Source organism: Corynebacterium sp. HMSC065H09, assembly GCF_001812845.1.
GTDB classification, from domain to species: domain Bacteria; phylum Actinomycetota; class Actinomycetes; order Mycobacteriales; family Mycobacteriaceae; genus Corynebacterium; species Corynebacterium jeikeium_D.
The window spans coordinates 115,343-173,013 of record NZ_KV810592.1 but is presented as its reverse complement, the minus strand read 5'-3'; the positions used below and the strand labels follow the sequence as shown (position 1 = coordinate 173,013).

At 58.7% G+C, this 57,671-nt stretch carries 46 protein-coding genes, 2 tRNA genes, 1 other RNA gene and 2 pseudogenes (2 of these 51 running past the window's edge); 22 read left to right on the top strand and 29 right to left on the bottom strand.

All coding sequences use genetic code 11. From position 1 onward, the window contains the following. The 9 genes and pseudogenes from HMPREF2878_RS08240 to HMPREF2878_RS08205 all read left to right on the top strand — a co-directional run. Positions 1-717 carry the final stretch of a glucose PTS transporter subunit IIA gene (locus tag HMPREF2878_RS08240; RefSeq protein WP_016423055.1) on the top strand. The gene continues 1,404 nt to the left of window position 1, outside the view, so only the last 717 of its 2,121 coding nucleotides appear in the window; its start codon lies beyond the left edge, outside the window; it ends in the stop codon at positions 715-717. A 41-nt stretch (positions 718-758) separates the two neighbouring features. Beyond that, positions 759-1,598 (top strand): annotated as a pseudogene (locus HMPREF2878_RS11535) (PRD domain-containing protein); the annotation flags it as partial. 162 nt (positions 1,599-1,760) lie between these two features. Further along, positions 1,761-2,027 (top strand): HPr family phosphocarrier protein, encoded by a 267-nt coding sequence (locus HMPREF2878_RS11530; RefSeq protein WP_224433282.1) that lies wholly within the window; start codon positions 1,761-1,763, stop codon positions 2,025-2,027. Between the two features lie 88 nt (positions 2,028-2,115). Next, on the top strand, positions 2,116-3,807 hold the full coding sequence (gene ptsP, locus HMPREF2878_RS08230; protein ID WP_070653252.1) for a phosphoenolpyruvate--protein phosphotransferase: 1,692 nt from the start codon (positions 2,116-2,118) through the stop codon (positions 3,805-3,807). Between the two features lie 467 nt (positions 3,808-4,274). Then, positions 4,275-5,678: a branched-chain amino acid transport system II carrier protein gene (brnQ, locus tag HMPREF2878_RS08225; protein WP_070429143.1), complete on the top strand. Its 1,404-nt coding sequence runs from the start codon at positions 4,275-4,277 to the stop codon at positions 5,676-5,678. Positions 5,679-5,758: 80 nt separating this feature from the next. Continuing rightward, on the top strand, positions 5,759-7,003 hold the full coding sequence (locus HMPREF2878_RS08220; protein WP_070653250.1) for a dicarboxylate/amino acid:cation symporter: 1,245 nt from the start codon (positions 5,759-5,761) through the stop codon (positions 7,001-7,003). 123 nt (positions 7,004-7,126) lie between these two features. Then, positions 7,127-8,575, top strand: a complete 1,449-nt coding sequence (gene thrC, locus HMPREF2878_RS08215) for a threonine synthase (protein WP_049189589.1) — start codon at positions 7,127-7,129, stop codon at positions 8,573-8,575. A gap of 135 nt (positions 8,576-8,710) precedes the next feature. After that, positions 8,711-10,447 (top strand): thiamine pyrophosphate-binding protein, encoded by a 1,737-nt coding sequence (locus HMPREF2878_RS08210; protein ID WP_224783788.1) that lies wholly within the window; start codon positions 8,711-8,713, stop codon positions 10,445-10,447. 77 nt (positions 10,448-10,524) lie between these two features. After that, a complete protein-coding gene (locus HMPREF2878_RS08205) occupies positions 10,525-11,952 on the top strand; it encodes an MFS transporter (protein WP_070653248.1) in 1,428 nt (475 codons plus the stop codon). A 29-nt stretch (positions 11,953-11,981) separates the two neighbouring features. On the opposite strand, the gene HMPREF2878_RS08200 is transcribed toward HMPREF2878_RS08205, so the two are convergent. The 3 genes from HMPREF2878_RS08200 to HMPREF2878_RS08190 form a co-directional block, all read right to left on the bottom strand. Continuing rightward, positions 11,982-14,195 (bottom strand): hypothetical protein, encoded by a 2,214-nt coding sequence (locus HMPREF2878_RS08200; protein ID WP_070549799.1) that lies wholly within the window; start codon positions 14,193-14,195, stop codon positions 11,982-11,984. Between the two features lie 98 nt (positions 14,196-14,293). Then, positions 14,294-17,476, bottom strand: coding sequence for a bifunctional [glutamine synthetase] adenylyltransferase/[glutamine synthetase]-adenylyl-L-tyrosine phosphorylase (locus HMPREF2878_RS08195; RefSeq protein WP_070438619.1), 3,183 nt, complete (start codon positions 17,474-17,476; stop codon positions 14,294-14,296). Positions 17,477-17,538: 62 nt separating this feature from the next. After that, positions 17,539-18,879 carry a glutamine synthetase family protein gene (locus HMPREF2878_RS08190; protein WP_005511085.1) on the bottom strand — a complete coding sequence of 447 codons (1,341 nt, stop codon included), beginning with the start codon at positions 18,877-18,879 and terminating at the stop codon, positions 17,539-17,541. Between the two features lie 140 nt (positions 18,880-19,019). Between HMPREF2878_RS08190 and panB the strand changes: the two genes are divergently transcribed. Both panB and HMPREF2878_RS08180 read left to right on the top strand, forming a co-directional pair. Beyond that, positions 19,020-19,829, top strand: a complete 810-nt coding sequence (panB, locus tag HMPREF2878_RS08185; protein ID WP_224784052.1) for a 3-methyl-2-oxobutanoate hydroxymethyltransferase — start codon at positions 19,020-19,022, stop codon at positions 19,827-19,829. A 30-nt stretch (positions 19,830-19,859) separates the two neighbouring features. After that, entirely contained in the window at positions 19,860-21,683 is a 1,824-nt protein-coding gene (locus HMPREF2878_RS08180; protein ID WP_070653245.1) for a CYTH and CHAD domain-containing protein, read from the top strand. Positions 21,684-21,693: 10 nt separating this feature from the next. On the opposite strand, the gene HMPREF2878_RS08175 is transcribed toward HMPREF2878_RS08180, so the two are convergent. Further along, the gene (locus HMPREF2878_RS08175) at positions 21,694-21,897 is read right to left on the bottom strand and encodes an SPOR domain-containing protein (protein ID WP_016423068.1); all 204 of its coding nucleotides are present in this window, start codon (positions 21,895-21,897) and stop codon (positions 21,694-21,696) included. Positions 21,898-22,160: 263 nt separating this feature from the next. Here HMPREF2878_RS08175 and HMPREF2878_RS08170 point away from each other — a divergent pair, with 263 nt between their 5' ends. Next, on the top strand, positions 22,161-23,324 hold the full coding sequence (locus HMPREF2878_RS08170; protein ID WP_048732617.1) for a galactokinase family protein: 1,164 nt from the start codon (positions 22,161-22,163) through the stop codon (positions 23,322-23,324). Positions 23,325-23,335: 11 nt separating this feature from the next. Here HMPREF2878_RS08170 and rnpB read toward each other — a convergent pair. The 5 genes and pseudogenes from rnpB to cobC form a co-directional block, all read right to left on the bottom strand. Continuing rightward, an RNA gene (gene rnpB, locus HMPREF2878_RS08165) (RNase P RNA component class A) lies at positions 23,336-23,832 on the bottom strand. Positions 23,833-23,891: 59 nt separating this feature from the next. Then, a pseudogene (locus HMPREF2878_RS08160) lies at positions 23,892-24,557 on the bottom strand (histidine phosphatase family protein); the annotation flags it as partial. A gap of 24 nt (positions 24,558-24,581) precedes the next feature. Further along, the gene (locus HMPREF2878_RS08155) at positions 24,582-25,325 is read right to left on the bottom strand and encodes a zinc ribbon domain-containing protein (RefSeq protein ID WP_049189597.1); all 744 of its coding nucleotides are present in this window, start codon (positions 25,323-25,325) and stop codon (positions 24,582-24,584) included. A 5-nt stretch (positions 25,326-25,330) separates the two neighbouring features. Then, positions 25,331-26,518: a Nif3-like dinuclear metal center hexameric protein gene (locus HMPREF2878_RS08150; protein ID WP_070653244.1), complete on the bottom strand. Its 1,188-nt coding sequence runs from the start codon at positions 26,516-26,518 to the stop codon at positions 25,331-25,333. Positions 26,519-26,587: 69 nt separating this feature from the next. Beyond that, on the bottom strand, positions 26,588-27,721 hold the full coding sequence (gene cobC, locus HMPREF2878_RS08145) for an aminotransferase class I/II-fold pyridoxal phosphate-dependent enzyme (RefSeq protein ID WP_049170167.1): 1,134 nt from the start codon (positions 27,719-27,721) through the stop codon (positions 26,588-26,590). A gap of 35 nt (positions 27,722-27,756) precedes the next feature. Between cobC and HMPREF2878_RS08140 the strand changes: the two genes are divergently transcribed. Together HMPREF2878_RS08140 and HMPREF2878_RS08135 are read left to right on the top strand one after the other, a co-directional pair. After that, entirely contained in the window at positions 27,757-28,437 is a 681-nt protein-coding gene (locus HMPREF2878_RS08140; protein WP_049170165.1) for an HAD hydrolase-like protein, read from the top strand. A 68-nt stretch (positions 28,438-28,505) separates the two neighbouring features. Further along, a complete protein-coding gene (locus tag HMPREF2878_RS08135; RefSeq protein ID WP_369707166.1) occupies positions 28,506-29,009 on the top strand; it encodes a low molecular weight protein-tyrosine-phosphatase in 504 nt (167 codons plus the stop codon). Here HMPREF2878_RS08135 and HMPREF2878_RS08130 read toward each other — a convergent pair. Then, positions 29,006-29,587, bottom strand: a complete 582-nt coding sequence (locus HMPREF2878_RS08130) for a GtrA family protein (RefSeq protein WP_042388795.1) — start codon at positions 29,585-29,587, stop codon at positions 29,006-29,008. The genes HMPREF2878_RS08135 and HMPREF2878_RS08130 overlap by 4 nt on opposite strands. 136 nt (positions 29,588-29,723) lie before the next feature. Between HMPREF2878_RS08130 and HMPREF2878_RS08125 the strand changes: the two genes are divergently transcribed. Beyond that, positions 29,724-30,710 (top strand): SURF1 family cytochrome oxidase biogenesis protein, encoded by a 987-nt coding sequence (locus HMPREF2878_RS08125; RefSeq protein ID WP_070653243.1) that lies wholly within the window; start codon positions 29,724-29,726, stop codon positions 30,708-30,710. Here the strand turns inward: HMPREF2878_RS08125 and HMPREF2878_RS08120 are convergent. From HMPREF2878_RS08120 to HMPREF2878_RS08105, 4 genes are all read right to left on the bottom strand, one after another. Continuing rightward, positions 30,707-31,666, bottom strand: coding sequence for a cobalamin biosynthesis protein (locus HMPREF2878_RS08120; protein ID WP_246821945.1), 960 nt, complete (start codon positions 31,664-31,666; stop codon positions 30,707-30,709). The two genes, HMPREF2878_RS08125 and HMPREF2878_RS08120, sit on opposite strands and share 4 nt — an antisense overlap. A gap of 1 nt (position 31,667) precedes the next feature. Further along, the gene (locus HMPREF2878_RS08115; protein WP_141698021.1) at positions 31,668-32,273 is read right to left on the bottom strand and encodes a zinc metalloprotease; all 606 of its coding nucleotides are present in this window, start codon (positions 32,271-32,273) and stop codon (positions 31,668-31,670) included. 72 nt (positions 32,274-32,345) lie between these two features. Then, positions 32,346-32,417: transfer RNA gene (locus HMPREF2878_RS08110), tRNA-Val, on the bottom strand. A 123-nt stretch (positions 32,418-32,540) separates the two neighbouring features. Continuing rightward, on the bottom strand, positions 32,541-32,951 hold the full coding sequence (locus HMPREF2878_RS08105; protein WP_005511050.1) for a DUF3052 domain-containing protein: 411 nt from the start codon (positions 32,949-32,951) through the stop codon (positions 32,541-32,543). Between the two features lie 276 nt (positions 32,952-33,227). Between HMPREF2878_RS08105 and aceE the strand changes: the two genes are divergently transcribed. Both aceE and HMPREF2878_RS11030 read left to right on the top strand, forming a co-directional pair. Continuing rightward, positions 33,228-35,984 carry a pyruvate dehydrogenase (acetyl-transferring), homodimeric type gene (gene aceE / locus HMPREF2878_RS08100; RefSeq protein ID WP_070546218.1) on the top strand — a complete coding sequence of 919 codons (2,757 nt, stop codon included), beginning with the start codon at positions 33,228-33,230 and terminating at the stop codon, positions 35,982-35,984. Beyond that, positions 35,984-36,349, top strand: a complete 366-nt coding sequence (locus HMPREF2878_RS11030) for an acyl carrier protein (protein WP_083276308.1) — start codon at positions 35,984-35,986, stop codon at positions 36,347-36,349. Before aceE ends, HMPREF2878_RS11030 begins: the two co-directional genes overlap by 1 nt. On the opposite strand, the gene HMPREF2878_RS08090 is transcribed toward HMPREF2878_RS11030, so the two are convergent. From HMPREF2878_RS08090 to HMPREF2878_RS08075, 4 genes are all read right to left on the bottom strand, one after another. Continuing rightward, on the bottom strand, positions 36,325-36,948 hold the full coding sequence (locus HMPREF2878_RS08090; RefSeq protein WP_070546216.1) for a DUF3145 family protein: 624 nt from the start codon (positions 36,946-36,948) through the stop codon (positions 36,325-36,327). The genes HMPREF2878_RS11030 and HMPREF2878_RS08090 overlap by 25 nt on opposite strands. Positions 36,949-37,215: 267 nt before the next feature. Continuing rightward, positions 37,216-38,070 (bottom strand): serine hydrolase domain-containing protein, encoded by an 855-nt coding sequence (locus tag HMPREF2878_RS08085; RefSeq protein WP_070546250.1) that lies wholly within the window; start codon positions 38,068-38,070, stop codon positions 37,216-37,218. Positions 38,071-38,080: 10 nt separating this feature from the next. Beyond that, positions 38,081-39,463, bottom strand: a complete 1,383-nt coding sequence (locus HMPREF2878_RS08080) for a dicarboxylate/amino acid:cation symporter (protein WP_070653241.1) — start codon at positions 39,461-39,463, stop codon at positions 38,081-38,083. Positions 39,464-39,793: 330 nt separating this feature from the next. Next, the gene (locus HMPREF2878_RS08075) at positions 39,794-41,443 is read right to left on the bottom strand and encodes a DHA2 family efflux MFS transporter permease subunit (protein WP_080971454.1); all 1,650 of its coding nucleotides are present in this window, start codon (positions 41,441-41,443) and stop codon (positions 39,794-39,796) included. A 257-nt stretch (positions 41,444-41,700) separates the two neighbouring features. Between HMPREF2878_RS08075 and HMPREF2878_RS08070 the strand changes: the two genes are divergently transcribed. Next, positions 41,701-41,774 (top strand) — tRNA-Ile (locus HMPREF2878_RS08070). Between the two features lie 20 nt (positions 41,775-41,794). On the opposite strand, the gene HMPREF2878_RS08065 is transcribed toward HMPREF2878_RS08070, so the two are convergent. After that, positions 41,795-42,361, bottom strand: a complete 567-nt coding sequence (locus HMPREF2878_RS08065) for a thymidine kinase (protein WP_048732776.1) — start codon at positions 42,359-42,361, stop codon at positions 41,795-41,797. Between the two features lie 94 nt (positions 42,362-42,455). Between HMPREF2878_RS08065 and HMPREF2878_RS08060 the strand changes: the two genes are divergently transcribed. Further along, entirely contained in the window at positions 42,456-43,460 is a 1,005-nt protein-coding gene (locus tag HMPREF2878_RS08060; RefSeq protein WP_069359224.1) for a PfkB family carbohydrate kinase, read from the top strand. 69 nt (positions 43,461-43,529) lie between these two features. Here the strand turns inward: HMPREF2878_RS08060 and HMPREF2878_RS08055 are convergent, their stop codons facing one another. The 9 genes from HMPREF2878_RS08055 to HMPREF2878_RS08015 form a co-directional block, all read right to left on the bottom strand. Next, positions 43,530-44,162, bottom strand: a complete 633-nt coding sequence (locus HMPREF2878_RS08055) for a MusI family membrane protein (RefSeq protein ID WP_070546210.1) — start codon at positions 44,160-44,162, stop codon at positions 43,530-43,532. 115 nt (positions 44,163-44,277) lie between these two features. Beyond that, positions 44,278-45,174, bottom strand: a complete 897-nt coding sequence (locus HMPREF2878_RS08050; RefSeq protein WP_042389412.1) for a carbohydrate ABC transporter permease — start codon at positions 45,172-45,174, stop codon at positions 44,278-44,280. An 18-nt stretch (positions 45,175-45,192) separates the two neighbouring features. Continuing rightward, positions 45,193-46,038, bottom strand: a complete 846-nt coding sequence (locus tag HMPREF2878_RS08045; protein WP_016423090.1) for a carbohydrate ABC transporter permease — start codon at positions 46,036-46,038, stop codon at positions 45,193-45,195. 179 nt (positions 46,039-46,217) lie between these two features. Beyond that, positions 46,218-47,501, bottom strand: coding sequence for an ABC transporter substrate-binding protein (locus HMPREF2878_RS08040; protein WP_088611979.1), 1,284 nt, complete (start codon positions 47,499-47,501; stop codon positions 46,218-46,220). Between the two features lie 525 nt (positions 47,502-48,026). Continuing rightward, a complete protein-coding gene (locus HMPREF2878_RS08035; RefSeq protein WP_172620277.1) occupies positions 48,027-49,238 on the bottom strand; it encodes a DUF4032 domain-containing protein in 1,212 nt (403 codons plus the stop codon). Positions 49,239-49,319: 81 nt separating this feature from the next. Continuing rightward, positions 49,320-50,456, bottom strand: a complete 1,137-nt coding sequence (locus HMPREF2878_RS08030) for an ABC transporter ATP-binding protein (RefSeq protein ID WP_070653238.1) — start codon at positions 50,454-50,456, stop codon at positions 49,320-49,322. 97 nt (positions 50,457-50,553) lie between these two features. Beyond that, positions 50,554-51,828, bottom strand: coding sequence for a PhoH family protein (locus tag HMPREF2878_RS08025; RefSeq protein ID WP_042388806.1), 1,275 nt, complete (start codon positions 51,826-51,828; stop codon positions 50,554-50,556). A gap of 169 nt (positions 51,829-51,997) precedes the next feature. Beyond that, positions 51,998-53,434: an FtsX-like permease family protein gene (locus HMPREF2878_RS08020; RefSeq protein ID WP_070546208.1), complete on the bottom strand. Its 1,437-nt coding sequence runs from the start codon at positions 53,432-53,434 to the stop codon at positions 51,998-52,000. Next, positions 53,431-54,156, bottom strand: a complete 726-nt coding sequence (locus HMPREF2878_RS08015; protein ID WP_070546206.1) for an ABC transporter ATP-binding protein — start codon at positions 54,154-54,156, stop codon at positions 53,431-53,433. Before HMPREF2878_RS08015 ends, HMPREF2878_RS08020 begins: the two co-directional genes overlap by 4 nt. 117 nt (positions 54,157-54,273) lie before the next feature. Between HMPREF2878_RS08015 and HMPREF2878_RS08010 the strand changes: the two genes are divergently transcribed. The 3 genes from HMPREF2878_RS08010 to HMPREF2878_RS08000 all read left to right on the top strand — a co-directional run bounded on the left by HMPREF2878_RS08010 (position 54,274) and on the right by HMPREF2878_RS08000 (position 57,420). Beyond that, positions 54,274-55,065, top strand: coding sequence for a sensor histidine kinase (locus HMPREF2878_RS08010; RefSeq protein ID WP_083301589.1), 792 nt, complete (start codon positions 54,274-54,276; stop codon positions 55,063-55,065). Beyond that, the gene (locus HMPREF2878_RS08005) at positions 55,065-55,778 is read left to right on the top strand and encodes a LuxR C-terminal-related transcriptional regulator (RefSeq protein ID WP_049170138.1); all 714 of its coding nucleotides are present in this window, start codon (positions 55,065-55,067) and stop codon (positions 55,776-55,778) included. Before HMPREF2878_RS08010 ends, HMPREF2878_RS08005 begins: the two co-directional genes overlap by 1 nt. 121 nt (positions 55,779-55,899) lie before the next feature. Next, positions 55,900-57,420: an acetaldehyde dehydrogenase ExaC gene (locus HMPREF2878_RS08000; RefSeq protein WP_049170136.1), complete on the top strand. Its 1,521-nt coding sequence runs from the start codon at positions 55,900-55,902 to the stop codon at positions 57,418-57,420. 186 nt (positions 57,421-57,606) lie between these two features. On the opposite strand, the gene HMPREF2878_RS07995 is transcribed toward HMPREF2878_RS08000, so the two are convergent. After that, positions 57,607-57,671, bottom strand: the 3' portion of a protein-coding gene (locus HMPREF2878_RS07995; RefSeq protein WP_049189609.1) for a hypothetical protein. It continues 373 nt past the right edge of the window; the window shows 65 of its 438 coding nt (coding positions 374-438); the start codon falls outside the window, past its right edge; it ends in the stop codon at positions 57,607-57,609.

The window sequence follows — 57,671 nt, the reverse complement described above, 5'->3', positions numbered from 1 at the left end:
TCCGTCGCCGTGGCATTCTTCGTCGCCATGTTCGCCATCATTCTCACCGACTACCGCACGCCGGAAGAGAAGGCTGAGGCCGAGGCCGCACGCGCCGCAGAGCTTGACGACGAACCCAGCGACGCCACCCCACACGCTGCCACCAGTGGCTCCGATTCGGCTCCAGCTGAGGCTTCCGGTGACGCTGGTACCAACGCCGAGGCTGCCGCACCGGCTGCTGCGGCAGCTGGCGCCGGTGGTGTCGCAACTGCCGTTGATACCAAGCCTGTACAGGTGCAGGCCCCGGTTGCCGGTGAGGTTGTCAGCCTTGCCGAGGCCGGCGACGCGGTCTTTGCCTCCGGTGCTCTCGGTGACGGTGTCGGTATCAAGCCAACCAGTTCTACCGTGGTCGCACCCGTATCGGGCACGTTGATGACTGTGGCAAAGACCGGTCACGCCTTCGGTATTAAGACCGATGACGGTGTAGAGGTACTCGTCCACGTCGGTATCGACACGGTCAAGATGGCCGGTGAAGGCTTCGATGTCCAGGTTTCCAAGAAGCAGCACGTCGAGGCCGGCGATGTACTTGCCGAGGTCGATTTCGACAAGGTCAAGGAAGCTGGTTACCCAACCACGACACTGATGACCATCACCAATACCAAGAAGCTAACCAAGGTTTCCCCGGTCACCGGCATCTCTGTCCAAGCCGGCGACATGGTCATCGAAGTTCAGCCATAATTGATTTCTAGAAGGCATACCGGCCTGAAATCCCTCAACTTATGGAGGAGTTCACGGTTACCGACATGGAAATCCTGAGAGTATTCAATAACAACGTGGTCCTGGCCAAGGACGCGACCGGCGAGAAAATCATCACCGGCCGCGGCATTGGCTTCAAGGCCCGCCCGGGGAAGCCGGTTGATTCGAGCAAAGTTGTTCGCATCTTTGTCCCAGCGGAAGGCCGTGATCCGGACCATATTGCCACGATGCTCACAGAAATTCCGCTGGCTCACATGACTCTTGTGACCGATGCGGTAACCGCAGCCGGCCTGCCGGAATCGATGACGAAGAACGCTTCCCTCCTTGTGGCGTTAGCCGATCACATTGGTTTCGCCATCATGAGGGCAGCTAACGGGCAGCGAGCAGATTACCCGCTGCTCGCGGAAGTCAGCCAACTTTATAGTGAAGAATACGCGCAGGCGCAGGCGATTTTGTCGCATATCAATCGCGCTCTCAATGACCGTCGTATAGCACCATTGCCCCGTTCCGAAGCAGTGGCTATTACGTTGCACCTGGTCAACGCCGGGTTTGCCACGGGTGATTTGAGCTTCACCTACACCATGACGGGCGTCCTGCAGCAGCTGCTCACAATCATTGAAAGTGATTTTGGCATCACGCTGGAGCCAGAGACTGTCAATGTGGGGCGCTTCATCACACACCTGCGCTACCTGTTCGTCCGGATTGCCAAGCATGAGCAGTTGAAAGATCACTCCTCCGCTATTGGCCAGGCCATCCGTGACTCCGCCCCAGAGGCGTTTCGCTGCGCACAGCGTATTTCCGCAGTCATTGAACTGCGTCTGGGGTCGGGGTTGACGGAAGACGAAGTTTCCTACCTCACCCTGCACATTGCACGCATTGTGCAGGCAGCGGCTGTATCTCCCACCGCCTCCAGGGCTTCCCGGAGCGTGCGCGACGTTGATGCTAAGCAAGCACCAGCGGTGGGGTGTACAGGCACTGTGCCTGAGTCAGAAAATTTCACATATTCGACCCGAAAGGATTCAACCATGATTACTCGTACCGCTACCATCGGTTCCTCCGTAGGCCTGCACGCTCGCCCGGCTTCCCTGTTCACTCAGGCTGCTGCTGAGTACGACTACGACATTGTCATTTCCCTTGACGACGAAGAGGCCGATGCCGCCTCGATCCTGGAGGTCATGACCCTCGGCGCTAAGCACGGCGACGAAGTCACGCTGAGCTGCGAGGACGACTCCGCAGCTGCAGCTCTGGACGAGCTTGCAGCCATGCTCGAGCGCGACCTTGATGCCGAGTAAGCCCAGCTAGAACGCTCCTGGATAACACCACGGCACACCACGACCGACGAGTATCCCCGCAGAGGTCCCGAAAAGGAGATCGGAAGCAATGAACGAGCAGCACACTGTCATCTATGGCATCGGTGTCTCGACCGGTACGGCCAGCGCTGAAGTAGTAAAGGTACTCCCCGCCCCGGGAGTTGATACTCAAGAGCCGTCGTCGACCGATCCCGTCGCCGATGGTGAGCGCGTCCGCGCGGCGATGGCCAACGTCGCAGAGTCGCTGAAGAAGCAGGCTGAGCACTCCAGCCCGCAGGCACGCCCGATTCTGGAGGCCACTGCGCAACTGGCTTCCGATAGGGCGCTCGCCAAGGCCGTGGTGAAGAAACTCAAGGCAGGCTCCGGCATCACCCAGGCCGTTCACGATGCCGTTGAAGACTACGCGCAGCTCCTAACCAGTCTCGGTGGCTACATGGCTGAACGTGTCACCGACCTCTACGATGTTCGCGACCGCACAATTTGCGAGCTGCGTGGCCTGCCAAAACCGGGCGTCCCGGATGTTTCCACCCCAACTATTCTGCTTGCCGACGATCTCGCGCCCGCCGAAACCGTGGGTCTTGACCCCGAGTTTGTCGTAGGCATTGCCACCGCCGGTGGCGGGCCGACCAGTCACACGGCTATCCTCGCAGCACAGCTGGGCATTCCAGCCGTCGTTAAGGCGAAGGGCGTCATGGAACTCGAGGCCGGTACCTTCGTCGCCATTGACGGCGGCGCCGGTGAGGTAATTGCGAATCCGACCGCCGATGAGGTCGCCGCGTTAGAAGAGCGCGCTCGACGCCGGGAAGCAGCCCTGGCACAGTCTGTGGGCGCAGGCAAGACCGCTGATGGGTACCCCGTGAATCTGCTGGCCAACATTGGTACGGCGGAAGATGGTGAGTCTGCAGCAGCGCAAGATAATGAGGGCACCGGCCTGTTCCGTACTGAGTTCCTTTTCCTCGACCGCGACAAGGCTCCGAGTTTGGAGGAACAAACGGAAACCTACACTCGTGTGCTGAAGGCATTCGGTGAGCGACGCGTGGTTGTGCGCACGCTGGATGCGGGTGCGGATAAGCCGCTGAGCTTTGCCGACCTAGGCGAGGAAGAAAACCCGGCGCTGGGTCGCCGCGGACTGCGCCTGTCGCAGGCTCGGGAAGATTTGCTGGATACGCAGCTGGATGCACTCGCCGCTGCGTTTGACGCCACCGGGCGCAAGGCTGACCTACGGGTTATGGCTCCGATGATCGCAACGGTCGAAGAAACAAAGTGGTTTGCGGACAAAGCGCGTGAGCGTGGCCTGCCGAAGGTCGGCATCATGATTGAGGTCCCCGCAGCAGCGATTCGTGCGAAGCAGCTGCTGTCCATTGTGGACTTTGCCTCCATTGGTACTAACGACTTGTCGCAGTACACTATGGCGGCCGACCGTATGCAGGGGGCTCTGGCGGATCTCCTATCGCCATGGCAGCCGGCTGTGCTGCAAATGATTAAGTCCGCATGCAAGGGCGGCAATGCTACCGGCAAGCCCATTAGTGTCTGCGGTGAAGCCGGCGGTGACCCGCTGCTGGCACTGGTCCTGGTGGGCCTCGGCGTGAGCTCGCTGTCCATGGCTTCCAAGAAGGTGCCGGCCGTCCGCGCCGCTCTCCGCCTCCACGACCGCGCTACCTGCCAGCAGATGGCAGCATACGCTGTCGATGCCGAAACTGCGGCCGATGCGAAGGCCGCAGTGACCGCGCTGGTGGATCCGAAGGTGAAGGATCTGCTGTAGAGCGACGGAATTAGCACTAAGCCTGGCGTACACACGCTGTCAGCGTAAACGTGTGCGCCAGGCTCTTTCTCTTATGTTCGCTGCCCCATCACAGGCAGCAAATTTTCTGGGAAATTTCTTGATTTTCCCTCTCTCGAACGCCCCATTAGGATAAATAGAGTGCCTTCGTCGGCACCACCAACGCCGTCGAAGCCCCTTAATAATTCAAATAAAGACGGATCATACAAGCCGCAACTTAATTCACGCATCAGGCTCCACCCAGCCCGTGAAAATTCACAATTTCACATTAAGAGTGTCAGTTTTCGACATCGTGGCCTTTCATCTACATGGGCACACGAACTGCAATTGCGCTGCTGTAACGGGCGTTTGCGCCACCGCAGCACCGGCAACAATGGCATCGCCACAGCAGCTTGCAGCATCGCCCTTGACCTTACGGGCGACACTAATTTAGAAAGAACACAATTCTCATGACCAAGTCGAGCGGAGTGGAGTCCCCGAAGTCTTTCGCTTCCATTATCGTTGTTACAGCTCTCATGCTGTTTTCGATGTTCTTCGGCGCGGGCAACCTCATCTTCCCGCCGAAGCTCGGAGTGGATTCCGGTACCAATTTTGGCCCCTCAATCACCGGCTTCCTGCTCACCGGTGTGGCGTTGCCAGTTCTGGCCATCATCGCTATCGCCATTTCAGGCAACAACCTGCGTGACCTAGCGTTCCGCGCGGGCCGCATCTTTTCCTTGGGCTTCCCGGTAATCGCATACCTTTCCATCGGTGCTTTCTACGCTCTGCCGCGTACCGGTGCCGTGTCGTACGAAACCGGTGTCCAGCCGATTTTCGGCAGTGATTCACTGGCCGTCGCTGCGGCCTTCTACTTTGTTTTCTTCGGTATCGCCTTAGCACTTGCGTGGAATCCGAATGAAATTGTGTCCAAACTGGGCAAGATTCTCACCCCGGCTTTGCTGATTCTCTTGGTTGTATTGGTTGGAATGTCGGCATTCAAATTCGATGCCGCTCCGGCTGCGCCAATTGAGAAGTACTCCTCTACCCCATTTGCCTCCGGCCTGGTCGAGGGCTACCTCACCATGGACTCCATCGCCGGCCTGGCATTCGGCATTATTGTGATTTCCGCCCTGCGCGTCAGCGGTGTCCCAGAAGGCAAGCGCATGGTTCGCGGAACCATGACCGCAGGACTGTTCGCCGGCATTTTGCTCGCCATCATCTACTTGGGTCTGGGCTATGTCGGCCAGGTGCTGCCGAATGCCGCCTCCTTCGATAACGGCTCGGGCATTCTCGCAGAGGCTTCCAAGCTGGCCATGGGCCAGGTCGGACAGATTGTCTTCGGCCTCATCGTTCTGCTCGCATGTATGACCACGGCTGTCGGCCTAATTGCCGCCACCAGTGAGTTCTTCAACCTGCTGCTTCCGGGCATCAGTTACAAGGCCTGGGCCATTATCTTCACGGTCATGTCCTTCGTAATGGCAACACAGGGGCTGTCTCAGGTACTGGCGATTGCCGCGCCGATCATCACCTTTATTTACCCGCCGGCTATCACTCTGATTGCACTGACTCTTCTCGACCCGGTCATTTCCTACTCCTTCAAGCTGCATTACACCTACCGCCTGGGCGTCTGGGTTGCCACCATCTGGTCGGGTATCTCAGTACTCTCCGGTTTGGGTGTCGGTGGTTCTGCTTTGGCGGACTTCCTCAGTCTCGTACCTGGTCAGAGCATCGAGTTCGGATGGTTCCTGCCGACTCTGGCAGCGACGGTGATCGGATACGCAATTGACGTCGTCACGCGAAAGCAGCGCGCAAATCGCCCGGCGAGTGTGCTTGCCGACGAGACCGTTACAGAAGAGGTAGCCGAAAAGGCGTAAAACCACACCCGGTTATTTGCGTTGCATAACGTAAATACCGCACGCTAGAGAAGTAAATTCCATCCGAACAAGGATTGACTATGAGTACCCGAATGCGTTTTACGCAAACGCTCCTATTCCGCGTTATTGTCGCGATTATTCTGGGCATTGTCTGCAGCTTTTTCTTCCCGGAATGGCTGGCTCGAATTTTTGTCACTTTCAATGGCCTCTTTGGTAACTTCCTGGGCTTCTTTATCCCGGTGCTGATTTTTGCCCTCATCACGCCGGCGATTGCCAGCCTGGGCCGCGGCGCCGGAAAGTGGCTGGGTATTACCACTGCTATCGCCTACGGCTCGACGGTGTTTTCAGGCTTGCTGGCCTACGCCGCCACCCAGGGGCTCTACCCTTGGCTGCTCGGCGCTGATCAGGCCGGCACATCGGTGGATATTGATGAGGGCGCGCTGGAGAGCTTCTTCAATGTGGAGATGCCACCGCCGTTTGACGTCATGACCGCCCTGTTGCTGGCTTTCACGGTCGGTGTGGCGATGACCACCGTGAAGTCGGACTCGCTCTACCGCGGTGCGACGCAGCTGCGCGACGTGATTATGAAGATCATCTCGGCGTTTATCATCCCGCTGCTGCCGATTTACATCTTTGGCATGTTCCTGTCTATGGGCATGAACGGCAACCTGACCACGACGCTGTCGATGTTCTTCAAGGTGCTGCTTCTGGCAGTCATCGGCACCGTGCTCCTGTTGGCAATCCAGTTCTCCATCGCTGGCGCCATCGCTGGCCGCAGCCCGTGGACGTCCCTGAAGAACATGCTGCCGGCTTACGCCACCGCACTCGGTACCTCCTCCTCGGCCGCTACCATTCCGGTGACTTACAAGGCCGCGCTGAAGAATGGTGTCTCGGAGAAGGTCGCTGGCTTTACCGTGCCGCTGTGCGCAACCATCCACCTGGCCGGTTCGATGATGAAGATCACGCTGTTCGCGTTTGCGGTGATGTTCATGGCGGACAAGCCGCTTTCGCCGGGCATGGCCATCGGCTTCATTCTCACTTTGGGTATCACCATGATTGCGGCTCCGGGCGTTCCGGGTGGCGCAATTATGGCCGCGGTCGGTGTGCTGCAGTCCATGCTGGGCTTCGATCAGGAGCAGGTCGCTTTGATGATTGCCGCCTACATCGCCATCGACTCCTTCGGTACCGCATGTAATGTCACTGGTGACGGTGCAATTGCCATGATTGTTAACCGCTTTGCCAAGGATGATGTCATCGACCGTTCCGAAGAGCTCAGCTTCGACGCTGAAGAGGCCAATTCCGCATCTTCCACAACCGAGGCCTAACTGGCTTCGGTGCATATGTAAAAATTAAAGAAAACATCCACCGGTCAACCCCGTCGCAATCTTTCAAAAGGCCTTCTTATGGGCCGATGCGGCGGGTGTTGGCATACATGTAAGGGGCCCGCCTTGGACTTCATTTCGACTCGCGACCCAGAGCGCACGCCGCACAAGTTCTCAGACATTCTCCTGGGAGGTCTCGCTAACGACGGTGGCCTCTACCTGCCGGTCGAGTACCCACAGGTTGACGATGCCACTTTGACGCGTTGGCGCTCCGTGCTTGTCGACGACGGTTACGCAGCCTTGGCTGCAGAGGTCGTCAGCCTTTTTGTGGACGACATTCCACTGGAGGATTTGCGCGGTATCTGTGCACGGGCGTACACCTACCCGAAGTTCTCCGATCCGGATATTGTGCCGGTGACGAAGCTGGAAGATCAGCTCTACATCGGTCACTTGTCCATGGGCCCCACAGCGGCATTCAAGGATATGGCGATGCAGCTGCTCGGTGAGTTCTTCGAGTATGAGCTGGCTCGTCGTGGCGAGACCCTGAACATCCTCGGCGCCACCTCTGGTGACACGGGTTCCTCGGCCGAGTATGCAATGCGCGGCCGTGAGGGAATCAGCGTGTTCATGCTAACTCCGGCTGGTCGAATGACCGCGTTCCAGCAGGCTCAGATGTTTGGTCTGCAGGATGCCAACATTCACAACGTCGCCCTCGACGGTGTCTTCGACGATTGCCAGGACATCGTTAAGGCCGTCTCCGGTGACTTGGAGTACAAGGCCAGCCGCCACATTGGTGCAGTCAACTCGATTAACTGGGCTCGCCTGATGGCTCAGATCGTGTACTACGTCTCCTCGTGGATTCGTGTCACTGGCGGCAACGGTGCTGAGGCGAACAACGCGCAGAAGGTCAGCTTCAGTGTGCCGACCGGCAACTTCGGTGATATTTGCGCCGGCCATATTGCGCGCCAGATGGGTGTGCCAATTGACCGCCTGATTGTGGCTACCAATGAAAACGATGTCTTGGATGAGTTCTTCCGCACGGGTGCCTACCGCGTGCGCAGCGCTGCGGAGACGCAGGCTACCTCTTCCCCATCGATGGATATCTCCCGCGCGTCTAACTTTGAGCGTTTCATCTTCGATCTGCTGGGGCGCGATGCTGAGCGCACTGCAGACCTCTTTGGTGTCAAGGTCAAGGAGGGCGGCTTCTCGCTTACTGCTGATCCAATCTTCCCAGAGGCTTCTGCCCAGTACGGTTTCCTCTCCGGTCGCTCGACTCACGCTGACCGCGTCGAGACCATCAAGGACTGCTGGGAGCGCCTAGAGGTCATGGTCGATCCGCACACCGCTGACGGTATTCACGTCGCCCGCGGCCTGGTAGACCAGGTATCCACCCCAATCGTCTGCCTGGAGACCGCCCTGCCGGTAAAGTTCTCCGAGACCATCCTGGAGGCCACCGGACGCGAGCCGGATTGCCCGGAGCGTTTCGCGGACATCATGAATGCCCCGCGCCGCGTTACCGAGCTGCCGAATGATGTCGATGTGGTGAAGAAGTTCATCGACGACAACGTGGCTTAAAACCGGGCATAGCCCAACGTCACCCCCATCCGCGCAGCAGCGATGTGGAATAGTGCCCTCTTTTTTAAGGGCAAACGGCATTATCTTGGGCTATAGGGCTGTTATTACCCCCGTGATTACCTCACAATTGTTCACATGAGTTTCACTCGAGTTAATAGCCGTCCTATGCCCCACGCGCCCGCATCTTCCCCGCAGGAAGGTTCCCAAAAGACAACCACGGTCTCGCGGGCGCTGGCCGACACACTGGCTCAGCACTGCGACCACTGCTTCGGTCTCATCGGCAACGCGAACTCCCACTTCACGTCAGCCCTTACTGAATCGGGATTCGGCTACTCCTCCGTCCGACACGAATCGGCTGCTGTCGGGGCCGCCGATGCCTTCCACCGCGCAGGCGGAGGGCTAGCCATCGCGACCGCCACTTGCGGCGCAGGATTCACCAATGCGCTAACCACTCTGGCCGAGGCTCGGGTAGCCCGTATTCCGCTGATTTTTGTCGTCGGCACGCACCCGGAACGCCCACGTCCCTTTGACCTTAATCAGGCGGCGCTCCTCGACGCCCTCGACGTCTGTCATCGCACCGTTACTCCCGAGTCCGCGCTTGACGACGCAAACTTTGCGGTCCAGCACGCACTGAGTTCTCGGCAGCCTGTCGTGCTGCTGCTCCCCTATGACATCCAAGAAGCACCGATTACGGCATCTGCGTCTGAAACACAGTCGACTAATCAGGAGCATCTGCACACCGGCCGACCAGAATGGTTGGAGTCAACTGTCGCGTCGCTGGCCGAGGAACTGCAAACTGCCCGTCGCCCACTCATTATTGCTGGTAGAGGTGTGTTGCTCTCTGGTACCGCAGATCTAGTTCGCCGCATCGGGGACGGTGCGGGGGCACTGTTTATGCACTCAGCGATGGCTCGTCATGTGCTTTCCAGTCCGTGGCAGATTGGCACCGTGGGCGGTTTTGCGCACGCGTGGCAGGTGGAGCTAGCTCGACAGGCCGATGTGGTGCTGTTCCTGGGAGCAAGCTTCAACGCTTTCCAAAACCGTGGCGGCAACATGTTTGCACCGGACGCGAAGATTATCCAGGTTGTCGACGAGCCCCATCCCGCTGCTCAGCCGTCGGTGACACCGCTATTGGCTAAGTTGGAGGAACTTCTGCCCGTACTGGCAGAGCAGCTGGAGAAGTCCCGGGGGTCGTCGTCAAGCACATGGCGTGCGGAGTTGAAGACACTGCCGACGACAGCGGAGGTCGAGTCGCTGACGTGCGCGGATGGCCGGTTGGATCCGCGGGCGTGCCTGCAGTATCTGAATCGTATCCTGCCCAATCAGCGCGCTGTGTGTACTGACGGTGGCCATTTCCTGGGGTGGGTTCCGAAATATCTTGATGTGCCTGGTCCGCAGCAGCAAGTGATTGTGGGCACGGCGATTCAGTCAATTGGTTTGGGCATGGGGTCACTTGTCGGCCTCGCGGCGGCACGCCCCAAGGACTATTGCGTGCTAGTCGCCGGTGACGGTGGCGGCACGATGGGTATTGCGGATTTACCTGCGGCGATTGAGCAGCTGCGGCGTGGTCGTGGCGGTTGCGTGGTGTTCATTAACGATGCTGCCTATGGCGCGGAGCTGCACCAGTTTGGCGATGTCGGGTTGGACACCTCGTCCATGGAGATTGCCGACTACGACTTCGCCGCAGTCGGACGTGCCTATGGCGCTCACGGTTTCAGTGTCGGCGAACCTGAGGACTTTGCCCAACTCGACGCCTACTTCCATGACGTTTCCAACTCCGATGAGGCTTCCGTTGCCGTAATTGATTTCAAGGTCTCACGGCTGGTGGTCGCGGACTTCGTAAAGGAAGTTCTGGCTAAGGCACAAAGGTAGTTTGCCGCAGGCATGATCGGGGCCATCTAGGCCCCGGTGCGACCCCTCTTCAGGCCGGTTGGTTGATGGGGTCTACAATGTGGCGAGTGGTAAAGCAGCGTAACGGTAAAGATCAGATTTCATCAACAGATCAGCCCGCCACCGCAGTGGCAAAGGACCCGCGCGAGCATGTCACTGGTCGCGCGATTGCCGTCTGGCTGGCGGCGCTGATTACCTACATCGTTGCCATCGTCGGCCGCACCTCCATGGGTGTCGCTGGCGTCGAGGCGCTCGATCGCTTCCATATCAACGCCTCCCAACTCGCGCTGTTCACCGCCGTGCAGGTTGGCGTCTACGCCCTGGCGCAGATTCCGACGGGCATCATCATTGACCGCGTCGGCGCCAAGAAAACGATGGTCGTGGGCGCACTGATCATGGCACTGGGCCAGGTCATCATTGCGTTCACGACATCGTATCCGCTGGCTGTCATTGCTCGTGTGTTCATCGGCGCCGGCGATGCCACCGCATTCCTCGGTGCTATGCGGCTGCTTCCCGCGTGGTTCCCACTGCGCGTCACTCCGCTGTTCACGCAGCTCACGGCTGGTCTTGGCCAGCTCGGCCAGTTCATCTCTGCGGTCCCGTTCCTCGCGATTCTGCACGCCGCGGGGTGGGTGCCCGCGTTCTTGTCGCTGAGCACCGCGGGTCTTCTCATCGCTATCGTAGGCATGATCGCGCTTGCCGACGTCCCGGAGAACTCCTCCACAGCCAAGATGTCACTTCGTAAACGCCGCGCCGCCGAGAAGGCCGCGAAAACGGCTGCCGATGGCGGAGCCTCTGCCGCAGCCGATGAGAAACTAACTATCGGCCAGACTCTGAAGATTGTGACCACTCACCCGGTGTGCTGGCAGGGTTTCTTCACTCACTGGACTGGTTTGATGCATCAGTGCATCTTCACATTGCTGTGGGGCATGCCTCTGATGATGCTAGGTATGGGTCTTAAGCCCTCCGAGGCCAGTGTGGTGCTGGTCGTTAACACGCTGTCAGTAATTATCGCCGGGCCGTTGATGGGCATGGTCTCGGCACGCACCGGCCGCGACCGTATCAAGGTTGTTGTCGCAATCGCGTTTATCAACATGGCCGTCTGGATTGTGTTCCTGGCACCGAGCAACCCACCAGCGTACTGGGCAATTATTGTAGTCAACATCCTAATGGCCGGTCTTGGTGCAATGTCCAACTTCGGCTTTGACTCAGTGCGCGAAGAGGTCGATCGCAAGGTACTCGCCACCGGCACTGGGTTGGCGAATATGGGCGGTTTTGTGGCCACCATGCTCGCTGCACAAGGTGTCGGCTTCCTGCTGGATATTGCAGCTCCCGATGGAAATTACACCTGGGAGACCTTCCGCATTGGCTGGTTGGCTGTCGTCGGTGTGTGGGTGATCGGTTTCGTTGGCCTGCTGGTGGCAAAGCGTGCGGCGGCACGCTTTGTCGCCCAGCAGAGCCGTTTTGAGCTGGAACCTACGGAGTAGGAACTACAGGAAGTCGAGAGACGGAGCGGCTAGAACAGCGAAAGCTGCTCTGGTCCTTCCAGTCCCTCCGAGTCATCCGAGTCCTCCGCTTGCTCGGAGGAGTCTGCGTGGCCGCTATCCTCCATGCGTTCGCTGCCATCAGTCTGAGCACCATGGGAAACGCGCTCACCGGTGTCAGTTTCGGGGGCTGAGTTCTCCGGGACGTCGTCAAGCGAAGGCGTTGCTGCTACGGCCTCACGCTCATACATTTCCTGCAGCTTCTCGGTCTTGGTAATACGGACTAGCTCGGCGTAGATGACCAGCTTCATAGAACTATTGACCAGTGGCCCCAGCTGGGAAAACAGGACATCGACGTCGCCGTCAACCGCGAGGCAAGCGCGACGCAGGCTCTCCTCGGAAATAATCCAGCGAGAAGTTTCAGCGCAGGTTTCGCGGTCGCCGATGAAGTCCAACGCGAGGGCAACCTGGTTGCTGGCGACGCCATCCAATGTGGCAGCCAGGCGCTCGTTAGGTGCGGCATCCTTGAACAGGCGGGCAATCTGGACTGCCTCCGCCGTCGGCACCTGACCAGCGGCATACTCAGCGATGAGTTCGGCCATGCGCTGAGCACCGACGTGCTGATCAGTCAGCCAGATGTCGTGCAAGGCATACATGATGGCCATGGCCTGCCAGGAGGCGTGCCCATGGTAGAGAATGCCCAAGATGCCGGCCTGCTCCAGTAGCCAACCGACCATCGCTTCCCCATCGGCGCCATTGCGAGCGCAGAGGTTGTCGACATTCCAAGCCATATGCCCTTCGACGCAGCAGCCATAGAACTTCTGATCTTCCTCCAGCTGCGCGGCCAGTGACACTACTTCACGCGCGGCATACGGGTAGCCGTAGGCAAGGGTGGCATGCGACAAATCATCGACACCCATGGTCACCCACGGAAACTCGCCGTGCCACGGACCGCGACCAACGAGGAAGCCCGCCGCGAGATACGCCCATCGAGTCGAGGCATCAGCGTTGTACCAGTACTGCAGTGCGCGCGGCGTCGGATGCCCGCTGTCAGCGTGAATCAATCCCGCGTTGACCAGCATCTCCACAATCCAGGGCGCCGCGAAAGCACTCGCCCCTATTGAGGCTGCGAAGTCCTGAATCCACAGCAGGCTCGATTCCTCATACATGTGCAACGGGTCCTTCAGGCGCCCGTCGCCGCTGCCCGCAGCATCCATAAACGCCGAAGCAAACGCCACCGCAGCCACCGAAGCTTCGGTCAATTCCTTTGACTCCAGCGTTGCCGGGAAAGACTCCGTCGGATGCGGCTTACGAATCGACCACATGTCGCCCTTGAGCGCCAACGCGACTGCGCCCACCAGGCGGGCAACCACTGTCGATTCGTTGCGTGCTTCCGATTCTTGCTCAAATGTCGGTATCGCCGGTTCTTCTAGCACAGTCAGCAGCAGACGCTCTTCGGCCCAGCGCACCGCGTCGGCACGTAGTTCAGACCACATATAGGAGGGCAAGTACTTCTCGTCGGTTGCCATCCAGCGCAGCTCATTGCGAATATCCACCGGAGCTGTCATCACCAGAGCCCGCACCTTCACCGGATCGCAGAGGAAGCCTGCAATGTGCTCCACCTGGCGAGCCTGCACATTCCGCACCGTTAAATCGCTGGCGTTCAGAGCTCGCGATGTGCCCTCTCCCGGCGCGTTATCCGGCTCCAGCCCCATGCGCTCCATACGGCGACTCAGCACATCCGCTGGCATATTCGCCACCAAGTCGGCGACGCGGAAACTGAGGCTCGGTTCCGCCGGGAACACCTCCGAAATATGTGGTGGCACATGCCACACGCCCGCCGGTTCCTCCCACACGAGCCCCTGGCGCTGGCCACGGCGTAGCACATGCTCAAGCTGCTGCTTGCCGACGCGACGACGCTTGCGGTCAACGCCCTTCGGCGTATCGTGCGCCATCACGTCCGCATCCGATGCCCAATAAGCCACTTCTGTGAGGGTATCCAGCGATGCGGAATCCTCCAGAATATGAACCAATTGGGCCACATCGAGAACATCGGGATCACAAAAAGACAGCGCCGTATGCGCTGAATCCTGTGACATCAGCAATTCCACCGCCTCTTGTCCAGCAGCTGAGGTGTCAGCTGCTGGACACGTGCGGCTCAATAAAAAACGCAGGTCAGTGCCATCTAGGTTGAGAATGAAATCCTCATACCTAGGGCGTACCGAGTAATCGACGTTGCGTTCCATAGCCCACCATTATGCCCGGTCGCCGTGCTAAGACAAAGGCTGCACCCCGCTGCCACATAATGAGCCTCGCAGCGAGGTGCGGCAGACCTCTGCCCGGCCTACTCGTGGTCGGGGTTCTCCTCACCCCAAAACACACGATTGACGACACGGCTGGAGTGACGAGTCAGACGCAAATAGTGCTCAATAAAACCGTTGGAATCCGATGCTTCCCACCCCGCCGCACCTGCGACCTGAGTCAGCTGACGCCCCGGCTGTGGCAGCTGATCCGTGCGTTTACCACGCGTGAGCACCAGCGCATTGCGAGCATTCGTCGCCATCAGCCAGGCATCCCGAAGTGCGTCGGTATCCTCCTCATCTAGAATTCTGCGGTCTTTCAGCACTTCCAGACACTCCAGTGTCGACGTGTTGTGCAACTCCGGCACTTCGTGGGCATGCAGCATGATTAGCAGCTGCACAGTCCATTCAATATCGGTCAGTGCACCGGAACCGAGTTTGGTGTGGGTACGCCGATCAGCTCCGCGAGGCAGCCGCTCGGAATCAACACGCGCCTTCATACGACGGACATCGCGGACCATCTTGGCATCAGCTCCGCCCTGTGGGTACCTCAGCGGATCGATGGCCTTAAGGAAGCGGGTGCCCAGGTCTTTGTCGCCGGCAATCCAGGTAGCCCGTAGCAGTGCCTGAATCTCCCAGGTTTCACCCCAGCGCTCGTAGTAGGTCACATAGGAATCCAGGGTCCTGACAATCGGGCCCGAGCGTCCTTCTGGGCGCAGGTCCACGTCGACCTCCAATGGCGGGTCCTGGCTTGGCTTTGCCAGCCGACGACGCAACGAGTCACAAATCCTGGTTGCCCACTTGACCGCCTCGGAATCGTCGACAAGCGGCGCTCCATCGGCGTCCTTGCGGGGTTCACAGATGAACATCACGTCGGCATCGGAGCCGTACCCCAGTTCAGCACCGCCGAGTCGCCCCATACCAATCACGGAGATAACGCCCGGGACCTCCGAGTCAGGATGCTCCAGCGACCATGCACGGATTTCGGCGGCAAGGGCAGCTTCGAGCACGTTGTCCCACACCATCGACAGAGAGTGACAGACCTCTTGCACATCCATCAGTCCGAAGAGATCTGCGGAGGCAATGCGCGCGAGCTCTGCACGGCGCAACGCACGTGCCACACCAATGGCCTTAGCTGGACTGTTGTGTCGGGCAGCCGCTGCGACCAGCGCACGCCCGACTGCATCGGAGTCGGTATTCAGAAGCTTCGGCCCAGATGCACCGTCGCCGAACCGTTTAATTACGTCCGGCGCACTCATAATCAGATCAGACGCGTACGGCGAAGAACCGAGCACACGCATCAGCCGTTGGCCGACGACGCCCTCATCGCGCAGCGTACGCAGGAACCACGTTTCGTCGTGGAGCTTCTCAGAGAGCTTGCGATAATTGAGCAGACCCGCGTCGGGGTCTGGCGTCGACGATAGCCACTCCATCAGCGTCGGTAGCAGCATCGCCTGAATACGCGACTTGCGCGAGGTGCCCGCCGCCAGCGCAGAAAGATGCTCGTAGGCGCGATCCGGGTACTGATAGCCCAGCGCGGCCAGCTGGCGCTTTGCCGCATCGGCCGATAGCTGCAGGGTTCCAATGTCCTGCTCCACCACGGAGTTCAGCAGTGGACGGTAGAAAAGCTTGTTGTGCAGGGAGCGGATCTGTGAGCTGGCCAGTCGAACCTGCTTGGCCAGCGGTTTGCTGGCATCGGTGCCGCCCTCACCGACGATGCCAGAGGCGCGACCGAGCCACTGAAGAGCTTCGGTGTCGTCGTCGGCAGGCAACAAATGCGTCCGCCGCATCTTTTGCAGCTGCAGGCGGTGCTCCAGCAGACGGACGAACTCGTAGGCGTTAATCAGCGCGGCACCGTCTTCGCGACCGATATAGCCAGCCTCGACAAGTGCGTCGAGTGCCATCACAGTTGGCAGCACGCGGAGGCTATCGTCATAGCGACCATGGACCAGCTGCAGCAGCTGCACCGCGAACTCGACATCACGCAGACCACCGCGACCGAGCTTGAGCTCTCGGTAGCGAAGCTCTTCGGGGACGTTTTGGACCACACGGGCGCGCATGCGTTGAACATCATCGACGAAGGATTCCCGCTGAGAGGCGGTCCACACCATCGGAGCTAGAGCATCGATGTATTCGCGGCCCAGCTCGATATCGCCTGTCATCGGCCGCGCCTTCAGTAACGCCTGGAACTCCCAGGTTTCGGCCCAACGCTTGTAGTAGGCGACGTGGGAATCCACGGTGCGTACGAGTGCACCCGACTTACCCTCCGGTCGGAGATTCGCGTCGACCTCAAAGAAGCAGTGGCAAGAAATCCGGATAAATTCGCTGGCCAAACGGGTGGCTCGGGCATCCGCCGGCTCTGCGACGAATATGACATCCACATCGGAGATGTAGTTCAGCTCTTCCGCACCGCACTTGCCCATGGCGATTACGGCCAGGCGTGTTGAGACCGGCGACGAAGGAAAGACCTGTTGCACCGCGACAGAGAGTGCAGCCGTCAACGCCGCATCAGCCAGATCACTGAGTGCCTCCGAGACCTGACGGAATGGGACTTGTGGCTGTCCCGGACGGCGAGGACCCCGTGGATACGTGCCAGCCAAGTCGTAGCACGCAATACGCATGATCAAGTCGCGGTAGGCGCACTGCATCGCAACTTCGGCCTCACGGCCGGTTAGCTTCGCACGGTACAAACCGGGGCCTTCAAGCGTGGCGGGCGCAACGACGGGGTTGCGATACTCGGGATCCTCCTGCTTTTCCAGACTGGCCTCATCAGTGAGTTCGATGACCTCGGGCACAGCCCCGACGCTGGAGAGCATCTCGCGGAACATGTCTGCCTCAGTTGGAAACTCAGCTTGGAGCAGAACCCACTTTTCTGGGTGTGCAACCAGGTGATCGCCCAGTGCACTCGAGCCGCCGAGCAGCGCAAACATACGCGTACGTAGCGGCACCTGCTCGCGCATGGCTTCATCGAGACCGGACCAGGTGGCCCAGTTCTCCAGCTTTCCCTGCTGCTCCAGCTCGTCGAGAGCGCCTTTCAGCCGCACTAGCGCCATAAGCGCCAGCTTGGGGTCGCTGGCTCCGGCAAGACCCCACAACAGATGTAGGGACTCCTCGTTGTACCACCCCAAATCTTCCAGGTCAGCCCGCGTCCGATCGTCGTTACGCAAGCCCAGCGCTGCGGGCCGCGGCACTGATTGGCGAGATGTGCGAGGTCGATTCATCACCATTGAAACTGGTCACCCAAAAAAACAAATTAAAGACGAAAAAGGAAGGGGGCGGTACGGGGAAACTAGTAATCCAGAGTTGTGCGCAGCTCCCACTGCGTCACCTGACGCTGGAACTCGCGCCACTCGCGCCACTTATTGAGCAGGAAGAACTCGTAGACATGGTCACCGAGAGCATCGGCCACCAGATCGGAGCGTTCCATCTCCTGCAGCGCCACCTCCAGGGATGTCGGCAAATCGCGGTAGCCCATCGCACGTCGTTCCCGCTTGGTCAACTCGGAGATGTTGTCCTCTGCCTGCTCCGGAAGCTGGTAACCCTCCTTAATTCCCTTCAAACCGGCGGCCAAAATCACCGAGTAAGCAAGATACGGGTTACAGGCCGAGTCCAAGGAACGAATTTCCACCCGGCGCGAATGTGCCTTACCCGGTGAGTACATGGGCACACGCACGAGAGCCGAGCGGTTGGCCATGCCCCATGTCGCGGACGTCGGAGCCTCATCGCCAAATGCCGTGCGCTTGTAGGAGTTGACCCACTGATTGGTCACAGCGGAAATTTCGCTGGCGTGAGTCAGAATGCCGGCAATGAAACCCTTTGCGGTGTCGGAGAGCTGGTTTTCATCATCCGGGTCGTGGAATGCATTAGTGTCCCCTTCAAAGAGGGAAATATGAGTGTGCATGCCATTGCCCGGCAAATCCTGGAAAGGTTTCGGCATGAATGTCGCCTGCACACCGTTTTTCATTGCGATCTGCTTAATGATGTAGCGGAAAGACATCACGTTATCCGCCATAGTCAGCGGATCGGCGTAGCGCAGATCGATTTCCTGCTGACCCGGCGCATTTTCGTGATGGGAGAACTCCACAGGGATTCCCATGTCTTCCAACACCGTGATCGCTTCTTGGCGAAAGCGGGGTGCGCGGTCGTAGACCGCCTGGTCAAAGTAACCGCCATTGTCCGTTGGCACCGGCGGCTTTCCATCAGTAGCCAGGCTCTCTACTAGGAAAAACTCAATCTCCGGGTGGATGAACGCGTGGAAGCCCTCGTCGGCAAGCGCCTTAATTTGGCGGCGCAGCACCTGGCGTGGATCTGCCCACGACGGCTGACCGTCGGGCATGACGATGTCGCAGAACATGCGCGCGGACGTGATTGTGTCTTCTTTATGCAGACGCGGCATGACCTGGAACGTCGAAGGATCCGGTTGCGCGATAGTGTCAGCCTCGGAGACGCGGGAAAAGCCCTCCACCGCGGAGCCATCGAAACCAATGCCCTCTTCAAAGGAGCCCTCGAGCTCAGCCGGTGCGACGGCAACGGACTTCAGATACCCCAAAATGTCGGTAAACCACAGACGGATATAACGGATATCTTGCTCTTCGATTGCGCGGAGGACGAATTCCTGCTGACTGTTCATACTTTCCAACGTTACCCAGGTGCCCGGATTCGCGGTACACATTTTGACCATCCGGCGTGGCTAGCCAACTGCCGCACCCGTGCCATAACCGCTGCCCTCGTGGCCTCGAATTGCGGGTGACTATGGCATGCTCTATTGACATGAGCGGAAAAAAGATTCGTCTGAATAATCTGGCCGAATGGAAGGCTGAGTCTCGCCCCTGGGCAATGTTGACTTGCTACGACTACTCCACCGCGCGCGCTTTTTCCGCCGCCGGTGTCGAGCTACTGTTGGTCGGCGACTCTGCAGCAAACGTTGTCTACGGCTACGACACCACCACCGAGATCTCGCTGGAAGAAATGATCCCGCTTGCGCGCGGTGTCGTCCGGGGCGCTGGCAACGCACTTGTTGTTGCCGATCTACCCTTCGGCACTTACGAGGCCTCCGATGAGCAGGCCGTGCTGTCCGCCGCGAAGATGATGCGCGAAACCGGCGCACACATGATCAAGATCGAAGGTGGCGTGCGTATCGCTCCGCGCATCCGTGCGCTGGTCAACGCCGGCATTCCGGTCATGGCGCACATCGGTTTCACCCCGCAGTCCGTCAACGCGCTGTCCGGATTCAAGGTACAGGGGCGCGGTGCGGGGGCGGAACAGCTGCGTGCCGACGCCCATGCGGTAGCCGATGCTGGTGCCGCGGCCGTGGTCCTGGAGATGGTGCCTGCGAATCTGGCCACCGAGATTACCCGCGAGCTATCCATCCCGACCTGTGGCATTGGCGCTGGTAATCAGTGCGATGGCCAGGTTCTCGTCTGGCAGGATGCCTTTGCAGTTCCGGCCGATGGCCGCAGGCCGTCGTTTAGCTCGGTGTTCGAAGAGGTCGGTGAGATGCTGACCAAGGGAGCGAAGCAGTATGTCGACCAGGTGCACTCCCGCGAGTTCCCTACTGAGGCGCAGAACTTCTCGGGTTAGCTCTTCGATTCAGGGGTAGAATTAGTGGTTATGGCATCTAAGTCTGGTTCTAAGTCCAAAACTCCAACTGCGGCGTTGGAGGTGGAATCTAAGTTCTCAGCTACCCCAGAAGTGGTAGCCCCATCGTTCGATTTCGTTCCACAGGTTGGCTCCACCACCACTGAGGTGCGAAATCTCTCCGCGATTTACCTGGACACGGCGGACCTGCGTCTGACCCGGTCCAAGCACACTCTGCGTCGCCGAACGGGCGGCCCCGATGAGGGGTGGCATCTGAAGGCGCCGGGTACCGGCGGTCGCCTCGAATATGGCGTTGACCTGGAAGAGGGCTCTGTTAACGGTGAAGGCCGCGATGCTGACTACATCGTGCCTACCGAGTTGCTTGCCCCCGTGCGCGCAATTGTGCGCAATCACCCGCTGCAACCAATCGCGCAGGTAGACAATGAGCGCCACGTCACCACGGTGTTTGCCCTCGATGGCACGCCCATGGCGGAGTTTGCGGATGATCACGTCACGGCGACTTCCTTCCTCGATGGCGGCGAAACCACTACTTGGCGTGAGTGGGAGATTGAGCTGCTCGGGGATTGGGCAAATCACCCGGACGGTAAGGCCGTAATGGCAGCGATGTCCAAGGTCGCTGAGGTGGCTGGCGCCGTGCCGTCGGAAAGCCCTTCGAAGTTGGCGACGGCGTTGGGTGACTCCATCGACTCCGCTCCCCTGCCGCCGGTTCCAGCGAAGCTGCCGAAGGGTACTCCGGGGCGCACTGTGGTCGATGCGCTGGCCGCTAACGTGGCCAAGATGGTCGAGTACGACCCGAAGGTACGCCGCGATGAGTTTGACTCGGTGCATCAGATGCGCGTCGCCACTCGTGAGCTACGCAGTCACATGCAGACCTTCCACGGCATTGTTGTGGGCGATAAGGTCGCTGAGCTGGAGAGCAACCTCAAGCAGCTGGCGGGTGTTCTCGGCGTGGCTCGTGACGCTGAGGTCGTCGCTATGCGCTGGGAGGAGTTGCTGGCCAATCGCGAAAGCGCCGCTTTGGGCGAGGAGCTGCGTGCGAATCTCGTCGAAGATGTCCAGAAGGACTACGACCGCGCTCATCAGCGCGTCATTTTCGCACTTAATTCAAGCGAGTACCTGCAACTTCTCGACGATCTCGATGAGTTCCTCGCCAATCCGCCAATTGCCGCAAATGCGGACGAGGCCGAGGCTGGGGAAAAGAAGTCTAAGAAGAAGGATGATTCGCTTGTCGACGGCGCGGAGAACGCAGCCGCAGAGGATTCTTCGGCAGCCGACTCCGAGGTCGCGGCTGAGGCTGATACTGCAGCCGCCGATGCAGCAGCTTCCACGACCTCAGACAAGGCCGCACCGGAGAAGGTAGCGGCACCGAAGGAACTCGACACCACTGCGGTGCTGCTCGATCACCTGCGCAGCGCGTTTTCGAAGTTCCGTCGTCGCCACAACCTGGTACTCGATGGCCGCGAGGATGCTGACCTGCCAGAGGCAGATCTGGACGAGCGTTACCACGATGTCCGCAAGGCTGCGAAGAAGCTCCGCTACAGCGCGGAAGCTGCTCAGAACGCGGACCTGCCGACCGAGAAGCTCTACGCTGCCTGCAAGAACCTGCAGTCAGTTCTCGGTGACTTCCAGGACACCTGTACTGCGCGCGACTTCGTGCTGGCTCGCGCTAAGCGTGCCTCCCGTGCGGGCAGGGACACCTTCGGCTACGGCGTGCTTTACCAGATGGAGTACTACGACGGTCTGAAGGCCCTGACTGAGTACGACGATGCCGTGGCAAAGGTTTTCAAGGCCTTCCGCAAGATGGAAAAGAAGATTAAGAAGGGCAAGAAGGCCTAAAGGCAAAGCCTTATTTCTCAGCTACGCCCCAGTCGTCATCTTCTTCATCCCAGTCGTCGGCCGCCTTGTTGCGCTCGGCGACTTTTTCCATGGCAGCGCGGGCTTCCTCTTCGGAATCGTAGGGGCCCATTCGGTCGTCCCAACCGGTTTTCTTCCCCTGAAACACCGTGCCCGTCGACGGCTGGTAGTACCACTTACTGCTGTTGTCGCTCACGATTTTTCTCCTCTTCCACATCGAGAACATGTCGAGTTATCAAGCGGTTCTGCCACCGCCAACTCCACACATAAGCAAACTTGCAGAGAGGCAACCATTTGCCTGCCATGTGCGCTGCGGCGACATAAAATCCCAGTATATAGGTTTGTCACTGTCCCCCGACCCGGGTATTATCGACGGAATTGTTCACCTTAGAACACAAGCGTTGAACGCGAACACTGCACACCAGCACTATGAGTCCGATCTCTGGAGAGGTTTCACCCATGCCCGCCGCACCCGCTGTCGTAAACGACGTCTTCGATGCCGTCGGTTCCAATGCTTCAGTTGCATACGCCCCGGGTTCCATCAACCTGTTGGGTGAGGACTGCGCGTCCTCCGGCGGCATGCTCCTAGCCACCGCCATTCCGGCCTATGCTGCGGTCGGTATCGAGGAAATCGACGAGCAGCAGCTCATTGTCGTGTACAAGCGCGAAACTACCAAGATGGATTTCCCGGATAGCGTCCCCGCCGCTTTTTCTCAGGTGCCGACCGCTGTCGCGGCTGCCATTGTCGCATTGCAACACTCGCTGCATCTCGTTCCGCGCAACAGCAACGGCCTGAAGGTCACCATTGCCTCCACCATCGCGCCAGGTCGCGGTTTTGGAGAGATTCCGGCAATTCAGTGTGCTCTCGCGCTGGCTCTCAATGCGCGTTTTGGCGACCGCGATGATGTGCCCACCCGCACGCGTATTGCCACCGCTATCCACGAGACCATGGTGCAGATTAAGGGACAGTCGTGGCCGCTGTACCCCTACACCACGGCGCTGCGCAGCCGCCCGGACAGCCTACTGTGCATCAACCACTCCGATGAGGCAGTCACGCAGACGGCGTTCCCGCAGTCGTTGGCGCTGACTGTCGCTTACTCCCCCGATGTCACCGGCGGTTCGCCCGACGAGGAGCGCTACGAGTTCTTCCAGCAAGCCTGCGCCGCTTTTGGCGTGCCGACTCTCGCTAGCCTCCCCGACTCACAGGAGCGGGTCGCGGACTGGGTGCGTGCTCGTCACGAGGTGCACCCGGACGACGAAGACATCCCGACCATCGGCCGTGCCATTCAGTGGCTTGACGAAGCCGACGCATCCTCCGACCGTGCCCGCGCAGTCATCGGCCACATCCGTCACAGCGATATTCAAGCAGCCATCGCAGGGGTTTCGCGCGATGTCAGTGAGCGTGGCTCCGCGCCGTCGGCAAGCTCTGTGCTGGGGCAGATTGCCGAGCTGACCGACACCATTGACTGCGAGAAGATTGCCCGTTGTGCGCCATGCCCGGGTGCGTCGCTGGTGATGTGGTCCCACGTCGACGACGCCGATCGGATTGCCTCCGCGCTTAACGACGGCGGTTCCGAGACCATCCGTGTGGAGAACACTGCAGCCGGCGCGGTGGTCGAGTAATAGAGCTTGTGTGAACGAGTCGGCCTATGAGCCGGATTCTGTCCCTCGGCGCTCCTTTCGGAAAGCGCCGGGTGGCGATCATCCATCTCGGTCTGCCATTGCTGACAGCCTGAAGCAGCACACCCGCGAGTATCGGACGGGCAGCCCTCAAACACTCGCGCACGCGCACGACGAAGCATGCGCGATTTTGCCTTGCTCCTGGTGGGGTTTACCTAGCCGGTGCAATCACTTGCCCCGCTGGTGCGCTCTTACCGCACCTTTTCACCCTCACCGGATCTCCACAGCTTTACGTCAAAGACATCGGCTGTGCGCCCGGCGGTCTATTTTCTGTGGCACTATTCCCGCAGGTCACCCTGGGTTGCTGTTAGCAATCCCGCAGGTCACCCTGGGTTGCTGTTAGCAACCACCATGCCCAGTGGAGTCCGGACTTTCCTCGACAGCGGCCTGGACACACTCTGTAAAAGAGGCGTCCGGTTCCGTTAACTGCCGCGATCACCCGGCCGGCTCGCTCGAATGGTTAGTGTACCCGCCACAACCGCAATTCAAATAACCCGCCGTGCTCGGCTGCTAACCACGCAGGTAGCTGGTGTCGTTAATCAGCCGCACCGATGTCGGCCCATCTGCGTAAAACTCCGCGATGGAGAGGCTGGCCAGGTCCAAGTGCAGGCGAGTGAAGATTTCAAAGCCGCAGCCGAGCCCCTGGCGCAGCAGCGACTTGATTGGCGTGACATGGCTGACTACCAGCACATCCGAGGCACCGAATTGTTGAGCGATGCGCTCACGCGCGGCGCTCACTCGGCTATCGACGGTAGGGAAATCCTCCCCCTCCGGTGGCGCCACGGCCGGATCCGCAAGCCAGGAACTGTGCAGCTCAGGGGTGGCGTTGTGAGCCTCGGAGAAAGTCATGCCCTCCCACTGCCCAAAGTCGGTCTCGCGCAGATCCTCTTCAACGTGGATGTCCAGCCCGAGCGCTTTGGCTGCCGCCTCTGCTGTCTGCTGTGCACGACGCTGTGGAGAGGCCACAATCGCCGAGAAACTCATGTTGCCGCTATCGACCAGCGCCGCCAGGTGACGTGCTGCCGCTTTCGCTTGCTGTCTGCCCACCTCTGTCAGGTCGGGGTTCGAACGGCTTCCCGAGTACTCCCGGCGAATCGACATTGGCGACTGCCCATGGCGCAGCAGCACCAACCGCGTGGGATCCGTAGTCGCCCCCGTCCAGCCCGGCGCGCTATCGCGCTTGTCTGCAGCCTGGCTCATCTACTTGCCTTTCACCGCTCCCAGCGTTTCCGCACGCACAATCATCGCGCCGCATTCAGGACAGAACGTCACTTCTTCCGGCGCGAGCGTGGTGAATTCATGCACGGTTCCGACATCGAGCTCCATGAAGCAGGATCCGCAGGTGCGTCCGTTCAGGCGTGCAACGGGGATGCCGTTAGCAAGCGCTAGACGACGGTAAAGCTTGGCTGCCGAACCATCAATAAGCTTGTCAGCCTCTTCGATTCGGGTCTCAGCGATGGAAATGCGCGCAATGAGGTCAACCTCGGCGTCGTTAAGCCTTTGCTTGGCAGCGACGATGTCATCGTGCGCCTCATCGGCGTCGTATTCGTGCTCAGCGTCGACCTGATAGGCCTCCTGCATGCGCTCATACTGCTGGAGTTCCTGTTCAGCGCGTTCGCGGCGCCGCTTGGTGGAGCGCAGGTCGTGTTCGAGGTCACGGCGCGTGGATGCGTCTTCTGCGGCACCGAGCGACAGACGGTCTGCCTTTTCGCGGGCCTTCAGCTTGTTGATGTCCGATTCCAGCTTGGCAATATCGCGGCCGATATCGGAGGCGCTGAGCTTGGAGCGCGCTGCCTCACTGGCCTGACGGCTGTGCTTTTTGCGCAGCTCCTGCAACTCGGCACGCTCGGGCAGAACGTTCTGGCGGGCGGTGAGCCCATCCAACAGAGTTTGGTTTTCCGCCTTTTCCAACATCGCCACTTGGATTTGTGGACTAAGCCTCATGGTCTTCACTTCCTTGCCTGTGTCGACGATTCTGCCACTGTCCAGGGATCGGTGCGCACCTCAAGGACCTCGGTCGCGACCCCGAGCCTCTCGGCCAGCATGTCTGCGGCCTGGTAGCACCAGGGGAACTCGCTGGCCCAGTGAGCCGTGTCCACCACGCAGAAGTCCGCGGTCCGCAGTGTCTCATCGACAGGATGATGCCGCAGGTCAGAGGTAACGAACGCATCGACGCCCATCTTTGCCACAGTGTCCAGGAAAGAGTCACCTGAACCAGATGCGACGGCAACCGTGCGAATCATCCGCTCCGGATCGCCTGCGCCACGCACGCCCCATGCCGTTGCGGGCAGGCGCTCAGCCACACGGGCGACGAAGTCCTTAAATGGCATCGGCGTATCCAGCGTGCCCACTCGCCCAATGCCCACAGCCTGCTGCGGATCCAAGCCGGTAGCCTGATTCTCCACGATGTCGAAGGCAGGCTCCTCATACGGATGCGCCGCAACGAGAGCCTTGACAATCGCCGCGCGCACGGACCGTGGCGCGACCATCTCCAGGCGTACTTCCTCGACATACTCAATCTGCCCCTCGGCACCGATGAAGGGATTCGCCCCGCTCAGCGGGCGGAACTGGCCGCGGCCGTTAATGCGAAACGCACAGCTGTCGTAGTCGCCGATAGTGCCCGCGCCCGCCTCAAACATGGCTTGCGCGACCTTATCGACGTAATCTGCCGGAACCTTCACTGTCCAGGTATCCAAGCCGGGAGCCGGCTGCGGAGCTAGCGGCGCACCCGGTTCAACTCCGAGCACCGTGGCCAACTGGTCGTTGACACCCGGTCGGGCGCTGTCAGCGTTGGTGTGCGCTGCAAAAAGAGCTACACCTGCCCGAATCAGCTTATGAATAATCCGACCCTTCGGTGTATCCGCCGCCACGGAATTCACACCACGCAGAAGCAGCGGATGGTGCACAACGAGCATCTGAGCACCGGAGGCAATCGCGCGATCTGCAACCTCGTCAGTGCAGTCCAGCGCCAACGCGATGCGACGCACCTCATCCTGCGGGTCACCGCAGATCAGGCCAACTTTATCCCAGTTCTCCGCCAGTGCCGGCGGGTAGGCCGCGTCCATCGCCGCACGCACGTCGGCAACGGTCACCACTGCGTTATTGCCCTCGGCACGGGTCTGCGCAGAGTCCGTCATACATCCATCCCTTCAACATGCATTTCTCTCCAGCTTCTCTTCCAGCGTAGTGAACTCTGCCCCGACCCATCAGTTCTGCGACAGCAAATCCGCTACTTCCGCAATGAGCCGCCGCACACTGGTCTCGTCTCGCACAGCCAGCCGCCACCACGAACCGTCCAAACCGGCGAAGGTGTCGCAACGCCGCACGGCTACTCCGCGCGCAGCGAGCCGCTGTCTCAGGCGCTCGTGCTTGACGACGTCAACCTCCGCAGCGTCCGGACCATCATGCGTGCTCAGGGCAACCCCCGGGCGCGCCAGCACAAAGGGAGCCTTGGAATCCAACACCTGCCAGCCGGCGGCTACTAACAGCTGTGTCATAGCCTCGCGCTGCTGACCAATCTCAGCGCGGATTTGTGGCAACAGCTCTGCCTCGCGACACGCGATTGCCGCCATAGCGGTAAGTTGCAGCGTGCCCAGTGGCCAGTGCGGACGCAGTCGCCCCAACTTCGCCAGGAGCTCAGGGGTTCCCAGTGCGTAACCACAGCGCAGGCCTGCGATTGCCCAGGTCTTAGTCATGCTGCGGAAAACGATGACATTATCGGGGATACTGTTCGCTTCCCCCGGCCTGCAATCAGCTAGTGAGCACCGCCGAATAATCTCACCATCGGCGACGTCCATAAATGCCTCATCCACGACCAAGATCCCACAACGGCTGGCGAGCCCCCGCAGGTCATCCGCTGAATGAGCAACACCGGTGGGGTTAGTCGGATTGCCGATGATGACCATCCGACCGTCAAGCTGCTGGGAATGCGGGGAGGAGGCGTTCTCGTGGACGTCGGCAAGCGTAGGCGTGAGCGTGTACGGCGACGGTAGTACCAGCGAATCCACCCCGACTCCCGCGGCGCGGAACGCGGCTTCAGGTTCGGTGAACTGCGGCTGGACGATGGTGGCGGGCAAGCCCAGGTGCGGCAAGAGCGAAAAGCCCTCGGCGACGCCGTGGAGAAGCAGTACCTCGTCGGCGCTGCGATTGTGGTTGGTGGCAATGGCAGCGCGGACGTCGGCATCGAGCTGCGCAGACGGATACGCGGCAAGTTCTCCGAGGGACGTGGCCAGCGAGTCCTGCAGCCACTGCGGTGTGGTGCCGTGAACATTGACGGCAAAGTCCAGGTCAGCGCCATGGGCGGCCTGATCGCCGTGATAGCGCAGCGGGTCGTCTAACATGCCATCCAGCCTAATGACCTTTTAGGATGAACAATATGTCCACTGGCCATCGCCCCACTGTCCTTATTGATGTCGACGGCACCATCGCCGATTCTCTCCCCGCAATCGCACATGGGTTCCGCCTTGCATTGAAGGCAATTGACCACCCACTTCCGCCCGAGAGCTTTATCAACACGATCCCCGGCCCGCCAATGGTGGAGACACTCGCATCCCTCGGACTTTCCGACGAACAAGTCGACCGAGCCTTCGCTGTGTACATGGAGCATCAACACGCCGGTGCTTGGCAGCGTGCCGAGATGTTCCCCGGCTGGCCGGAGCTCCTGCGCGATTGGCGGGCAGCTGGTGTCCAACTAGCCACTGCGACGTCCAAGGGCGACTACTTCGCCCGCAAGACCCTGGACAATTTCGGGCTTCTCGACGCCTTTGACTTCATCGGCGCCGCCAGCGACGACGGCTCACGACAGACTAAGACTGAGGTCATTGAGTACACGCTCAAGGAGTTGGGCATTGAAACCGATGAAGCAGTGCGTCCGCACGGTTCGGTCGTAATGGTTGGCGATCGCATCCATGATTTTGAGGGCGCCGCACAGTTCGGCATCCCCGCCATCGCTGTTAAATGGGGCTACGGCTCGGAATCTGAGTGGGCATCGGCAGCGGCGGTGGCGTCCTCGCCTGAGGACCTGAATCGTGTTGTGCGGGAAATGTTGTATCTTTAAGACTCGTCAACGATTAGTGACAATCCTATTTTTATTTTCCGAGAAGTTTGGTTTTGCCTATTATGCTTATGAACTCGTCGCATCGTACTGAGTCCGTGTACGTCGTGTTTGTCTGCTCCGGAAATATCTGCCGCTCCCCCATGGCTGAAATCATCGTCCGTGACGCGGTTGAAGCCAATGCGCTTGCCGACGATGTCCTGCTCGCCTCCTGCGGAATCGGCGGCTGGCATGTCGGCGAACCCGCCGACGAGCGAGCACAAGCCGAGCTGGAAAATGCTGGCTACGATCCGAACCACACCGCGGCACAGCTGGGCGATGAGCACATGGATGCAACGCTTTTCATCGCCATGGATGAATCGCACATCAATGGTCTACTCCACGCTGGCGTGCCAAAAGAGAAGATTCGCCTGATGCGCTCCTTCGACCCGGCATCCCCGAAGGGGGCCGTCGTGGCCGATCCTTACTACGGAGGTCCGGAGGGATTCGTCCGCACTCGAAACGAAATTGAGGCCGCGACGCCGGGAATCATCGCATGGTTGCGTGAGACTCTGGCGCTGGCCTCTGAGCGCTAAGGTTTCAAAACAACCTTTTCTTTTGTTTTGCTGGCATTGCCCCGGTTTCGAAACGCCCAAATCTTATTCAAGATGAAGTTAGCGGGCGTGCCCAAAATAACGCCGATAAGGTTTGCCCAGTAGAGGCGGTTTCTAAAGCCGGTGGAGTCGTCGAAAATATCCACCGGCAGTGCCAGCGGCGAGGTGGGGTTAGTCAGCAGCGTGATGACTACCAGGTTCACAATCAGCGCTGAGATACCTGCAAATAAAAATGGGAAGAACTGCCTAAACCAGTTCGGGCGATTGTCAGTTCGGAAAGTCCAGGACCGGTTGAGCTGGAAGTTCCAGATGTTAGCCACGACAAACGCCAGAGTTGCATAGACGTGGGAGTAACGGATATTCCACCGCGTTCCGAACAAGTTCATAAACACGTCGTGCTCATTGGTGCCCAGACTGAGACCCAACTTGCGGGCAATAATCACGACAATCAGGTTGACAACCACACCTGTGCCGCCGACCAGACCGAACTTGATGAACTGGCGCGAGACTGTGCTGAAGCGGCGTGAAGGCGAAGATTTCGCTGTTTGCGTGCCCACCACGACACCTCTCTTTCCATCTATCCCCGGGTAGATTCCCCGTCAAATACGCTCAAATAACTTTACCCGAAGTTCACTCAATCTCCGCACCGCCAATCACCTGCCGCTCTAGTGCCATCCACACCACCGGGTAAGCTCAATGAATGTGTTTAAGAATGTGCGCCAGTTTCTGACCCCTGGATGGGTTCTCACTGCCATTGTCGCCATTGCGTTTTCCTATCTCGCATTTACTGTTCTGGCTCCGTGGCAGTTGGGTAAGAACACCGCGACGCAGCATCGCAATCAGCAGCTTGAGCACTCATTCGAGCTCGACCCCGTAGATGTCAATGAGCTAATGCCCAAGGGCAAAGGGTTCGTCGAGGGCAACGAATGGCGTCGCGTTACCGCCACCGGGTCCTTCCTACCGGATACCCGCGTGCTATTGCGTAACCGCCCGGTCAATGGAGCCCCCGCCGTCCAGGTACTCGATGTCTTCGTCGCTAACAATGGCGAAAACTACCTGGTCAACCGCGGCTTTGTACGCCCGACAGACTCCAGCACCCCCAATGTTGAGCCAGCCCCGAAGGGCACCTTGACTATCTCGGCCTTTACCCGCCGAAACGAGATTCCCGCCGAGACCGCCCCAATCCCCGGCACCCCGCCGCAGGTCTACGGAATCAACACCAAGGAAGTGTCCGAGCTAGTCGACACCGAACTCAACCCCGATTGGCTTCAGCTCTCGGACAAATCCGATGCCGTCATCGAGGCCATTCCACTGCCCACTCTGGAGTCCGGCCCCTACCTCTCCTACGGCATTCAGTGGATTTTCTTCGGCGCTCTCGTGCCGCTGGCCGTCGTCTGGTTCATTCGTGCTGAAATCGTCGAGCGCAGACGAGACCGCGCGGAGCAAGAGGAGATGGCTAAGAACCTCCGCGATGCCGAAGCCGCGGAACCAGTAGATGACGCTGATGACTCTGAGGACGCAACACCCGAATCGGACGATGCCACCACTCCCACTCCTCCGCAGGCTAAGTCCGAAGAGGATCGCGCCGCCGAGCTGCACCGCCAGCGCATGGCGCAACGCTACGGCAACACTGGCCACCGCGTCGCAGGTTACCGCGACAACCGATACGACGAACGCTTCTAGCTCGCAGCTCGCGCCTTCGCGTGCCGGACGCATCCGGCCACAACCACAGCTCCCGCACAGCTGAGCGCAACAATATTTTGTACTCGCTTGCTCAGCTCAGCCGCACGCCGAACATCTGCCACCGCAGGTCTCCGACCACTGCCGAGTACCGGGCGCATCTCCACTCCACTGGGATACACCGTCGCGCCGCCCAGCTGCAGCCCCAGCGCGCCTGCAGCGCTTGCCTCCACGACGCCTGCGTTCGGACTTGGGTGGTTGCTGGCGTCTCGTCGCCACGCTGCCAATGCTTGACGACGGTCCGGACCTGCAACCACAGTTGCGATAGCTGTAAGTCTCGCGGGGAGGAACCCGGCGACGTCGTCAAGCCGTGCACTGGCCCACCCGAACTGGCGATAGCGGTCATTGCGGTATCCGACCATCGCGTCAAGGGTATTGACCGCTCGATGAGCAACCACACCAGGAGCTCCTGCAATGGCTCCCCACATGAGTGTGCCGGTGACTGCGTCGGAGGTATTTTCGGCGAGCGATTCGACGGTGGCTCGGGCGATCCCATCAGCGTCGAGCGCCTCTGGATCACGCGAGCACAGCCACGGCACAAGCTCTCGGGCAGCATCGATATCTCCGGCGGAAAGTCGGTCGGCCATACGTTCGCCCGTGCGGCGGAGGGTAGTGCCGCCGAGCGATGCCCACGTGGTGGCAGTCAGTGCGAGGGTCGGGGCGACTGTACTGACTGCGGCGGTAAGCACTACCGGTGCGGCCACTGCGATTGTGGTGAAAGCTACACCGCGCGCCTTGGAATCGGCATAAATTCGGCGCTCAAGTTTGCTGACGGCCTGCCCGTAGATTGCCACCGGATGGTGATTGGTGGGATCTGCGAAAATGCGGTCAAGCGCATATCCCGCAGCGATGGCTGCACCGCGTCGCCAGAGGCGTCGACTTCTGGCTTTTATACGCAATTTAATCGAACTGTCCCTGCAGAACGGCTACGACATCGAGCGGAGTGACATGTGCTGCCGGATGACGGTGCGAAGATGCAGCCATCAAGGTGTAATCACAGGTGTGCCGGATACCGAGTAGGTGCCCAAACTCGTGTGCAAGCGTGCTGCGAATTGCATCAGGATAGAGTGTGGAAGTAACGAAAACCGTCATTTCTTTACTAATTTCCGATGCAGAAGCCAAAACGTGCGAGTTCGGCTTAGGCACGTAGCGAACGCTCACGGTATCCGAATCAGCTTTGTCTTTGGTCACTTCCCGGAGCACGACCTTGCCACCGAGCTTTTCATTCCACTCTTGGGCAGCAGCGTCCAGCTGCGCGCGGTACGGAAAGTCTGGAGCAACAACGTAGTCCAGGGTGCCGTCGGCAAGGTAGGAAGGCATCTTGTCGGAGAGATGGAGAATCGATGGATCCTCCACCGGCTCGCCTGCATTTGCGGCTTTGACCATTGCCTTACAGGTGGCAGCGTCGATTACTGGTTTACCGTCTCCTCCAATTGCGTAGGCCTGTGGGCCCGCAAGTAGAGATCCGGCAACAATGATGGTTACTAGCGATTTTGTAAAACGCACAGACCGGGAGTTTAGCACAAACAAAAATCCACCCGGATTCTCCATTACAAGAATCCGGGCGGATTATGTCTGTGCGGCGAGAGGGTTTCGAACCCCCGACCGCTGGTGTGTAAAACCAGAGCTCTACCGCTGAGCTATCGCCGCGCTGCTGCGAAACTTTAACACACGGCAAACATAGATTGCCAATTGCGCACTACACACAGCGTTTATGCAGATTATTTCAATAGCTCGGCTAGTAGCCGATTCAAACGGGACAGCGAAAGCCGGCTAGCTAGAGCGCTGCACCAGGCAATTGCCCTGCCAATCCCCCAGACGAAGCGCCGAGGTGTTGGAGAAACCTGCCAGCTGTGCGGACTCGTCAATCACACCAGGATCAATGGCACCCGGCTGACCAGCACCCGGCGTGAGCAACCAAACGCGGCCTTCATCCTCCAAAGGGCGGGAAGCATCCACAAGACCATCGACCAAGTCGCCGTCTTCTTCACGCCACCACAGCAATACGACGTCGACAACCTCATCCGTGTCTTCGTCGAGCAGGTCTGCATCCAGGAAATTCTCGACCGACTCACTGATTGCTGAGTCACAGTCCGTATCCCAGCCAACCTCCTGGACTAGCTGACCTTCCTTGATGCCGAGCCTGCTCGCATATTCATGAGCAGCGCCTGTGGCGTTGACCACTTCCCTTTTCCTCCTCTAGAAAAAATATTCAGCTCGATTTTTCGAACTATGTGGAGAAATTTTACCGCTCAAATACATTTTTCACAGCTGCAAAATAAGAATTTCCCCAAAAAGGTGCAGTTTTCGCAGTGTTCTTCGCAATGTTCGTCGTAAAGCCGACCGGATTGTTCGGTGAAAGCGTGTGCAAGAAACGGCTAGGGGCACAACAAACGATTCAGACGTAGAGTGGAGAAAAATAACCTTTGCCTTTCCTTCAGGGACTGAAAGGAGCTCACAATGTCCGATACCTCGTCGGGTACGCCACAAGCCCACTCTGATGAGTCAAACTTTGCCCTTATCCGTGATGGGGTCGCCTCCTATCTCACGGATGCAGATCCTGAAGAGACCAAGGAGTGGCTTGAGTCTCTCGACGGACTGTTAGAAGAGGCAGGTCCGGAGCGCGCACGTTTCCTCATGCTGCGCCTGCTGGAACGTGCCACGGCAAAGCGCGTGGCTCTACCGCCGCTGACCTCGACAGACCTCGTCAACACCATCCCAACTGAGATGGAGCCAGAATTCCCAGGCGATGAGGACATTGAGCGCCGCTACCGCAAGTGGATTCGCTGGAATGCGGCAATTATGGTCCATCGCGCACAGCGTCCGGGTATCGGCGTGGGCGGACATATCTCCACCTATGCGGGCGCCGCACCGCTTTACGAGGTCGGCTTTAACCACTTCTTCCGCGGCAAAGACCACCCAGGCGGCGGTGACCACGTCTTCTTCCAGGGCCACGCTTCGCCGGGTATGTACGCCCGCGCATTCCTAGAGGGGCGTCTGACCGAAGAGGACCTCGACGGTTTCCGTCAGGAAGTCTCCCTCGGCGAGGGCAATGGCCTTCCCTCCTACCCGCACCCGCATGGCATGCCAGAATTCTGGGAGTTCCCGACGGTGTCCATGGGCCTTGGTCCGCTCAACGCCATCTACCAGGCACGCTTCAACCGCTACCTGCATGACCGCGGCATCAAGGACACCTCACAGCAGCACGTTTGGGCCTTCCTCGGTGACGGCGAAATGGACGAGCCGGAATCTCGTGGCGCCATTCAGCATGCGGCGCTGAACAACCTGGATAACCTGACATTCGTCATTAACTGTAACCTGCAACGCCTCGACGGTCCGGTGCGCGGCAACACCAGCATCATCCAGGAGCTGGAGTCGTTCTTCCGCGGCGCTGGTTGGAATGTCATCAAGGTCGTTTGGGGCCGCGAGTGGGACGAGCTCTTCGCTAAGGACAAGGACGGCGCACTAGTCGACCTGATGAATAAGTTCTGCGATGGCGATTACCAGACGCTGAAGGCTAACGACGGCGCTTGGGTGCGCGAGCACTTCTTCGGCCGTGACCCGCGCACTGCCAAGCTGGTCGAGGACATGACCGACGAGGAGATTTGGAACCTCCGTCGCGGTGGCCACGACTACCGCAAGATTTACGCTGCCTACAAGAAGGCCTTGGAGACCAAGGACCAGCCGACCGTCATTCTGGCGCACACGGTTAAGGGCTATGGCCTCGGCCATAACTTCGAGGGCCGCAACGCGACCCACCAGATGAAGAAGCTGACGCTCGATGATCTGAAGCTTTTCCGCGATAACCAGCGCATTCCGATCTCCGACGAGGAGCTGGAGAAGGATCCCTACCTGCCGCCGTACTACAACCCGGGCCCAGAGTCCGAGGAAGTGCAGTACATGCTGGAGCGCCGCAAGGAACTCGGCGGTTTCGTGCCGGAGCGTCGCACTAGCTACGAACCACTGACAACGCCAAAGCCGGAAACCCTGAAAAACCTCCTCAAGGGATCAGGTAAGCAAAAGGTTGCCACCACTATGGCGACGGTGCGTGTTTTCAGGGACCTGATGCGCGATAAGGATCTCAAGGACCGCTTCGTGCCTATCATCCCTGATGAGGCCCGCACCTTCGGCATGGACTCCTGGTTCCCGACGCTGAAGATCTACAACCCGCACGGCCAGAACTACACTCCGGTCGACCATGAACTGATGCTGTCCTACAAGGAAGCGAAGGACGGTCAGATTCTGCACGAGGGCATTTCCGAGGCGGGCTCTGTGGGGTCGTTTACCGCTGTCGGCTCGGCGTACGCCACCCATGGCGTGGCCATGATTCCGCTCTACATCTTCTACTCGATGTTCGGTTTCCAGCGCACGGCTGACTCCATCTGGGCTGCCGGTGACCAAATGTCCCGCGGCTTCCTACTCGGCGCTACCGCCGGTCGCACGACGCTGACAGGTGAAGGCCTGCAGCACATGGACGGTCACTCCCAGCTGCTGGCAGCTACGAACCCGTCCGTGGTCTCCTACGACCCAGCATTCGGCTACGAGATTGCTTACATCGTCTGCGACGGTATCGACCGCATGTATGGTCCGGAGCGCGGCGAAGATGTCATTTACTACCTGACTATCTACAATGAGCCGACTTCGCAGCCGGCTGTCCCGGAAGACCTCGATGTCGAAGGGCTGCTTGGCGGTATCTACCGCTTCCGCAAGGCTGAGGGCGACAAGCATGTCAACCTGCTGGCTTCCGGCATTGGCATGCAGGAGGCGCTGCGCGCCGCGGACATCCTGGAAGACTACGGTGTGGCTTCCTCGATTTACTCGGTGACTTCGTGGAATGAGCTGGCTCGCGATGGACACGAGCGTGACACTGAGCGTCTGCACAACCCGGCTGAAGAGGTCGAAGCCGCCTTCGTAACCCGCCAGCTGTCCGACACCGATGGGCCATTCATCGCAGTGACTGACTTCCAGCGTGCGGTCCCGGAGCAGATTCGCAAGTGGGTTCCAGGTGACTACACCGTCCTCGGCACCGATGGCTACGGCTTCTCGGATACCCGTCCGGCCGCTCGCCGCTACTTCAACTCCGACGGCGAGTCAGTCGCTGTTGCGGCCCTGGCCGCACTGGCACGCGCTGGCAAGCTCGACAAGAGTGTCGCCCAGGAAGCAGCTGAAGAGCTGCAGATTACCGATCCAACCGCAACCACTCAGGACGCTGAATAATGACCTCTAGCCTTGGAGATCAGCTCAGCGCCCTACTGGGCACACAGGTCACCGGCGCCGGTGACGCTGACGATGCCTCACCCAATGCAGCGAACGCGGGCTCGAAGAAGGGTTCCGCCGACGCTGACCTGCCCGCAGGTCTTCACGGCGAGGTCGCGGCAATCGTCAAAAAGATGGCTAACGACGAGGTGGAGTCCCTAGAGCTCTCCACTTCGCTGACCGACTACGGCTTTGACCGCTTGAGCGTCGTAGAGTTGGCTGTCCGCTGTGAGGAAGAGCTGGGAGTCCGCATTGAGGACGAGGACATTTCCTCGTTTAAGACCCTTGGCGATGTAGTTGACTACATCGCCGCCCGGCGCGGGTAGAGCTGCAGCACGTTAGCTGCCTCTACCCCACCGAGGTCTGCGTTGCCAGCGGTCGAGTTGCCGCTGGCACTGTCGGGTCCGGCAGGGGTGGACGTCGTAAAGCACTCTTCGGGGGCGTAGCCTGCCGTCATCATGCGCATCGGCTCTAGCACGCGGTCCCACGGCCCGCCGATGGCCGCGTCGAGGGTTCCTTCGATGTCGCCGCCGCGTGCCATGATGGAACGCAGCGCATCTTCGTTGACCACGATGTTTCCGGCGGCATCGGTCTGTCCGGCGAAAGTCCCCAGCTGCGGGGTATGACAGTAGCGCATGCCATCGATGGCGTAGCCGTCATCATCCACGGCTGGGTCTTGCGCCAGCTCGAAATAGAGGCGCGGCCACCTAGCCAGGTTGTCCACCAGTGTGGCGATGGTGTCAGCACTTGCAGTGAAAGGCACCTCGGCGCACAAAGTGGCATCCTGGTCGGTCGCACGCCAAATATCCCGGCCTGGCTTAGTGCCATCGGGCATGCTGAGTCGGGCCAGCGCCCACGTGATGTGTGGTTGCAGCGGCCCTGGCATGCTGTGAATCCACAGGACACCTGAAAGTTGGGTGCGCATAGACGAAGGTCCTCGGAAAAGTTGCGGTCAATTGGTGTAAGACGAGATTCGTCTTCCCCTACGAACTCATCCAACGACACTTGCCACACTGCAGAAAAAGCACTGCGGTAAAACAACACTTCTGAGGTTTGCGTTGCACGTGTTTATGATTGTTATTTCCGAGACGGCTGCTGGCAACCCTCAAGTTGTCCTTAATCCCCCAGATGTGATTTAGCGCTGAGACGAAAAATCGGCGCCGCAGCCGACGCCGACTTAGCTCATATCCCCTTAACCTTTAGCGTGTTCTTCCAGTTCACGCCATAGTTCGTCGTTGAAGTCAGTCCACAGCGGCTTGGCCCATTCGCCGAAAGCTCGGTCGGTCAAGGCGATTGCCGCCCGCCCGGTTGGACGATGAAGCCACAGGAACGTGCCCGCCTGCCCGAAGTGGCCTGCGACATCCTTGGGCATCGAGGCGCCAAACCACAGCCCCTGCTTGGAATCGGGGTGCCCGAAAATCTCAAAGCCCAGGCCCCAATCGGCCGGACGTTGCATTCCATAGCCCGGCACGACACCATTCAGGCCCGGGAACTGCACGGTCAACGCTTCGGAGACGGTACCTGGGTGCAGGAAAGTCGGGGTGAAGATCTCATCGACGAAGACCATGAGATTAGCGACACTGCTACGCGCGCCATGCCCTGCCGAGCCATCCAGCACGGAATCTGACATCCCCAGCGGCTCAAACACGGCCTGGCGCAGGTATTCACTAAACGGCATGTCTGCCTCCGCAGCGATGGCATCGGCGATGATTTCAAAGCCCGCGGAGGAGTAAATGCGCCGCTCCCCTGGTTCTTTTTCCAGCTCACGGCTGGCAAACCTCACCCCGCCGGCGTGCGCCAGAAGGTGACGCACAGTCGCGCCGTGACCGGGTGGCGTGAGCTCTTGGTCGAGCTCCACCGCGCCCTCCTCGACGGCCACAAGCATGCCCACAGCGGCCAGTAACTTGGTCACGCTAGCGAGCTCAAAAACGCGACCGCTATCACCGTGGGTATGCCAACTGCCATCGTCGGCACGCACGGCAGCCGCGACCGTGTCAACTGGCCACTGATCAACTTGCGCAAGAACAGAGGGCTTCCAAGAAGTCATGTCCTCAAGACTACGCAAGCGTGGCGGACTCGGATTTTTCGGCGGAATCGGACTTCTCAGCAGGCGCGTCTGCAGACTCGTCGTCCGACTCGTCGGCTGGCGACAGGTCGGCGTTGGCGCTGGCGTCCCACTCGTCCTTATCCCAGATTCCCGCACGCTTTGCGACGACCAACGGGACCACGGCCTGACCGGTAACGTTCACCGCAGTGCGGCCCATATCCACGATCGGCTCGACAGCCAGCAGGAGGCCGACACCGGCAAGTGGCAGGCCAAGGGTCGACAGGGTCAGGGTCAGCATGACGGTAGCGCCGGTGGTGCCAGCAGTTGCAGCCGAACCGATGACGGAGACGAAGATGATGAGCAGGTAGTCCGTGAAGTCCAACGGCACACCGTAGAACTGCGAGACGAAGATAGCCGCGATAGCCGGGTAAATGGCGGCGCAACCATCCATCTTCGTGGTGGCGCCCAGCGGTACGGCGAAGGAGGCGTACTCATCCGGTACTGCCAGACGACGGGAGACAACGCGCTCAGTGACCGGCATGACGCCCATAGACGAACGGGTGAAGAAGCCGAGCGAGGTCACTGGCCAGACGCGACGGAAGAAGTCGATTGGGCTAATGCCATGAATCTTCAGCACAACTGGGTACACAACTGCGATGACCAGGAACAGACCAATGTAGATGGCAATGGCGAACTTGCCCAGGCTGCCGAGCGCTTCCCAGCCATACTCAGCGACGGCGTGGCCGATGAGGGCTGCGGTACCAATTGGTGCCAGACGGATGACCCACCACAGGACCTTCTGCACGATGGTCAAAAGAGAGCCGGAAAACTCGATGAATGGCTCAGCCTTCGGGCCAACCTTCACTGCGGCGACACCGAAGACAATCGCGATGACCAGCAGCTGCAGGACGTTGAAGTTCAGCGATCCGGATACAGCACCGTCAGATTCGCTGATCTTCACGCCAAGGCCGAGGAAGTTCTGCGGGACAATGCTCTGCAGGAATCCCCACCACGAGCCCACAGAATCCGGTTCCTGTGCAGCCGAGGCATCGACGCCGGAGTTAACGCCCGGCTTGATAAGCAAGCCCAGCACGATGGCGATGACCACCGATACAAAGGACGTAATGGCAAACCAAATCAGTGTCGAAACAGCCAGCTTGGCTGCGCCTGCGACCTGGCGCAGGTTGGCAATCGACACCACGACCGCGGTGACCACCAGCGGCGGGATGAGCAGCTTCAACAGCGTGACGTAGGTACTGCCGACCTCGTCGAGCGCTGTGCGCAGCGAGGAGTCATCGCCAGTACTGCGGGCCATGAAGCCCAAAATGAGACCAATAATCAGGCCATAGACAACTTGGGCACCGAAGCCGGTCGCCCATTTAAATTTATTCACTTTTCCTCCTGGAGTTTTATTTCTCTGAAAACACTTGTGCCGCGCCTTATGCCGTCTGACAAATGCGCGCGACGGGGTCCGGGGCCGCTGAGCTCAGCCTCGAAGAGACAGGCGCAGCGAGGCGGAAGCCCCGAAGTGTTTAGCGACAGGAGGAAGTGGAGATTCGGCCGTAATCGAGCCAACGCCGCTTTGTGAGCATTTTCATGTTGGTCATTTCTATCTAGCAAGTCCGGTTAAGAGACAAACGATAAGACTGCCACGATTGATGTTGTGACACCAATTTCCAACACGGCCCCTCACCCGAATATTCCACATCGCTAATTCGATTTCTCAGCTTGCTTGCGCATTCTCAGCCTGCCTGCGCAACTGCAGTACCTTCAGCGAGCAGAGGAAGCCAATAGTCAACGCGCCGACAGCGGAATACAGCGCAAACTGCGTGGCATGTGCAAACGCATTTGTCAGCGGCACCAACACACCGTCGGGAGCACCCTGCGCACGCAGACCAATCAGCATCGAGCCGGCGGAATCCTTCAGCCCCTGCCCCATCTGCTCCAGGCCCGGCGACAGCTTCGCGATCTCACGATCCAGCCCAATCGTCAGCGCCATACCACCGAGCGCAGCACCGAGCGCCGAACCAATCTGCCGAATCGTCGACTGCGTTGCCGATGCCTGCCCCGACAGCCGCACCGGAATATCACCAAGCACCAACGAGGTCAGCTGCGCCGATGCCAGACCAAGACCCAGACCGTAGACAATCAATGCAAACACAACCAGCCACAGCGGCAGGTCAACGCGCTCTTCGGCCGCCAACTGCAGCGAACCAAAGACCTCGAGACCAAGGCCCACAATCACCACACCGGCCGGGGTAATCCGAGCTGCCAGATGACGCGCCATGGCACCTGCGAAGAACGCACCGAGAGCCATTGCTGCCAGGACCAGGCCGGTTGCGATCGTCGATAAGCCAATCGCCGACACCAGGTAGAGCGGCAGCACGAAGACCAGCGCGAACTCACCCACCGCGACAAGCATCGCCGTGGTATTCCCCCAGCTGAACGTGGCGTAGGAGAACATCGACACGTCCAACAGCGCAGGATCCGCGTTCTTCCGACGACTGTTTTCCCACAGCACGAAAGCGACAAGCACCACCGCACCAACTAAGAGCGTGACGACGGGTGCGGAGGGAAAAGCAAACCCTATCTTGGCGCCTTGAATGATGCCGAAGACCACGGCACCAAAGCCAATTCCAGACAACACCAGGCCAAGGACATCGAAGCGACCCGCGCCATTGGTATCGCCTGCGGTGTTCGGCACCCAGCGCAGCGCAAGGACGAAAAGCACGACGGCGATGGGCACGTTGACCCAGAAGATAGCTTCCCAACCAGCAAACTGCGTAAGCACGCCACCCAGGAGTGGGCCGACTGCTGCAGCACCAGACATGACCGCACCCCAGATGCCGAATGCGGTGGCACGATCTTTATCACGGAATAGTGCGTTCACGCTGGACAGTGTTGATGGCAGAATGCACGCGCCACCAATGCCTTGGATGACGCGGGCAATGACCAGTGGCGCCAAGGCTGTGGAAAGTGCGGCCACGACGGAGCCGACCGTGAAGATGACCAGACCGACGAGAAAAAGCGTTCGACGGCCGAAGCGGTCGCCAGCGCGGCCAGAGGTCAGGAGTAGTGCGGCGAAAACGACCGAGTAGATCGTGGTAATCCACTGCGCGCCCACGATGTCAAGGCCCAGCTCCGAAATGATGGTCGGCAATGAAACACCAACGATGGTGCCGTCCAGGACAATCATGCCGAGGCCAACCGCGAGCACGAGCAACCCCCACCACCGCTGTGGCGAGGCCCCGAACTCAGCAATCTGATCCTCGTTGGCGATTGCCATGACGGGGGTGCCCTTCGCTTTCGCTGTGGCACCGGTTTGTGCGTCGACTGAGACGTCGGCGCTGCTCAAGGAAGGTTTTGTACTCATAGGATTAATGCTAGAAGTGTCCTAGGGCTGATTCATCAACCGAAAGTCGTAACTTTGCGGAAAGATCAGCTTCGTTGAGAACGGGGATTACCTTCGTCGACACGGAAACACTTAGCTTCATTGAACCCACGCAATGGCAGCCGAACCCGCTGGGTATAGGGCTTTTATCACCGCACGGTGGCAGATTGCTATGATGCTATGAGGTTTTGGGCACTGGTTCATAGTGCTTAATTGTCACTTCACAATGCCCAATCCTTGCCCCTATAGCTCAGTCGGTTAGAGCAGAGGACTCATAATCCTTTTGTCCCAGGTTCGAGCCCTGGTGGGGGCACTAAAAACTCTGGGCTCTACTCACGCCCATTTACCCGACATCCGGTTGTAGCAGCTGGCGCATAGGGAGATGTACTTCGGCGCTTCGAGTGCCTCAATTTCCACGGTTTCGCCGTCGAGGATAATGCTGCCGTCCGGATTCAACCGTGCAGTAAAGATGGCCTTCTGCCCACAGGTGCAAATTGTCTTGATTTCCTCAATGGTGTGGGCAACTTCGAGCAAGCGCTGGGAGCCTGGGAAGGCATGCGTGCGAAAGTCGGTACGCAGACCGTAGCAGAGCACCGGAGTACCGCGAAGGGTAATTCCCAGCAACTGATCGACCTGGTCAGGGGTAAGAAACTGTGCCTCATCGATGATTAGACAATCGTAGCCGTCGGCAAGCGAGGAGAGGTCATCGCCATCGTGGATGAGGTGCGCGCGTTCCGCGATTCCGATGCGGGAGTGCACGTCGCCGTCAGCCAAAGTATCCACGGCCGGCTTGGCGATCAACGGCCGCATATCGCGCTCGCGGTAGTTGTGGGCGACGCGGAGGACCTCGATGGATTTTCCGCTGTTCATGGTTCCGTAGCGGAAGTACAGTTTTGCCATAGCCATCGATTGTAGGGCATCGATTCGCGGGCTCTGACGGCTGTAAACTCGGGCCGCCAACACGGATTTGAATTCCCGACTATCCTTTATTTTTATGCAGCCGATTCCTGACCTGAATGAGAATCCAACAGTTGTTGTATGTGGATCTATCCACCTAGATACCTTGGTACAGGTCGATAGTGTCCCCGCAGAAGGTGGCACGCTCATCGTTGATGACGGCACGAATATGCTGGGCGGCAAGGGCGCTAACCAGGCCGTTGCTATCGCTTATGACGGCGTCCGTGCGATCATGGCCGGTACGGTTGGTGAGGACCGCGCAGCGGATTTCGTGGTCGAGGAACTCAACGCACACGGCGTAGATGTCCACTCCATTCAGACGTCCTGGGATTTGCCGACCGGCAGCGCTTTCGTCGCAACGAACCGCAAGGGTCGCCCGGTGATTTTTGTCCAGCGCGGTGCCGATGCGCTAACCGACCCCACCGATTTCGTCGACGAGTTCGCATCAGCGGATGTCGTGCTCGCGCAGGGCGAGCTCCTTCCGGAAGCAACTGAGGCCATCGCGTCCGTCGCATCCATGTACAGCGCGCGACTGGTGCTGAACCTCAATCCGGTCGTAACCGTTACACCTGCCCTGATTGACCATGCAGATCCGCTGATCGTCAACATGAAGGGCGCCTGGGAAACAATCCGTCGCCTGGACATCGCCGAAGGAATCCGCGCTACCGACTACCGCGCACAGCTCGAGGCGCTTCTGCAGTACTGCCCCAGTGTCGTCATGCTCCGGGGCGACCACGGCTGTCTCTTCGCACAGCACTCCGACGGTCTCGACGACGAGCCGACAATCTACGAGCACCCCGCGCTCAAGCTGCCAGAGGAGAAGATTGTCGACGGCACTGGCTCCGGTGATGCGTTCGTCGGCACGCTCACCGCGGAACTGGCTAAGGGCACCTCGCTTTACGACGCCGTCCCCCTGGCCACCGCAGCAGGCGCAGCAGCTGTACAGGCGGTCGGCGCATGCTCCGCTTTTGCACGTCGCGAAAAACTGCTGGAGATGGTCGAGGCGGAGGATTTTCCCCCTGTGAAAGAGTACGCGGGCTAAGGGTCGTCAGCGGCCTGGTGTGCGAGCTGGCACCGATTAAGTCAGTGCCAGTGGGGCCAGCGGGAGAACCTACCCAGCATTGTCTGGCAGAACGGGCTCAAGCGCCAGCATCACCAAGTACCAACTCAACGCGTACCCGATGAGGAAGACATAGGTAGCAATCGCGTAGATTTTCGCCGGGAAAAAGAATATGGCCGCGGGCACGATGAGAAGCGCCAATACTGCGAGCGCAGTCCGCGGCAGGTTTTTGACGGTCATGCTGGTGGCCGTTGCCAGGGTTCGGCGGAGCGACGAGTGACCGTCGGAAAGCGAGCACAGCGAGTAGACCCACGCGGTAATTCCCAGCAGTATTAGCGCCCCGGAGGTAACTCCTGCGGCGAAGATCAGGCCGACAGTGCCGAGGTCCGCGCGGGAGATAACGTAAAACTCATAGCCAATGCCACTGGCGAGAACCAAGGTGAATAGCCACCACACGGTTGGTGTGCGCCAATTGTCCAACAGTGCGCGCAAGAAGCGCCGTACGGGCCTTGAGCCTTCGTCACGGACCATGTCGCGAGCGACTACTACTCCAGCGCGAGTTGCGGCGCCTGCAGTGACTATCGGGATGGATGCGACGATCATCAGCAGGTTGATGATTACAAGGTCTGCTAACAGCGACCAGGCTGCGTAGAACTTTGTATCGGTGCTGAAAAATCTATCCACGGGTTCATATCCTAATAAAGGCTGATTAACAGACGAAAGCCTCAACCTACGCGGTTGAGGCTTTCGCTTTCGTAAAACGCGGTGCTTGGCGTCCTATGCGCTAACGCTTAGGCAGCTATCCCTTAACGGCACCCGCAGCAACACCCTCGATAATGTGCTTCTGGGTGGCGACGTAGAAAATCACAATCGGAATGATTGCGAGCACCAGCATTGCCATCATCGCGCCAAGGTCACGGTTACCGTTGGAGCCAACGAAGCTCTGCACGACAACCGGGATGGTCTTGTACTTAGTAGACAGGCCAATGACCAGGTACGGCAGCAGGTAGTCGTTCCATACCCACATAGCGTTCAGAATGGCGACAGTCACTGCAGTCGGCTTGAGCATGGGCAAAACGATGCGGAAGTAGTTCTGCATCGGAGATGCGCCATCAATCATCGCGGCTTCCTCGATGTCAATCGGGATGGACTTGATGAAGCCGGCAAACATGAAGACCGACAAGCCGGAGCCAAAGCCCAAGTAGAGAACCACGATGCCGATTGGGTTGTTCAAATGCAGCATGTCGGCGATCTTGACGGTCGGGAACATCACCATCTGGAACGGGATGACCATCGAGAACACAAACAGGTAATACAGCAGCGAGGTCCACCACGTCTTCACTCGCGTGATGTAGTAAGCCGTCATCGCAGAGAAGAACACAATCGCAATAACCGAGAGGATCGTGATGACAAAGGACCACACGATCGCCCAGCCGAAGCCCTCCTTCATCAGGCCGACGGCGTAGTTTTCGAACCCGACCCACATGTCACCTAGTGGCAGCTGGAAGGGGTTATCTGAAATTGCGAACTTGGACTTGAACGAGTTGAAGATAATGAACGCGATTGGCCCCAAGAACACGACGGTCAAAAACACCAGAATCGCGTAGATGATGACCTTAGATACGCCTCCCACCTTGGCCTCGTCCTGCTTAGCGGGCTTGGCCTTGGGGAGCTTGGTGGCCGTTTCAGTGGTCATTGCAGCGTCGACAGACATTTATGCCTCCACTTCCTTGCTGCGAGTAGCACGCAGCTGCAGCATCGCGATCGCTACGACCACGACGACGAATATTACTGCCTTGGCTTGACCAACGCCCTCCACACCAATTCGGTTGAACATGGTGTTGACGATGTTCAGAGCAACCATTTCTGTCTCTGAACCCGGCGCACCATTGGTCAGGGCCAAGTTTTGATCGAAGAGTTTGAAAGTGTTCGACAGAGTCAAGAAGAGGCAAATGGTAATCGATGGCATGACCATCGGGATAGTAACGTGCCGCAGAATCTCCCAGCGTCCGGCGCCATCAATCTCCGCAGCTTCGATGAGCTCCGGTGGGACATTCTGCAGACCGGCAATATAGATAATCATCATGTAACCGACCAGCTGCCAGTTGATGAGGATGATCAGACCGGCGTAACCGAACTTCCAGTCGGACACAATCGTCGTACCGTACGATGCCAGCACGGCGTTAATCATCGACTGCCAGGTATAACCGAGCACGATGCCACCGATAAGGTTCGGCATGAAGAAGACTGTGCGGAAGAAGTTCGTGCCCTTCAGCTTGCGCGTCAGAATCCATGCGATCCAGAACGCGAACAAGTTCACAGTAATGATGGAAACAACAACCACCATGAGAGTGAATCCGAAGGAGGCGACGAAGCCCTCGCGCTCACTAAAGGCCTTCTGGTAGTTCTCGATACCAACCCACTGCGCATTAGTGATGGTTGTGAAGTCAGTAAATGATAGGAAGAAACCGATAACGAACGGCACCAGGAACGCGATTGCAAAGGCAATCAGCGTGGGTAGCACGAAAATTGGGAAATACTTTTTCAATGTTGCTTGCATCTACAACACCGCTCCTAAAGCTAAAGGCGGAGCCCGGTGCCTCGAGACCGGTTTAACAGGTCACCGAGCCCCGAGCTCCGCCTTGCCATTGGATGAACTCATTCCGTCGGTTGTTCATGCGCGAGAAGCTTTCGCTTCACACTCACCGATGGAATGGATCACCATTGATTTGCTGGTATTTAATTGTTCGGAGATTCCGCATTCCAGCTGTCGGCGAAAGTCTCGACAACCTTGTCCCACGGCATCTTTCCGGAAGCGTACTGCGCCAGCGCTGCGCCAAAATCATCCTTGAACTGCTGCGACGGGAAGTACTGGAAGTCCCACGGGATGGTGGTCAGGTCCTCGTTCTCAATTGCTGCGGCCACTTCCTTGGCCAGCGGGTCATTCGGAGTGTCGGCTTCAGTGAAGTTCTGGAACGGAGCGATGAATCCGAGATCCTCGACGACGTACTTCTTGCCCTCATCGGTGTTGAACAGCCAATTGACGAAGTCCTTCGTTGCCTTTTGGGAAGCCTCCGAAGCCTTGGAGTTGACCGTCAGGTAGTTCTCAGTACCAACCGAGATGCCGGTCTTATCCTCGTCCTTCAGGCCCATGTACATAGGCATGAACTTAATCTTGTCCTGCTTGACCACGTTGCCGGAGACATCGTTGATCTGGGACCATGCCCAGTTGCCATTCTGAACCATAGCGGCCTTGCCCTGGGCGAATTCCGCCATCGAGTCGGACACAGCCTTCGACGGGGCCAGAGTCTTTTCGACAGTGGAGTTATTCAGGTACAGATCAAAGAGGTTCTTGAACTCCTTGTTGTACTTGAACTTCACATCAGCGGTTTCCTTGGTGCCAAGGTCCTCGAATTCATAATGAACCGGTCCGTTGGCCAAGTGTGTCTGCCAGCGCCAATCCTCACCGGATGCAAGCGAGGTGGAAGCGAAGGTGCCGGAAATCCCCAGCTTGTCCTTCTTGGCCTGCATGTCCTCAGCAACTTCCTTCAGCTTTCCGAAGGCCTTAATCTCGTCGATGCTCTTGGCCTTGGCATCGGGCAGCGCGAAGTACTTGTCCATGATCTCTTCGTTATAGATCAGGCCAAACCCCTCGACTGCAAACGGGACGCCGTATACCTTGCCGTCCTCGCCCTTCAGCGGCTCGATGCCCTCGTTGAGGTTTTGTGCGATCTCAGTGTCAGACATGTCTGCCATGTATTCCTGCCAAGTACGCAGGCCCGCCGGACCATTGACTTGGAACAGTGTTGGCGCGTCCTTTTTACCAATCTCGGCCTTCAGAGTTTGCTCATAGGAATTCGAAGCAGCAGTAACGACCTTGACCTGGACACCAGTCTTGTCAGTGTATGCCTTCGCAATCTTCTGATATGCGGCATCCTGCTCCGGCTTGAAGTTAAGGAAGTAGACACCACCATCTGCAACCGCATCATCACTCGAGCACGCAACCAAACCAGCGGTTGCCATCAGGCCTGCTGCACACAGAGCTGAAAGGCGCTTGAAGTTCTTCACTATATTTTCTCCCTTGAGAAGAAAGGCCACTTCAATGGCATCCTCCGAGCAATTCGGACGAATATTTGCCAGCAGCCGTGGCCTAATTGGATTATCCCGCCCTGCGGCTAGAAGTAGCCTTTCATGCGAACTTCGACGCCACCCACGCGGGTATTCGGTCTCACCAAAATCTTACTTGACCAAAACCAATTTAGGTTGGCCTTCAGCCAGCTGTGAACAAATGCAAAGGAGAAAAATAGCAAAAGCTCTCGAAAGCACACCTAGAATTTGAGCTGTTTTCGAGCTGTTTTCGCTGAACAGAGCCGCCTACCGGCACCAAAGTAAGCACCTGGCCGCGACAATCACACGCAGACCCGACAACCACCCGACCACCAAAAGCACCCCTGTTTGGCGTGAATGTATATTTTTATAATATCCTGGCGAGTCGTTTACTTGTCACTTTTGAAATAATCGTACGCTCGACAGTCTGCTTCTAGAGAGCTACTCGACCTCATCGCTCGCCGGAAGATATACGGACTCGTCGCGATGCCCGGGCAACACTCGGTCTACGTAGCTCTGCACCGCTTCTTGAAGCGGCACATCCGCACGGCGTTTTTCTGCCATGTACCAGCGATGCTCCAAGACCTCGTGGAAAACCTGCGCATCCTGCAGCCTTCCACGCAGCCCCTCGGGCACAGCCAGGATTGTGGCCTCGAAAACTTCACGCAGCCATCGGTGCGCAACCTGCTCTAGCGGAACCCCTTCAAGACCTTCCGCCAACCGAAAGGTCTGCATACTATTGAGCATCCGCCTCGCTTGCCGTTCTTGAACATCCAACCCCGTCAGTCGCATTAACTGCCTATGGTGATGCCCTGCGTCAACCACTCGTGGTCGGAACACAACGCGGCCACCATCACTGGTGACTTTCAGCTCGCCAACATCGAAACCGAGGTCGTTGAGCCTGCGAATCCGCTCATCGACAAGCCAAGGCTCCTCAACACCAATAGATTCTTCCCCCGTCAGCTCTTGCCACAGGTCCTCATAACGCTCAATAATGCGCCTACCCACCGCAATTACGTCCAACTCAGGATCGAGGAATCCGCCGGCCTGCAGATCCATGAGCTCTCCGATGATGTTGGTATGGGCAACGTCAACGTCGTAAAGCCTGCGGGAATCTGAGAGTGTGCCTTGCAAATCTCCCGTTTCCGCGTCGACAAGGTAGGCGGAGAAAGCGTCTGCGTCACGACGAAACAACGTGTTCGACAGCGACACGTCGCCCCAGTAAAAACCAAGGAGATGTAACCGAACTAGCAGGACTACCAGCGAGTCAATCAGGCGGACCACAGTTTCGCGGGTGACCTGTTGAGAAAAAACTGCACGATACGGCAGCGAATACTCGAGATGTTCTGTGACGAGTGCCGCAGTTAACGGTTCGCCATCTGGATCCTTGCGGCCAGTAATGACCGCGAGCGGGCGAACCGATGGAGCACCGAGCCTGACCAGGTCACGCAGCATTCGATACTCATGATGAGCAGTGAACTCACCAATTTCTTTCACTGCAATGACGCGGTCATCCAAGTTGACGAATCGAACAATGTGCCGCGAAATTCCCTGAGGTAGGGCGGCCAACAAATCGTCTGGCCACTGTTCCAGAGGTATATGCCAAGGAAGGCGCAAAAGCTTTGAAGCCACCGTTGTCGCGGCTATTTTCATAGTTTCCGACACGGTGGCTCCTAAAACTGTCTTACTGTCCCACTGCCCTACCAGCTACTCATTTCATCTAAACGAAAGAGTTTAGGCCGGAAGGCGCATATCAGTCGACTTCGAGAACAGGTGCAGCATGCCCGGACGAATCTTGCCGTAAACTACCGAGCCCAACTGCGGCGCGGTGCGCGGGGCGGTACGAATAACCACCTGACCGTGTTCCTCTTCGTCCGGGTTAGAGGAAGATCCGGAGCTCAATGCTCCGCCACCGACGAGATCGCCATACATGAATGCATCGGAGCCCAATTCCTCGACCAAGTTAACCTGCACCGGAATGACGTCATCGCCCGGCCCCTCGACCAGGTCGAATGCCTCCGGACGGAAGCCCACGATAATCTGGTTCTGATCCTCCGGCACGATTGCAGCAAGTGTGGCTTCCGGCAGCTTAATCTTGGCCTCACCCAACGTGGCGTAACCATTAGAGACGTTGAACGTGCCCAGGTTCATCGCAGGCGAGCCAATGAAGCCCGCGACGAATTCGTTTGCCGGGGTTTCGTAGAGTTCCCGCGGGGTACCGACCTGCTGCAGAACACCGAAGTTAATGACCGCGATGCGGTCGCCCATGGTCAGCGCCTCAGTCTGGTCGTGGGTGACATACATGGTGGTCACACCCATCCGACGCTGCATGGCCGCAATCTGAGTACGGGTTTGAACACGCAGCTTCGCGTCCAGGTTCGACAACGGCTCGTCCATCAGGAACACCTGCGGCTTGCGCACAATCGCACGCCCCATTGCCACACGCTGACGCTGACCACCGGATAGAGCCTTAGGCTTACGATCCAGGAACTGAGTTAGATCCAGGGTCTTCGCAGCTTCTTCGACACGACGGTCAATCTCGTCCTTGTCCACACCAGCAATCTTGAGCGCGAAGCCCATGTTCTCGCGCACCGTCATATGCGGGTACAGGGCGTAGTTCTGGAAGACCATCGCAATATCGCGATCCTTGGGCGAGACATTGGTCACATCACGATCTCCAATGAAAATCTTGCCCTCATTGACCTCTTCCAGACCGGCAAGCATGCGCAGTGTTGTGGACTTACCACAACCGGAGGGGCCCACCAGAACCAGGAACTCGCCATCGGCAATTTCCAAGTTGAACTTGTCCACAGAAGGCTTCGTCGCACCAGGGTAAATGCGAGTGGCATCAGCAAAAGTCACAGTAGCCATGTGAATACAAACCTTTCATCGGCAGGTACGTGCCGAACGATCCGAGTGAAAGTAACCGCAGGAACAGCTCCTACGTATCTGCCTCACAAGCTTACTCTTAATCGAGTAGTCCCGTAACGAGCTCCGCAATCTTCGAGCGCTCCGAGCGCTTCAGCGTGATGTGTGCAAAAAGCTCGTTGCCCTTGAGTTTTTCAATCACCGCCTGCACGCCGTCATGGCGGCCGACGCGCAGGTTGTCACGCTGCGCCACATCGTGCGTAAGGATGACTCGGGAATTGCTACCAAGACGCGACAGCACCGTCAGCAGTACGTTGCGCTCCAGCGACTGTGCCTCATCGACAATCACGAAGCTGTCATGCAGGCTACGACCGCGAATGTGTGTCAGTGGCAGTACCTCCAGCATGTCGCGCGAGGCAATCTCATCCATCACGTTGTCTGAAACCAATCCCTCCAGGGTGTCGTAAACAGCCTGCGCCCACGGGTTCATCTTTTCGTCCTCACTACCTGGCAGGTAGCCAAGGTTCTGACCACCTACCGCGTAGAGCGGACGGAACACCACAATCCGGCGATGCAGTCCGCGCTCCAGCACCGACTCCAGTCCCGCGCACAGCGCAAGCGCCGACTTACCCGTACCGGCTCGGCCGCCGAGGGACACAATCCCCACCGAGTCATCCAACAGCAGGTCAAGCGCCACACGCTGCTCCGCCGACCGCCCCTTCAGGCCAAACGCCTCCGTATCGCCCCGCACAAGCTTGACGACGCCCGGGGCGCTCACCCGTGCCAGCGCAGACTGGCTACCAGCGCTGAGCTGCACGCCGCAGTGCAGCGGCTGATCCTGGATCTGCTCGAGCTCAAGGAACCCATTGGCGAAGAGACGATCAATTTCCTCCGGGTCGACGTCTACTTCCACCATTCCCGAGTACCCAGTCAGAACGACGTCCTGGGCGCGGTAATCGTCGGCAGGCAAGCCGACCGCACCAGCCTTGACGCGAAGCGGAATGTCCTTGGTGACCAGCACGACATCATGTCCATCGTGCTGAAGATTAAGGGCGCAAGCGAGAATGCGGTGATCGTTTTCGGCGGTGCGGAAGCCTGCGGGAAGGATGGAGGGATCGGAGTGGTTGAGCTCAATATGCATAAACCCGCCAAGATCATTGGCGGGCACAGGCCGGTCCAGGTGGCCGTAGCGGTAACGCAGCTCTTCGAGGAAACGGAGCGCTTCTCGGGCGAACCACCCCAGCTCTGGGTGGTGGCGCTTGGCCTCCAACTCACTCACCACGACCAGCGGAAGCACAACTTGGTGCTCATCGAACTTCTTGGTGGCGTGGGGATCGGACAGCAGGACCGAGGTATCAAGCACGTAGGTACGCATGCCCTCAGGCTAAAAGTCAGAGGTAGAAATTACGTGGTTGTGAGATGAATGCTTGGTTATCAGATGAACCACAGTTGGTTACAGGCTCTAATCCTCAAGTTGAACCCTAAGGAACTGGCCGAGCACCGAGCACCACTGCCCGGCCACTCCACTGCCCTTTTAATGGCGACTAGTCGTTATGGCGAATCTGTCGACCCAGCAACTTGTGGCGAAGCGGATCAACCGCCAAGGTCACAGCGCCAACTGATACAACTCCCACGAGGTACGCCAGCGCAACAACAAGTGAGCGTTGACCAAACGTGATTTCGTTCGCAATCGGGCCGAACATGGTGGCTCCCAACAGCGCACCCATAACAAAGCCGAAGATGCTGGTCGCAAGCATGGGAAAGAATGTCTGCTTGAAAGTGACCGTGCGGTGGAAGCTGATTGGCGTCCCGATGAAGTCCAGCGCCTTTGTCAGCGATGCCTCTTCATAGACGGCTGAGGCCTGAGTCAAAAGCGTTGACACCAGCAACAGAATGAAACCGATTACGAAAGTGATAGTCACACCGGTTGCAATATCGTGCGCGAATGTGACATCTGCAACCTCTTCAATCTTGTCTTCGCCAGGCACCATCATTGTGTAGCCAAGCAGCAGAGACAGGAAGGCCATGGAACTTACTCGACGCCACGATTCCTTAGCGTTAGTCGCGACTCGTCGCGTCGCCACAAAATCACTTGAAGTACCGAAGAAGCTGGAGATGCGGGCAACAAGCTGGATAAAGAAAGGCGCCACCAGGCCAATTGCCCAGACCATCAGGTACATCATCGCTGCGACACCAAGCGTGGCAGTGACGGTTCCACCCGCGATATTGGAGTTGGCAATCACGTATAGGACGATCGCACCGATAACAACGGCCACAATCATGCGCCAAGCCTTCATCGACTTGGGCACTTCCTTGCGGCTAACGCCGAGTGGTGAAATCATCACCCTTCGCAAACCAACCACAGCCGCATAGAGCGCGAGGAGCACCACGGCAACCCAGACCAGCGGGTAGCCCCACCAGGGCAGCAACATGTCCCAGGTATCCAGGTAGTCATTGTCGAACTTGATTATCGCCCAGAATGGCGCAGTGGCCACCGACAACAACGTGCCCACGACAAGCCCTACAGCTGCCAATACGAGGGTTTCGATAATCACCATGCGCGTAACTGCCCCGTTAGACAGACCAATCAAGCGCAGAGTTGCCAATCGCTGCTCACGTCCTGCAGCGCCAAGCACCGCCGACTGTGCCACGAGCGAAACCATTGCCGGAATCACAAAAACACAGGCCACGAGTGCCAGCTGCAGGTACATCTCGCCCTGACCTTGATTCATGTAATCCTCGGGTGTTGGGTTCGGCGGCAGCTTTGGCTCAGCCTGCCAACGGCGGTAAAACATCGCCGTGCCACCGACGACGACCAACGCCAACCAGGTACTCACGGTCATGGCCACCACGGACAATGCGGACAGCCAGCCGTTTCCCGAATGGGATTCACGCCCGGCGCGCTGCAGCCGCGTGCTCAAGTCCGCTAGTGCGCCGGTAGGAATTCTCTGGGGTTTTGTTGCTTCAGTTACGGTGCTCACTTTGTAACCTCCGCTCCTGCCAGCATGCGGTCGTCGTGAATCAGGCCATCGCGGATCTCCACACGTCGACGACACCAGTCGGCCACCTTCACATCGTGCGTGACCATCACCAATGTCGTGCCAGTCTGCTCCACCAACGCGGTGAGCTGCTGCATGACCTCATGGCCTGTGGACTGGTCCAGCGCGCCAGTCGGCTCATCGGCGAAGATGACACCTGGCTCGCCGGCCATCGCGCGGGCAATTGCCACACGTTGTGCTTGACCGCCGGACATCTGTCCTGGGCGACGGCGCGTGAGGTCCTTGAGCCCCAGGCGGTTGAGGACATCGTCGGCAAGCGCGAGTGACTTCGAGCGCTTCTTGCCCTGCAGAATCATTGGCAGAGCAACGTTTTCCCTGGCAGTCAGCTCGGGAAGGAGCTGGCCATCTTGGAAAACGAAGCCGAAGTCGTGCAGGCGGAGGGCGGAGCGGTCGGCGTCGGAAAGCGAACTGATCTTTGTGTCACCGAAGATGACGTCGCCGTCGTCCGGTAGCAAAACGCCGGACATGCAGTGCAGCAGCGTGGACTTACCAGAACCTGACGGTCCCATGACTGCAACCGTTTCGCCGGGCTCAATGGTCAGCGAAATGCCGGTGAGAACGGGAGCGGAATTGTAGGACTTGGTGATGTCGCGGATACAAAGTCGTGCGTTTCTGGGGCTGTTGTTCTCTGTCATGGCACTCATTTCACTCGCACGGAGGCGATTTCAACACCGTGCCCACTTTCCTTTTGCGGTAGTGCTAGGTCTACCATGCCGGAAATTAATTCCTCCGCACACAGAGCTTTCGTACCATGGGAAACTATGGAGCTGAAGGATTATTTCCGCAAATATATCGGCGCGAACCGTCGCGAAAAAGCGCATAAACGCAGCTACGAGGAATCCGCCGCCGCCCGCATCGCCGAACTTACCGCTTCACGACGAACAATTGCCGAAGCCTTTGAGATTGAACGTCGCCGCATTGAAAATGACCTCCACGACGGAGCTCAGCAATACATTGTTGCGGCTTCAATGAAATTAGGACTTGCGGAATTAGAGGCCTCCAATACTGGCAATGAGGAACTAATGCAGCTCCTGTCGGAAACGCGCGGCCATTTGGAGGATGGCCTGCGGGCCTTGCGGCGAACAGTCCATGGCATCCATCCGCAGGTGTTGCGCGATCGCGGACTGCAAGCGGCTGTTGAGGAAATTGCTGAAGGATATGGCCCTCACGTTGTTGTACACACTCCCTATCCGCTGCCGGAATTGGAGGAAAGCGTGCTCGCCGCGGCATATTTTTTCTGTGCAGAAGTGCTGACAAATGCAGCAAAATATGCGCCGAATGCTCCTGTTTCTGTGCTGCTCACCTCAGATCAAACACTGAATATTTCAATTACGGACCAAGGCCCAGGTGGGGCAAAATTGGGGCGCGGATTGCGGGGCATGAAAGAGCGCCTGGCCACTTTTGACGGTGCGATGACCATGCACTCTCCCGAAGGCGGGCCAACGCAGGTAATAGCCAGAATTCCCTTGATGCTAAATCGCTGGGAATCGGGCATTGGAGAAATAGAAGGCATGGATATGGAAAGCGTGGAGAAGAAAGGTGCGGCGAAATAATGAAAATTGTCATTGCGGATGACTCGGCACTCCTGCGGGAAGGAGTCGCGGGGCTCGTCGAAAAGCGCGGACATGAAGTGATTGCGATGGTCGACACTGCGCACGGTCTGGTGGCGGACATCGATGACCGGTTTGACGACTCGGGCGAGCTGCCAGACCTGGTGATTACCGATGTGCGCATGCCTCCGAAGATGAGTGACGACGGCCTGCGGGCCGCAGTGGAACTGCGCGAGCGTTATCCGCAGCTGAATGTCATGGTGCTGTCGCAGTATGTGGCGCCGGCGTATGCGCGTGAGTTGTTCTCGCCGGGAGGTGCTGGGGTTGGTACTGGGGCCGGCTCAAGTGGCAGCAGCTCGAGTGGCGGGACCGGGTATCTGCTCAAAGACCGCGTTGGCCAGGTGCTGGACTTCTTGGGTTCGCTCGAGGTCGTCGCAGGTGGTGGCGTGGTGATTGACCCTGATGTGGCGACGGCATTGATGCAGTCCGGCAAATCGGGGCTAGCCAGTTTAACGGCGCGCGAACGCGAAGTGCTCGAGCTGATGGCACGCGGCAAGTCCAATAAGCAGATTGCCGATGACCTCGTGCTTTCCGGGGCGGCGGTGGCGAAACACGTGTCCAACATCTTTATGAAGCTGCATCTGGAGCCCGGCGAGGAAAACCGCCGTGTGCGGGCAATTTTGGAATTTCTCACGGCGACGTCGGGGCAGATTTAGGGTCGGCAGCAATCGCATCTCTCGCAAAAGCGATGAAAAAATAAGTGTTGATTATGACACGAGTCACAATTTAAAGTTGGCTCATACGTTTGTTGTTTCCCTATAGAAAGGACGTGTCTACATGACTGTTTACGCCAACCCCGGCACCCCCGATGCAATCTTCACGTACAAGGAGCAGTACGAAAATTTCATCGATGGTAAGTGGACACCTCCAGTAGACGGGCAATACATGGACAACTCCACCCCGGTTACGGGCGAGGTTTTCTGCCGGGTTCCGCGGTCTAACGAGAAAGACATTGAGCTCGCTCTCGACGCCGCGCACAAGGCGAAGGACTCCTGGGCCTCGGTTCCTGCGGCCGAGCGGGCGCTGATCCTCCACCGCATCGCGGACCGTCTGGAGGAAAACCTTGAGAAGATTGCCGTCGCCGAGACCTGGGAGAACGGCAAGGCCATTCGCGAGACCCTCGCCGCTGACATCCCGCTCGCAATCGACCACTTCCGCTACTTCGCCGGGGCCACCCGCACGCAGGAGGGGCGCATCTCACAGATTGACGACAACACGGTCGCCTACCACTTCCACGAGCCACTCGGCGTCGTCGGCCAGATTATCCCGTGGAACTTCCCCCTCCTGATGGCCGCATGGAAGATCGCCCCGGCCCTCGCCGCCGGCAACTGCATCGTGCTCAAGCCAGCAGAGCAGACCCCCGCGTCGATTCTCATGCTCACCGAGATTATCGCCGATTTGCTTCCGGACGGCGTTCTCAACATCGTCAATGGCCTCGGCACCGAGGCCGGTGCTGCGCTGACCGCAAGCGACCGGATCTCCAAAATTGCGTTCACCGGATCGACTGCCGTGGGCCAGCTAATCAACAAGGCAGTGTCCGACAAGATTATTCCGATCACGCTGGAGCTCGGCGGCAAGTCCCCGTCCATCTTCTTCCCCGACGTCATGGACGCCGACGATGCGTTCCGCGAGAAGTGCATTGAGGGCCTGGCCATGTTCGCGTTGAACCAGGGCGAGGTCTGCACCTGCCCGTCGCGAGCCCTGGTCCACGAAGACATCGCTGATGAGTTCCTGAAGCTCGCGGTCGAGCGCGTTAAGCAGATTAAGACCGGCAACCCGCTGGATACGTCGGTACAGATGGGCGCCCAGGCCTCCCAGGAGCAGCTGGACAAAATCTCCGGCTACTTGGAGTCCGGGCCGAAGGAGGGCGCGGAGGTTCTCACCGGCGGCAACGTCGCCAAGCTCGAAGGGCTGGAGGGAGGCTACTACGTCGAGCCGACAATCTTTAGGGGCAACAACTCGATGCGTTTCTTCCGCGAGGAGATTTTCGGCCCGGTCCTGGCCGTGACAACCTTCAAGACTCTGGATGAGGCTCTCGAGATTGCCAACGACACTATCTACGGTCTTGGCGCCGGCGTGTGGAGCCGCAACCAGAATAACGCCTACCGCGCTGCCCGCGGCATCCAGGCTGGCCGTGTGTGGGTGAATAACTACCACAGCTACCCTGCTCACGCAGCCTTCGGCGGTTACAAGCAGTCCGGTATCGGCCGCGAGAATCACTTGATGATGCTCGAGCACTACCAGGAGACCAAGTGCATGCTCGTCTCTTACGACGAGAACCCGACTGGCCTGTTCTAAGAATCCGCCCACTTGGGGCTAGGCGGTTTGTCGATTCCGATTCACGTCCGATGAAGGTGTCGACAACTGCCTCTGCCCCCCCCGAAAAAACGCCCTCCGCACCCGGCAGGTTGCAATGGTCGGCCTTAACCGGACGCACCAGGCGCTGGCGACTCCAAATTTAGAGGCCTAGCTCACGGCCGCCAGCTAGGTCTCTCTTTCTTTCTTCGCTTTCCGGCGCCACCTACACACCCGTTTAATCGTGGCACTGG

Coding starts and splice junctions, on each gene's coding strand:
- HMPREF2878_RS11530 (WP_224433282.1), top strand. CDS start 1,761: ATGATTACTCGTACCGCTACCATCGGTTCCTCCGTAGGCCTGCACGCT.
- ptsP (WP_070653252.1), top strand. CDS start 2,116: ATGAACGAGCAGCACACTGTCATCTATGGCATCGGTGTCTCGACCGGT.
- brnQ (WP_070429143.1), top strand. CDS start 4,275: ATGACCAAGTCGAGCGGAGTGGAGTCCCCGAAGTCTTTCGCTTCCATT.
- HMPREF2878_RS08220 (WP_070653250.1), top strand. CDS start 5,759: ATGAGTACCCGAATGCGTTTTACGCAAACGCTCCTATTCCGCGTTATT.
- HMPREF2878_RS08210 (WP_224783788.1), top strand. CDS start 8,711: ATGAGTTTCACTCGAGTTAATAGCCGTCCTATGCCCCACGCGCCCGCA.
- HMPREF2878_RS08205 (WP_070653248.1), top strand. CDS start 10,525: ATGTGGCGAGTGGTAAAGCAGCGTAACGGTAAAGATCAGATTTCATCA.
- HMPREF2878_RS08200 (WP_070549799.1), bottom strand. CDS start 14,195: ATGGAACGCAACGTCGATTACTCGGTACGCCCTAGGTATGAGGATTTC.
- HMPREF2878_RS08195 (WP_070438619.1), bottom strand. CDS start 17,476: ATGGTGATGAATCGACCTCGCACATCTCGCCAATCAGTGCCGCGGCCC.
- HMPREF2878_RS08190 (WP_005511085.1), bottom strand. CDS start 18,879: ATGAACAGTCAGCAGGAATTCGTCCTCCGCGCAATCGAAGAGCAAGAT.
- panB (WP_224784052.1), top strand. CDS start 19,020: ATGAGCGGAAAAAAGATTCGTCTGAATAATCTGGCCGAATGGAAGGCT.
- HMPREF2878_RS08180 (WP_070653245.1), top strand. CDS start 19,860: ATGGCATCTAAGTCTGGTTCTAAGTCCAAAACTCCAACTGCGGCGTTG.
- HMPREF2878_RS08170 (WP_048732617.1), top strand. CDS start 22,161: ATGCCCGCCGCACCCGCTGTCGTAAACGACGTCTTCGATGCCGTCGGT.
- HMPREF2878_RS08155 (WP_049189597.1), bottom strand. CDS start 25,325: ATGAGGCTTAGTCCACAAATCCAAGTGGCGATGTTGGAAAAGGCGGAA.
- HMPREF2878_RS08150 (WP_070653244.1), bottom strand. CDS start 26,518: ATGACGGACTCTGCGCAGACCCGTGCCGAGGGCAATAACGCAGTGGTG.
- cobC (WP_049170167.1), bottom strand. CDS start 27,721: ATGTTAGACGACCCGCTGCGCTATCACGGCGATCAGGCCGCCCATGGC.
- HMPREF2878_RS08140 (WP_049170165.1), top strand. CDS start 27,757: ATGTCCACTGGCCATCGCCCCACTGTCCTTATTGATGTCGACGGCACC.
- HMPREF2878_RS08135 (WP_369707166.1), top strand. CDS start 28,506: ATGAACTCGTCGCATCGTACTGAGTCCGTGTACGTCGTGTTTGTCTGC.
- HMPREF2878_RS08125 (WP_070653243.1), top strand. CDS start 29,724: ATGAATGTGTTTAAGAATGTGCGCCAGTTTCTGACCCCTGGATGGGTT.
- aceE (WP_070546218.1), top strand. CDS start 33,228: ATGTCCGATACCTCGTCGGGTACGCCACAAGCCCACTCTGATGAGTCA.
- HMPREF2878_RS11030 (WP_083276308.1), top strand. CDS start 35,984: ATGACCTCTAGCCTTGGAGATCAGCTCAGCGCCCTACTGGGCACACAG.
- HMPREF2878_RS08090 (WP_070546216.1), bottom strand. CDS start 36,948: ATGCGCACCCAACTTTCAGGTGTCCTGTGGATTCACAGCATGCCAGGG.
- HMPREF2878_RS08085 (WP_070546250.1), bottom strand. CDS start 38,070: ATGACTTCTTGGAAGCCCTCTGTTCTTGCGCAAGTTGATCAGTGGCCA.
- HMPREF2878_RS08075 (WP_080971454.1), bottom strand. CDS start 41,443: ATGAGTACAAAACCTTCCTTGAGCAGCGCCGACGTCTCAGTCGACGCA.
- HMPREF2878_RS08065 (WP_048732776.1), bottom strand. CDS start 42,361: ATGGCAAAACTGTACTTCCGCTACGGAACCATGAACAGCGGAAAATCC.
- HMPREF2878_RS08060 (WP_069359224.1), top strand. CDS start 42,456: ATGCAGCCGATTCCTGACCTGAATGAGAATCCAACAGTTGTTGTATGT.
- HMPREF2878_RS08050 (WP_042389412.1), bottom strand. CDS start 45,174: ATGACCACTGAAACGGCCACCAAGCTCCCCAAGGCCAAGCCCGCTAAG.
- HMPREF2878_RS08045 (WP_016423090.1), bottom strand. CDS start 46,038: ATGCAAGCAACATTGAAAAAGTATTTCCCAATTTTCGTGCTACCCACG.
- HMPREF2878_RS08040 (WP_088611979.1), bottom strand. CDS start 47,501: ATGGCAACCGCTGGTTTGGTTGCGTGCTCGAGTGATGATGCGGTTGCA.
- HMPREF2878_RS08035 (WP_172620277.1), bottom strand. CDS start 49,238: ATGAAAATAGCCGCGACAACGGTGGCTTCAAAGCTTTTGCGCCTTCCT.
- HMPREF2878_RS08030 (WP_070653238.1), bottom strand. CDS start 50,456: ATGGCTACTGTGACTTTTGCTGATGCCACTCGCATTTACCCTGGTGCG.
- HMPREF2878_RS08025 (WP_042388806.1), bottom strand. CDS start 51,828: ATGCGTACCTACGTGCTTGATACCTCGGTCCTGCTGTCCGATCCCCAC.
- HMPREF2878_RS08015 (WP_070546206.1), bottom strand. CDS start 54,156: ATGAGTGCCATGACAGAGAACAACAGCCCCAGAAACGCACGACTTTGT.
- HMPREF2878_RS08010 (WP_083301589.1), top strand. CDS start 54,274: ATGGAGCTGAAGGATTATTTCCGCAAATATATCGGCGCGAACCGTCGC.
- HMPREF2878_RS08005 (WP_049170138.1), top strand. CDS start 55,065: ATGAAAATTGTCATTGCGGATGACTCGGCACTCCTGCGGGAAGGAGTC.
- HMPREF2878_RS08000 (WP_049170136.1), top strand. CDS start 55,900: ATGACTGTTTACGCCAACCCCGGCACCCCCGATGCAATCTTCACGTAC.